Genomic DNA, 57,671 nt, shown 5'->3' on the forward strand with positions numbered 1-57,671 from the left:
TATGAAATATTTAAAGAAAAAGCATTTAACTATTTGTCTGCCTATATCATTTGAAAACAGTTTGATGTTTAATACGGCTGGTGCCATTGTTATTGATATTACTTATAATGAAGATTTCAATGCCTTTATTAATGATATTAAAAAAGAAGTTAGAAAACAAAAATATCAAGCATTAGCTTCTAATCATGTTCAACGGATTGTTTCTACCAAAACGCTTTCGCAATATGCTCGAGGTCTGGTTGATCTAACAGTTGATCAAAATAATTTTATTCAAGAAGAAGGATTAGTCAGTTCAAATTTGCCTGTTTTTAATGAATATGAGAGTGATGGTGTTTTTGTTGAGGCAAAATTATTATAATACTCTAATGGAACACTTAAGCGATTGACAGAATATGATTGGCCTTGTGGTTGTGGGAAATCAAAATAGCGTTCTAACCATTCAAATTCCTGGCTCATTTGTTTAAGTGCACTATAGATAGAAAAGCACTTTCGCGGTAGAATGCGAAGTTAATTTTTTAAATGAGACACTTATGTTAGAAGTAAACCAAATTAACCTTAATCTGGTAGATCTGGATAAGCGAGTGGAAGCGCTTAGGGGGTATCTTTGACTTTGACGCCAAGCGCGAGCGTTTAGAGGAAGTAGTTCGAGAACTGGAATCATCTTCAGTATGGGATAATCCTGAAGTCGCCCAAGCTTTAGGCCGAGAACGCACCCAACTTGAAAATATTGTTTTGACATTAACCGAGTTAGGTCAATCCATCACTGATGCAATAGAATTATTTGAATTGGCTCGAGAAGAAAATGACGAGCAATCGATTAATGAGATAGGACTCGAAGTACAAACTATTGAACAAAAAGTTGCTGATTTAGAATTCAGGCGTATGTTCTCTGGAAAGATGGACTCCTGTAATGCCTATTTAGATATTCAATCGGGTTCCGGTGGTACTGAGGCTCAGGATTGGGCGGAAATGTTATTGCGTATGTATTTACGCTGGGGTGAGCAACATGGCTTTACTACAGAACTCATAGAATGTTCACCCGGAGATGTTGCGGGAATCAAAAGTGCCACGATTTATTTTAGTGGCGAATACGCTTTTGGCTGGTTGCGCACTGAAAGTGGGGTGCATCGTTTGGTTCGTAAGTCACCGTTTGACTCTGGAAACCGAAGGCATACCTCTTTTGCTGCGGTATTTCTTTCTCCAGAAATTGCGGATGATATTGAAATAGAAATCAATCCTGCTGATTTACGGATTGATACTTACCGTGCTTCAGGTGCCGGTGGTCAGCACGTAAACCGAACAGATTCTGCGGTACGTATAACCCATGCCCCAAGCGGCATTGTGGTGCAATGTCAGAATGATCGTAGTCAGCATCGCAATAAAGACCAAGCAATGAAGCAATTGCGCGCTAAATTGTATGAATTGGAAATGCAAAAGAAAAACGCTGAGCAACAAGCTTTGGAAGCCAGCAAATCAGATATAGGTTGGGGATCACAAATACGATCTTACGTATTGGATCAATCCCGTATTAAAGATCTACGGACCGGTGTGGAAACAAGCAATACGCAAGCCGTATTGGATGGTGCCTTAGATCAATTTATCGAAGCCAGTTTAAAGGCAGGAGTAGGTGCAGCATGACAGATGAGCAACAAGTAGAACATTTAGATGAGAGCGAAGTCTATCTTATCCGTAAGCAGAAATTAGCAGACTTACGTACAGCAGGATTTAATTTTCCAAATGAGTTTCGCCGTGAGCATTTAGCTGCTGATTTAATTAAAGATTATGTTGAATCAGAAAAGGAAATGCTTGCAGAACAGCATGTTAAAGTCGCAGTTGCGGGACGAATTGTGTTAAGACGTGTTATGGGAAAAGCTAGCTTTTTCCACATTCAGGATGTTTCTGGCCGTATTCAAATTTACATTAGAGCCAATGATCTTCCTGAGGTATACGAACAATTCAAGCATTGGGACCTAGGTGATATTGTTGGCGTTCGTGGAGAGTTATTTAAAACGAATACCGGTGAATTGACCGTAAACGCAGAACATGTTGAATTATTGACTAAATCCTTAAGACCATTGCCAGATAAGTTTCATGGCTTGGCGGATCAGGAAGTTAAATATCGTAAACGCTACGTTGACTTAATCGCAAATGAAGATAGCCGTGCTACCTTCTTGGCTCGTTCACGCCTTATTCAAGCTTTTAGACAGTTTATGGATAAAAATCAGTTTCTTGAAGTGGAAACTCCCATGATGCATCCTATTCCTGGTGGAGCTGTTGCACGTCCATTTATTACGCATCACAACAGTCTTGATATGACCATGTATTTGCGTATTGCTCCAGAGTTATACTTAAAGCGTCTGGTGGTGGGGGGGTTTGAGCGTGTTTATGAAATTAACCGTAACTTCCGTAATGAAGGGCTTTCTACGCGTCATAACCCTGAGTTTACCATGGTTGAGTTTTATCAGGCATATGCTGATTATAATGATTTGATGAACTTTACCGAGCAATTATTACAGTATTTATGTGATGCGGTGGTTGGTTCACGTCAGATTGATTATCAGGAGCAAATGATTGATTTTAATAAGCCATTTGCACGGATGACGGTAAAAGAAGCGATTTTGCATTACCATCCAGAAATTAATGCACAACAATTAGAAAGTGTTGAGTTTTGCCGTAAGCAACTCGAGGCAAAAGGTTTCGCGTACAAAGAAACCGATCGTTTAGGCAAACTGCAAATGATTCTGTTTGAAGAAACCGTAGAGCATCAACTGTTTCAACCTACATTTATTACGGCATATCCTACAGAAATTTCACCTTTGGCACGTCGTAATGATCAGGACTCTGAAGTTACCGATCGTTTTGAGTTCTTTATTGCTGGCCGAGAAATTGCGAATGGATTTTCTGAGTTAAATGATGCCGAAGATCAAGCAGAACGTTTCCGTAAGCAAGTAGAGGAAAAAGATGCTGGGGATATGGAAGCAATGCATTATGATAGCGATTACATTGAAGCCCTTGAATATGGATTACCACCAACGGCAGGAGAGGGTATAGGAATTGATAGATTGGTCATGCTATTTACCAATTCGCAATCAATTCGCGATGTAATTTTATTCCCGCATTTACGCCAATAGTAAATCGTTTTGTTGTAGTCTGGTTGCTTGCAACCAGGATCCCTGAAGTACGTCCTCCTGAACGAAAGCACTGCGTGTCACGTTCAGGAGGCTAATGCCTAATCTTAATTTGTTCTAATAACAGGTGAGCAATGTTAGTTAACGAGTTCCACAAAGCAATTACATACATTAGAGAAACTCAAGAAGTTGCGTTATTTTCAACCATGGCTGATGCTCGATGGTACTCTGCTTTTGGTGGGTCTCCTTTATTCTTTATTATGCTGCCTTTTATTGGGATTTTATTAACTCTTAACGCATTAATAAATGCTTATAAATTTACCAAGGCTAATAATAAAAATCTGGATCAGTGGTTTAACTTGATCACTTCTGCAACTTGCGCTGTTTTAGCGAGTATCTCTCTTTATGGTGCGGTACTATCAGCCTTTATGGGCCTTAGTTTTGCTGCAGGGCCATGGTTCTTTTTAAGTAGTCTAAGTGTGGGTTTTACTCATCAAACAGTAATGATGAGCATTAATTTTTATCGAGCTTATGAATCATGGGATGACCGTAGCCTGCGTATGCACCATGTTCAGGCGGCACTCAATAATTTATTTATACTTGGATTACTTTCTGCCGCAGTGGGCTCTGTTTTTTTTATTATGCTTTTTCCTTCTGTAGCGCCCACTTTAGGTATGGCATGTGCAATGTCTGCGGCAGCATTTACTCTATTTGATATGATGTGGCGCACATTTCCTCACAATGGAAAACTATGGATTAAAGGTGCGCTTCATTTAGGAAAATCTGAGTTATTTCAGAATAGTATGCACGCTCAGATGGCACAGGCGTTAAGACTGGGAGATGAAGATGCTCAGGAAATAAATCCTAATCATCACAGATTATTTACTCGATTTGCATACTGCAATGAAGTGAAATGCATGACCGTTGAGCAGGCTAGCAGCTACCTCACACGAATAATTCAAAGAAAAATCAATGCCTATGGAGATGAAGCTATTGTTCCTCATGATGCGAAAACCAAAGATAAAATAACTGTATTAAATAAATTAATTACAGTTATTACTAATAAAGATGATGCTTTATTATCCAAAGATACTCTGATTACGCAATTTCCCTTAGCCTTTCAAAGTTTCTGGGTTGAAAAAGGGGATGTAGAGCAACTTTGTGATGCAGTGAGCGAACTTCAGGAAAAGCTTAAATATGCACCAAATGCTGACCTTGACCTGGATGGAGCACAGCTGGAATTAAGTGCCATAGTTCAAACATTTTAAGAAAACACGAAGGCGGTATTCAATATAGTGTAATCCCAGATCGAAGCACAGAACCCATGAGTTCAACGCACAGGTCAGAGGGATTTACCGCATTTTGCAATGACGGCTTTTAATAATGGCTCATATGATCTGTCTAATTAAAGCCTAATCATGTTTGAACTTTTGATAAGGATTAAATTTTTCAAGAACATCAGTCCATGCTTGTTCTTCTGATTCATTTTTGTAAATTTCTTTAGCAGTTTTATTGTTTTTGTAAGACTTAAAATGTTCTGGTTTAATCGGTTTTTCGTTAATCTTACTGACACGATCTACAGCGTATGGCTGAGGATTTTGATAGCTTTTCATGGGTGTATCCTCCTGCATAACTACTGGTGGACAACAAAAAATGTATCTTTACTAAGTATAGACAAAAATTGATCAAATAGCTTTCGGGACGCTTTTCCAATTACTTGTTCAGTAACAATTGTATCTGCAAAAGCCATTGTGCCTAGTTGAGCTAACAATAATCCTATAAGAAGTTTTTTCATTTTATCCTCTCCTTAGATAAGTCTCACTCTTATATAATTATAGTTCGGATATCGACCAAATGGTGCGCTGCGACATTATTGCCGTATGGATAAATGCGCCTGGAACTCCATGCATTGTACATAATAAATTGACCCTGAGCACCCAGGGAGTATAATGAATACTCCCTATAGCTTTTTCTTTGGTAGTTTTTATATATGCTAACCCACGCTATGGCGGCAGCAGCTTGTCCTGTGGTGCTCCAGAGCTTTTTGAAAACGCCGGATGTTGTTGATAAACTGGCTTTTCTTAATATGCCTTCAGAGGTTATTGTTAACTTAATTGATGAGTTACGCAATGAATCTCTTTATTGGGCTGTCAAAATTTTGCTTTCTCGGAATCAAGATGATGATCTTCGTTGGCAAATCCAAAGTTTAAAAAAATTAATTAAAGCTAAAAGACACGGAAATGAACGCTTGTTTTTTTGTAAAACCCATAATATCAATCATCTTGATGAATTAATTAGGGAATACATTAAAGACAAGACAGGAGAAGCCCATCTCTATGGTCTAGTTTTTTTGCTTATAGGCTCTAACCTTTATTTACCTGATGAATTAGCACGCCATTTATTAGTAATCCATCATGCGAACCACTGGATCCCGCTTTTGACCGATGAGCAGCGGCTCGCAAGTTTTAATGAGCTGTTAAATAATGCGGATACCCATAAAAAATACATTAATTTGATGCCGTTTTTAAGTATTCATAAAGAACAGGTTAACGGTGAAATAAAAAACATAATCGATGATATCTGCGAAAAGTATCCGCCTTTTTCTTCTGGCAACTTAAAAGGCAAAGAGCTTGATGTGGAAGATAATCTCACCATATTACAAATTTTACCGGTATTGATTCTTTGCCTTAATGATAAGAGGCATCAAGAATTAATTGATATCATTCTTCCAAAACTAAATGATGATACTTCTTCTATTCGCAAATCCATACTAAAAATTATTTCTGTATGTATTCCTTATTTTAATGATAAGAATAGGGAGTTGATGTTTGCTGCCATACGATCTAAATTAAATGACAAAGAGCCAAAAGTTCGTTTTGTAGCACAACAAATTGTTAGTGAGCATCTATCTCAACATGAGAGTAGCCTGCAAACAGTTGATGCTGTTTGGGAGTTATCGAATGGAATAAATAGCATTTATGAAAATGCGTTTCCTTTAGCTACTGTGCGCCCAGCTTATTTTGATGATGCTCAGCACCAAAAAGTAAGTGAATTGATTGTATTGAAGTTGGATGATAAAAATTGGCTTATTGGTGAAGAGGCTTTAAAAATTATATCCACCTGTATGCCTTATTTAGATAATGCATGTTGTGATGTGGTAATTCGCGCACTTTTTCTTAAATTAAGCATTGATGATTCGAAGATAAGCCTGGCAGTCTTAAAAATTATTTCTGCATGTATTCATTATTTCAATAGGGAACAATGTTCAGATGTATTTAATGCGGTTCTCCTTAATCTGAATAGTACCAATGGGCGAGTACGCAAAGTTGTTCTAGAAATTATTGGGATATGTATTCCTCATTTGAGTGATGAGAAGCGTGAAGAAGCTTTTAATGTTATTTTTGCTAATTTAAATGATATTAATTGGATCGTTCGTGATGCGATATTGCAGGCGATGCTTCAGTTGATGCCTTATATTAATAATGAGCAACATCGCCAGGTACTCGACATTATTTTACCTTATTTGGAGGATAACGATTGGAGCCATCGTTATATGATATTGCAAGCAATGCTGTCGCTTATATCGTACCTCAACGATGAAAATCACCAACAGGCACTTAATGCAATTATTCCTAGGGTAAATGATAATCACTCTATTGTTCGTGGCATGGCGTTGCAAGTGATTACCCCCTTGATACCAAGCTTAGATGAAAAAAATCACCAGCGAATTTTTGAGCTGATTCTGCCCATGGTTAATGATAAAAGCTCTTTTGTGAACAATATGGCTCGTAAGACGATTATTAAATTCATGCCTTATCTTACTGAGCATTCACAGCTGTTGGTTCTTGGGCAAATGCTCTTAAAAATACATGACAAAGACCCTGCTATTTGTGCGGTTGCTTTACAAGATTGTATTGGCTGTATCCCCTATTTTAACGAGGCGCGACGTAACGAAGTATTGAATGCTTCTCTTGGCTTGCTTGCACCGGCTCCTTTAGAAATTAAGCGTGCGGTACTACAAGTACTTATGGCATGTATACCTTATATCTCTGATGTCGAACGCGAAGAGTTAATTCCTACTGTTTTCTTAAAATTGAATGATGAGTGCTGGGAGCTTAGTGAAGAGACCATTAGGATGGTGCTTACTTGCAGTTTATATCTTAATGATGAACAACGGGCGTTGCTCTCAAACCAATTGGCTTCTTATTTTAATCAATATTCTTTAAGCATGTGGTGGGATGAACTTGTTTTCATGTAATTGGAGAGTGAACTTGTTGAGGAAGAGGTTTAGCCAGCAACTTGTGGATCTATTTCGAGTACCGCACTTCAATAAAACACCCGATTACCGAAGCCACGCCGCGGTAATTCGGGGTTCCAAAAAGCCAAATATAATTAGGCTACATTCCCGAATAATTAGGACCGCCGCCTCCCTCAGGAGCATGCCATACGATATTTTGTCGCGGATCTTTAATATCACAGCTTTTACAATGAATACAGTTTTGGGCATTAATTTGTAATCGTGGCCCATCTTCATATTCAACAAGTTCGTAAACCCCTGCAGGACAGTATCTACTTTCAGGAGATGCATATTTTTTTAGATTCACATCAATTGCCAGTTGAGGTTTTTTTAATTCAAGATGGCAGGGCTGATCTTCTTCATGAAATGTACCTGATAAAAACACCGAGGATAATCTATCAAAAGTAAGAACATTATCTGGTTTAGGATAATCAATTTTTTTAGCCTTCTTAGCTAATTTTAAGCTCTTGTAATCGGCATGATTAGTTAGAGTCCAAGGTGATTTTCCATTCGTGATATAGGTTTCAATAGCGGCATTAATTAACCCGGGAATTAACCCATATTTAAAACCAGGTCTTATATTGCGTACAGAATATAATTCTTGTTCTAACCATGAGTTCTTTACTTTTTCAGGATAGCTGGTTAATCCAATTGGTGCTGCTTCAGTTTGTTTTAATGCCTCAAAACAGGCTTCTGCGGCGAGCATTCCTGATTTCATCGCCATATGAATACCTTTAATTTTGGGAACATTAAGGAAGCCTGCTGCATCACCAATTAACGCTCCGCCTGGGAAGGTCAATTTAGGCAGGGATTGCCATCCGCCTTCATTTAAAGCACGTGCTCCATAACTAATACGTTCCCCTCCAGCTAATAGTGGACTCACCATTGGATGAGTCTTAAAGCGCTGAAATTCAGAAAAGGGGCTGAGCCATGGATTTTTATAATCCAAACCGACAACAAAACCAATAGCCACCCGTTGCTTGGACAAGTGATAAATAAAGGAGCCACCATAGGTGGAATAATCCATGGGCCAACCTACGGTATGGATAACTTTACCTGGCTCATGTTTCTCAGCACTGACCTGCCAAATTTCTTTAATTCCTAAACCATAAGTTTGTGGGTTTGATTTGTCTCTTAAATGATAGCGAGCCATCAATTTTTGGCTTAATTGGCCGCGACAGCCTTCAGCTAATAAGGTGTGTTTTGCAAGCAAATGCATTCCTGCTTGGAAATGCTCTGTTTTTTCATTATTTTTATTAATGCCAACACTACCTGTTTCCACACCAATAACCTGATTTTTATCATTATAAAGAGCTTTTACTGCAGCAAAACCAGGATAAATTTCACAACCCAAGGCTTCAGCTTGTGCTGCAAGAAAGGTACAGAGCTCACCCAAGCTAATAATGTAATTTCCCTCATTGTTCATTGGTTTTGGAGTAGGAAGCTTATAGGAGCTTTGTTGGGTTAGAAAATAAAATAGATCTTCACTCACCGGAGTATCCAGTGGTGCATCTTGCCAAGTATCAGGTAGAAGCTCTTGTAGACTTTTAGGTTCTAGTACTGCTCCTGAAAGGATATGAGAACCAACTTGAGATCCTTTTTCCAAAATACAAACAGAAAGCTCTTGTTGCGCGGCTAAGGCTAATTGTTTTAGTTTTATCGCGGCAGATAATCCCGATGGTCCTGCACCGACGATAAGTACATCAAATTCCATAGTTTCGTATTCCACGCGCGCTCCTACGTACAAAAAAGTAAAATAATCGCCTTTATAGGGTTTAATATCAAGAGCATAACGATAGATATTTTTTTATTTTCTTTGTTTCCTTTTGGAAAGTTGCTCTTTAACATAAATAAGTGAGCGTGCGTGGCTAAATCCTAACCAGCTAAATAAATTAACAATAGAGGCTCGGTGCGTGTTAAGAGCAATATAAAGTTCTGATTTAGGATTGTTAATTAATTCCTCAATGTGATCCGTGAATTTTAACCCTTCAACCGCATAGATAATATGATCCAATTTGGTTCCACTATTCATCCAAAAGGGATTCCAACGCCGGTCTTGGCCTGTTCTTAGTCGGTGCATTACATCGATGATTGCGTGACCAGCAGGCCCATGCCGGGCGAGTATATTTACTGCAAAATAAAGACGAGGAACGGGTTCACTAGAACGTGCATAACCTTGGGCAATCGTTTTCAGTGATGCACTATAATGCTTACGGTAATATTCCACTCGGTTATGATTACCTGCGAGTGCATAGCCCATAGCAATAAAATCAGGATTAACTTGATGCCTTAAACGATACTCTTCTACTTTGCCATGATTCCCGGTGCGCGCATAGCCTATGGCAATCAGACCTGGGTCGGCACGATACAATAGGCGGTATTCCTCGGCCCGTACATGATTATTGGCTAGTGCATAACCCATGGCAATTGAACTTACATCTGCATCATGTTGTAAACGGTACTCTTCAACTTTGGCATCATTATTCGCCTGAGCATAACCGACTGCAATGGCATTTGGATTGGCTTCATGAGTGATGCGGTATTCTTCCACCTTGCTGTGATTACCTGCAAGCGCATATCCCATCACAATAGTATTTACATCGGTTTTGTGTTGCACCCTATAGTCATTAACTTTTTTGTGTTCCCCTGCAAGGGCATAACCCATAGCGATGGCCTTAACATCGGCTTTATGTTGAGTTTGATATTCTTCGACTTTGCTGTGATTACAGGCTTGTGCATAGGCCATTGCAATGGCATTTATATTGGCTCGATGCTGTAGGCGATATTCTTCAACTTTTTCATGATTATGAGCATGGACATAGCCCATGGCAATCGTGCTTGGATTGGCTTGGCATTTTACTCGATAGAGATCGACACTTTCATGATCTCCGGCAAGGGCATATCCCATTGCAATAGAGCTGGGATCGGCTCGATGGCTTACGCGATATTCCTCAACTATTCGATGAGCACCTGCGAAGGCGTAACCCATCGCAATCGGATCAACCAGTGCTCCTATGTTACGTAACATTTCTGCGGCTTTATAGTGCCCACCTGCTGCTAATTTACCCGCCGGCGTAAAATAGGGGGGCGAACTATCAAGTACATCAATATGTGCATCTGTGAAGCTCTTATTTAGTTCATAAACATCTTGGGCTTCCAGTGCCGCATTATAAATTTTGTCAAACATAAGATCTCTTATGTAAGGGATAACTTCTTTAATATATTATGGCAAAGAAAATTAGTTCTGTTGATAATAATTTATTTTAAGTGAGTCAACATAAACGTCAATACAGGATTCTCTTATTTTTCAAAAAATTGTAGCCCGTATTAGACGAAGTCGTAATACGGGTATTAATAGATAACGTTAGTTGAACATTAATGAGTTTTCTGGTTCTACATACAAATTAGATAAAGGAGGTATTACCATGGATGACATACGCGTAGTTAACGATACGGTATTGTAAGGAATACTAAGCACCGCCAATAAGAGTCCCATAGCAGTACCAAGGAGCATTGTGCCTGTATAAGCCAACGTTTTACCCGTGTTTTCCAAAGCGGTATCCACTGCCTCGTCGCTCATAAAAATAAGGCTTGACATGGTGATTAATAAATCACCCGCTAGAGCAACAGCTCCGATAAGGGTATTGTATGCGGAGATGACTGAGCCAATTGAAAAAGCAAGGGGGCAACGTAATATGGTGAATAGGTCATGAAAAAAATCAGGACTGTTTTCAAAGGGTTTAAAAAAATTCATTCTTCGTGCATACACTTCAAATCCACGTTCTGAAACACCAGAAACATAGCTGCGATCCTGTTCCTCATTGCTTAAATCAAAAATATAATTTAAATCTTGCCAGTCTTGTGCATTAAACATTTAAAGCTCTCCGCTGATTGAAGTTGCTCTATGGTATTTAATTTGTCCGTTATAGTCAAATTATTATCAACAAAAGGTGCTAGATAGGTTGCAAGCAACGAGGATTTCCTTAAAATAAGCTAAACTGACAATAGATGCATCTAAAGGAGAATAGAATGAGGGGATTACTCAGCTGCTTGCTTTTGGGGATATCAATTATGGCTTATGCACATGATGAAACAATGACTGTGAATGCGAAGGCCTCTGAATTTGTTATTAACTTACCTGCAAATCCCACAACAGGATTTCAGTGGTCAATTGTTAAATATGATCATGGACTTTTAACCTTAAGTTCTAGTGCTTATGATAAACCTAAAACGAATCTGATTGGTGCTGGCGGTCAAATGCATTATGTTTTTCAGTTAAATAAAGGGAAGGTTGTTCCTAAAAATACAGAGCTGAAATTTAAATACGGCCGTAGTTGGGAACCTAAAACAGCGACCATAAAAACAATTAAAGTTAATTTTGTTAAATAGTTATAAACGGTGTAGTTTCCTAAAACGGCAGCTAAATTAGATAGCTCGGTGAATAAAATAGAACTAGCAATAAGAAAGCCTGGCCGCATGTTAGGGCACTTTTTTCAGAGTAATACTCGAATTACCGCGGCTTGCCACGGTAATTCGGTCTCCAATACGCCACGCCATACCTAAATCAAAATCAAATTTTCTTAAACGGCAAATACCTCGGTATCCAAAACATATCCGCAATTAACTTTTCCAAATCCGCATCTTGATTTTTTTGAGCATGACCGGAGGCAATCGCAGATTTAGCTACCGCAATAGCAATTTCTTTAGCCACTGTTTGTGCGTCATCTAAAGAGGGCAGTAATGGTAAGAAACTATCTTTTTTACTTGGAGCAAATCGACACAAGGCTTCTGCTGAAGCAAGAATCATATCATTAGTTAATTTGGATGCGTTAACCGCTAATACTCCTAGACCAATACCAGGAAATACTAAGGCATTATTGCATTGCGCAATTTGCACCATGCGATTTTGATATTCAATTGCAGGAAATGCTGTTCCTGTTGCTATTAATGCTTTACCCTGGCTCCAAGCTAAAATATCCTCAGGTTTTGCCTCACATTTTTCATCTGGATTTGATAAAGGGAAAATAATAGGACGCTCACAAGTTTGGCTCATTATTTCAATAATATCTTGCGAAAAAGCACCTGCTTGAGCAGAACAGCCAATAAGAATTGTTGGTTTAACCTGTCTTACTGTATCTGTAAGTGAGGGGTTCTGCTTCTTAGCATGCCATTGGGCAATCTCATTGGAAGCACGCGCATAAGGTTTTTGTGCTCCAGTAAGTTCGGCGTCGTTATTAAGCAATAGGCCTTGTCTATCAATTAGCCAAAAACGCTTATATGCTTCTTCTTCACTTAAGCCTTCACGTACCATGGCATCGACAATTTGATCGCTGATGCCTGTTCCTGCTGAGCCAGCACCAAAAACAATAATACGCTGATCTTGAAGTTTGGTACCGGTGACATTACAAGCAGACATGAGTGCTGCTAAAGTAACTGCTCCAGTTCCTTGGATGTCATCATTAAAGGTACATAATTCATCTTGGAATTGATCCAGAATACGACGGGCATTGCCCCTGCCAAAATCTTCCCAATGTAAAAAGGCATTAGGGAAGTGCTTATGAATGGCTTGAACAAAGCTTGCAATAAATTCATCATATGCGGCACCACTAATTCGCGGATGGCGACAGCCCAGATATAATGGGTCATTCAATAAGTCTTGGTTATTGGTGCCCGCATCAAGGAACACGGGGAGGGTACGTACTGGATTAATACCGCCACATAGACAATAAACCATCAGTTTGGCTACAGGGATATCCATGCCGCCAATACCCTGATCGCCAATGCCTAAAACCCCTTCACCATCAGTGACTACAATTACATCAATTTCTGGATTAGAACGATTGCCGATGATTTCATCAATTAAATTTTTATCTGAATGAGCAATATACAAACCTCTTGGTTGTCTGTATTCATGGCTAAAGCGTTTTACTGCAGTGCCAACAATAGGGGTATAAATAGTCGGTAACATTTCACCTAAGTGACGATGCAATAATTTATAAAATAAGATCTGATTCTTATCGTGTAAGTTATTTAGATAAATATTTTGCTGCAGTCTTGTGGTGTAGCTGGAATATTGTAAATACGCACGCTTAACTTGCTCATCTAGCGTCTCTACTCGATGTGGAAGTTTACCTAATAAACCAAAGGCTCTCCGCTCTTCATGGGTAAACGCAGTGCCTTTATTTAACTGGGGCGTTGTAAGTAACGGCTTTCCGCACAAAGAGGTTTCTAAATATTGCTCTCCAGTGTGTTCATCACGTTGTAATTTGAAATCTAACATGTGGAAATTCTCACTAAGATGGAATTAGGGATTATCTGATGATAATATCGACTTTTTGTAGTCTACATCAAGAGGTTGAGTATGAATAAGTACTTGGTGGCAATATTAGTGGTGTTTGGATTAACATCTTGCATGAAAAAAGATGAACATTATTACCAAACCCATCCCAATGAATTACAACAGGCAATAAAAAATTGTCCAGAACAACAGCCGCAAGGTATGAGCTGTAATCAAATACAAGAAATTGCAGGAAGAATGAATAGCCTGGCCTACCAACTACAACAAAGCCCACAGGGTTTTGGTAATAAAATTTTAGCATTACAACAGACTGTCGCAGCTCAAGAGCAGAAATTAAAAACAGATGCCAATAACAAAGAATTGCAAGCAAGTATTGCCCAGAATAAGCATGACTTGGAAGAGTATTTAGCAGTTGTGAAATGGTTAGAATCCCCAGCGAGTTAACAATGAAAGTATTAATAAGCAATGATGATGGAGTGCATGCTCCAGGTATTACTATTTTAGCTAAGGAATTGTCCACTTGTGTGGATATAGACGTGGTTGCTCCTGACCGAAATCGCAGTGGGGCCAGTAATTCTTTAAGCTTGAGCCGTCCATTGAAAGTAAAGCAATTAGAGAATGGTTATTACAGTGTTGAAGGCACACCAACTGATTGTGTACATCTGGCTTTAACTGGGTTTTTAAGTCCTGTTTTTGATATGGTTGTTTCAGGAATCAACGATGGTGCTAACTTAGGTGATGATGTTCTGTATTCAGGTACTGTCGCAGCGGCAATGGAGGGACGTTATTTAGGTTTGCCTGCAATCGCCATGTCTATGGTTGGTGATACGATTAAACATTACGAAACAGGTGCCTATATTGCCAAACAATTAGTTGCCCAATTAAGTACTCATAGTTTGCCATCGCAAACTATTTTAAATGTGAATGTTCCTGATTTACCTATCGATGAAATTAAAGGCTTGCAAGTTACCCGTTTAGGGACTCGTCATGGTGCTCAGCCCTTAGTTAAAGACCAAGATCCTCGTGGACGTCCTATTTATTGGATTGGTTTGCCAGGAGAGGCAGCAGATTGTGGTCCGGGTACTGATTTTTGTGCGGTTAAAGAAGGCTATGTTTCCATAACCCCCTTACATTTGGATATGACTAATTATAAAATGTTTGATCAATTATCCAGTTGGTTAACTGGCGTTAATTTGATACTTTAGTAAGGGACATTATTCTGAAGTAAGCTATGTTATTCTGAACGAGATGAGGACGCTGTTCTTAAGTGTTCAATGTCTTCCTCTACACGTTCCGCGGCTTGTCCGCGGAATTCAGTAATTTGGCAGGTCTCTCAGAATGACAAAGAATACAAGCATTCCTTACGTTTTAGAACTATTTGCGGCAGATTTTTTAATGAAAATATTTGCTTGAGGCAATTCATGATACTGACATTTTGCAAAAGATCTTTATGTCTTTTTCTGGTAATCGCGCTTGTGGGCTGTGGGTCCAATTTAGCTCCTGTAACTGAGTCAAAATCGCGACCCTACTCCAGACAGCAAGGAACACATATTGTACAACGTGGTGAAACACTTTTTGCCATCTCATTTCGTTATGATACGGATTACCGCAGCTTGGCACGTTTAAACCATATTTCTCCACCTTATTCATTAAGAGTTGGTCAGGTTTTAAATGTGCGGGGAGGGGTTCGTCGGGTACCTGTACAAAGACGGGTAGCACAATTTAAACAATATCGATCTGCGCCTATTGCGGCACCGAAGGTAATCCACTCACCTATTCGACGTTACGTTCGTTCTGCTTCTGGTTGGTTATGGCCTGTTAGTGGACGTGTCGTTACGTCCTTTATTCCAGATCAAGGTAAAAAAGGCATAAATATTGCTTGTAAGTCTGGGGAAAAAGTTATTGCTGCCTCAAGTGGTACTGTAGCGTATGCAGGAAGTGGTTTGTCAGGGTATGGTAATTTAATTATTATAAAGCATAACAACGAGTTTTTAACCGCTTACGGCAATAATGCGCGAATTATGGTTTCTGAAGGGCAACGTGTGAATGCCGGTCAAGTGATTGCTATTGCTGGAATCATTGATCGTAAGTACACAGGTGTACATTTTGAAATCAGAAAAGCGGGCATTCCTGTCAACCCGTTGAATTATTTACAAAAAGGTTGACATTTAATGAGTGGTTGTAGCAACAATAGAGGTACCATATGGTTGCAGCTCGTCATGTTCTAAGGGATTTCGTGATGGGATGACTACCTGAAAAGGTGTAAATTCTAGAAACACGGCTAAACATTACAGGGTGAAATCATGCAAAATGACGACGAGTCAATTAAAAATAAGGAATTTAAGGATGAGGAGTTGTCTGAAATAAGTGCTGACGATGATGCATTCTTAATTGATGATGACGATTTTGAGGTCCTCACTGAAAAGGATGCGGAAGAATCTGAGTTACCTGATTTTTCGGATGATGCTGCTTTTCCTTCTTTTAGTCGCGGCAAAAATGCCATAAAAATGATGGATGCAACTCAACTATATTTGAGTGAAATTGGATTTTCTCCTTTACTAAGCGCTGAGGAAGAAGTTCATTATGCAACGCTTGCCTTAAAAGGCGATGTTGCAGCACGTAAAAAAATGATTGAATCGAATTTACGTTTGGTTGTTAAAATTTCTCGACGTTATCTTAATCGCGGACTGCCTTTACTTGATTTGATTGAAGAAGGGAATCTGGGCTTAATGAAATCCGTTGAAAAATTTGATCCAAATCGTGGTTTTAGATTCTCAACCTACGCCACTTGGTGGATTAGACAAACGATTGAACGTGCGATTATGAATCAAACCAGAACAATTCGTTTGCCGATTCATGTGGTTAAAGAACTTAACGTATACCTGCGAGCAGCACGCCAACTTACTCAAAAGCTAGACCATGAGCCTTCTCCCGAAGAAATTGCTGAAATGGTCGATAAGCCTTTAGAAGATGTGCAAAAGCTCTTGGGTTTGAATGATAAAGTTGCTTCTGTTGATACGCCCATAGGCTATGATGAAAACAAATCGTTGTTGGATACTATTGCGGATGAAAATAGTGTGAATCCAGCAGAGCTATTAACCAATGAGAACCTGCGCCTTCACATTGAATCGCTTTTAGATAAGTTAACTGAAAACCAACAGCAAGTTATTGCCCGACGTTTTGGTTTACGTGGCTTTGAAAAAGCAACACTGGAAGATGTAGGTAAAGAAATCGATCTTACTCGTGAACGCGTACGCCAAATTCAGGTTGAAGCATTAAAAACGCTACGTGGCTTGTTAGAGAAAGTAGGTTTAACCCAAGAAGATCTATTCTAAAACGCAGTAGGCTGGATTTTTCAGCCCAGCCTACAGTTACTGTCTTTAAACGCTGCGGAGCAACTAAAGCTTAAAACCCGGCTTTAAACCTTGCCAACAATCAGCATAATTCTTTTGTCGTTCTTGAGCATCCATTGCCTGCTCAGTAACTTGCCACACATCACGAGTTTCAAACATAAAAGCCAAGGTATTTAAATAAGCTTCAGGCTCTAATTTTTTCGCAGTAGCTGCTTCATAACTTACCTGATCAGGACCATGCGGAATCATGCAATTATGGATACTCACACCACCAGGTACAAAACCCTCTTTTTTTGCATCGTATTCGCCACGTATAAGTCCCATTAACTCATTCATGTAGTTTCGGTGAAAATAGGGGGGTCTGAAGGTATGCTCTGCAACCATCCAACGAGGAGGGAATATAACGAAATCAAGATTCGCTACCCCAGGGGTATCACTATCAGAAGTCAGCACGGTAAAAATAGAGGGATCTGGATGATCAAAGCTTACCGTATTAATGGTATTAAATAAGCTTAAGTCATAGCAATAAGGAGCATAATTTCCATGCCAGGCGACTACATTAAGTGGCGAATGAGCACTGGGAGCAGTCCATAGTTTGTTTTGATATTTACAAACTAAAGTAGCCGTTTGATCTTGCTGTTCATAAGCGGCAGTTGGGTATTTAAAATGGCGCGGATTAGCTAAACCATTCGAACCAATAAGTCCTAATTGCGGTAGGGTTAAAGGATTACCCGCGTTTTCACATAGATAGCCTTGGGCTTCTTTGCTGATTAATTCGACTTTAAATTTAACCCCGCGAGGAATCACTGCAATCATACCAGGGCATATATTCAATTTACCAAATTCGGTATGAAGGTTAATTTCTCCTATATAGGGCACAAATAACAATTCACCATCATTATCAGAAAAATAGGTATGTTGCATGGAACGATTACACTGGTAAAGATAAGTCGTTACTAAGTGAGATCCTGCCAGATGAAACAAGCCATCAATGAAATCGCACTCATTATCTGCATTGTCAATAGGTGACCAGCGTAATGGGTTAGGAGATTGCTCAGGATGGTAGGGTTTTACTAGCTCATTTTTGTAGGGCTCATAATTTCCTTGCACCACCGTAGGGAGTATGCGGTAAAGCCAACTATGCTGATTCAAGTGGCGTGGGCGGGTAAAAGATGTGCCGTTTAATTGTTCTGCATAAAGACCTAAATTACAGTTCTGCGGAGAATTTTGGTTACTTGGTAATGCCCCTGAGACCGCTTCGCTTTGATGATAATTGCCAAAACCTTGCAGATACACTGTCTATCTCCTTATATAATCATTAATGGGTTAGTTTGCCATGAAAACAGGTAATTTTGTAGCCCATATTAGACGAAGTTGTAATGCAGGATGTATGGCACCAATCCCTATACGAGTAGGCCATATTATCTAACTACGGATGAAGATTTTTAATAACAGAGAATGTATAATCGCATACAAATTTAATTCGAGTTAGAGGTCAGTTATGGCAGGTCATAGTAAATGGGCGAATATTAAATTCCGCAAGGGAGTTCAAGATGCCAAACGCGGTAAAATATTTACAAAATTAATTCGCGAAATTACCGTTTCAGCACGCATGGGGGGAGCAGAAGAGTCTTCTAACCCAAGGCTACGCGATGCGATTAAAAAAGCACTTGCTGCAAATATGAAACGCGACACAATTGACAATGCGATTAAACGTGGTGTTGGTGGCTTGGATGGCGAGGCTATGGTTGCTATGCGTTACGAAGGTTATGGTCCAGGCGGTGTTGCTGTTTTAGTCGATTGTTTGTCTGATAATAAAAACCGTACAGTTTCTGAAGTGCGCCATGCATTTACTAAAAATGGTGGTAATTTAGGAACCGATGGTTCGGTAGCTTATTTATTCACCAATCAAGGTGAAATTCTCATGGCTGCAGGAGTATCTGAAGACCAAGTAATGGAAGTTGCGATTGAAGCTGGCGCTGATGATGTTTCAGTGGAGGACGGACAAATTGAAGTAATTACTCCAGTTGAAGCTTACCATAGCGTATTAAATGCGTTAAGCGATGCTAACTTGGTGGTAGAACAATCCCAATTAACAATGCGCGCTCAAACCTTAGTGCCGATTGATGATGAGTCAGCTGAGAGCTTGATGAAAATGATCGATATGCTGGAAGACTTGGATGATGTTCAGGAAGTTTACAGCAACGCTGAATTTTCAGAAAAACTTTTAGAATCAATGAGCTAATGACTGTTATTTTAGGAATTGATCCTGGATCACGAATTACTGGTTATGGTTTAATCAGGCAAGTTGGCCAGAAAATAGAATACGTTGATAGTGGGTGTATTCGTACTACACCCACTGGCGAGTTGAGCCAAAAGCTATTACAAATCTATGATGGCATTTGCCAATTAATGGATCATTATAGTCCTGAAGAGGTCGCAATCGAGCAAGTGTTTATGCATCAAAACCCTAATTCTGCTTTAAAGTTAGGGCATGCTCGTGGAGTGGCTATGGTTGCTGCTGCATCACATCGCGTAAAGGTCAGTGAGTATTCTGCACGAGAAATCAAACAAACAGTTGTTGGCTATGGAGCTGCAGAGAAAGCTCAAGTAGGACATATGGTGGTGAGTTTGTTGTCGTTAAATAAAGCGCCACAAACGGATGCCGCTGATGCTTTGGCAATTGCTATCTGCCATAGCCATATGCGTCATAAATTATCTGCAATTATAGGCAACACCAGTGTTAGTTTAAGGAGAAGAAGACGATGATTGGATGGCTTGATGGTCAAATAGTTGATAAGCATCAACCAGGAAAATTAGTAGTGAATGTCCAAGGGGTTGGCTATGATGTGGAAACCTCATTAAATACCTTTTTCCAGTTAGATAATCTAAATGGCTCTGTCGGCTTACACATTCATACCGTTGTTCGTGAAGATGCTTTGTTATTATATGGTTTTTTAGATAAGCAAGAACGAGCATTGTTCCGTGCATTAATAAAAGTAAATGGTGTAGGACCTAAAATGGCTATGGCCATTCTCTCCAGTACAACCCCTAACGAGTTTATTCAATGCATTAAGCAGGAAAATGCCGCTTTTCTAACTAAGTTACCTGGAATTGGTAAAAAGACTGCTGAGCGCTTGGTTGTGGAAATGCGTGATAGCATTAAGCAATTTACCGATTCACCGGCAGATACTTTACAGGCACCGGTAAACTTAATTCTTGGCCAGAATGAAGCTGTGAGTGCATTAGAAGCATTGGGCTATAAGCCTCAAGAAGCGTTAAAAGCCGTGAATAAGGTTGATGATGGCACGAAGACTTGCGAACAGTTAATTCGCGAGGCATTGCAGATTTTGGCTACGCGTTAGTTGTAGCAACTGTCTTGAATTTTATTTCAAGACAGTTGCTACATTTATAAATCTATTTTTCTGAATCAAGTGGTAAAAACACCCGAACAATAAGCCCTGTCCCTGTTATTGGCGCATCCAACTCAACTCGACCATTATGTAACTGACAGATCTGCTGAACAATACCAAGTCCCAATCCACTTCCAGGACTTTTATTACCTAAGATACGGAAGAACCGCTCAAAAACACGAGCTCGTAATTCTGCAGGAATACCTGGGCCATTATCGCAAACCTCAAGCATCACTTCGTGTTGTTGCTGAGAAAGACGAACGACAATATGTCCATTCTCATTGCAATAACGAATCGCATTATCCACGAGGTTACGAATTAATATGCCGATAGCTGTTGAATTCCCATGAAGGATAATACTCTCAGCAGTGGTTTCAAACTCCAAATCAATTTGTTTTTCTACTGCGGATGGAGCAAGCATTGCTAATGTCTCACGAGCTAAACGACTCAGATTGACCTCGTCCTGTCCATCCATATGCGCAGCCTCAGGGACTAAGCGGCTCATAGTTAGTAACTGTTGCACCACGTGAGTACTGCGGTTTACACTCGCAAGCAACTTTTGCAACGCTTGGTTTTTTTCTTCAATATTATTTGTATGTAATGCAACTTGAGCTTGAGTTTTCAAGGCAGCAAGAGGTGTGCGCAATTCATGAGCCGCATCTGCGGCAAAACGTTTTTCCCGTTCAAAACCTTCTTTTAACCTAAAAAATAGCTTATTCAATTCATCGATAACAGGTTTTATTTCTTCAGGTACTTCTTGTAAATCTACAGGCTCCAAGTGACTCGGTGCACGGTTTGCCACTTCCTCGGCAACCTTATCTAAGCTATCTAAACCTCGTCCAATAATAATCCAGATTAATAATCCCGATAGGGGGAAGGTGAGCAACATGATGTAGAGGTCATCTTGGGCAATACGATGCCCTAATTCATTACGTGTATCATAGCGCTCTGCTAATACAGTACGAACTCCAGCTTTTGCATTATAGGTAGTAAATACACGCCAATCTTGATCGGCAATTTTTTTATCACTAAAGCCATCAACTTCTGAAGCAAGAGGGATTTTAGGTGCGGTAGAGGAATGTAATAATAATTTTCCACCATTGGTCCAGACCTGAAAATTAAATTTGTCCATGTAATTTTCTGGCGGCTCATCATTTAAAAATCTTTTTTGATAAAAGTTGTCTACTTTTTGGGGAATCGTTTCCAGTGCTTCTTGAATTTTTACGAGAGGGCGTTGATGGAGATCGTCACCTAACAGAGCCTGATACGATAATGCGGAAACAGCCATTAAGGTATCTAAGTGATCTTGAATGTCTTTTTGATCAAGATAATAGTTACCAATGGCTGTTAAAGTAGTGGTGATCGTAATAGCCAACAATAAGTTAAATAATAAAAACTTTCGTATAGACGATTTCACGATACCACAAAGCCATCATTTTTTTCTGCCATATAACCAACACCGCGAATAGTGCGTATGAAATTGGCATTAAGTTTTTTACGTAAATTATGAATATGAACTTCAAGCGCGTTGCTATCTACGTCTTCTTCCCAGCCATAAATACTTTGCATGAGCTGTTCACGCGATAAAACTTGCCCGCTGTTTTCTAACAGTTTTTGCAGTAATGCAAATTCTCGACGAGGCACGTTAACCAGAACATCATCAACAAATACTGAATGAGCGGCCGGATCTAATGTAATGTTTTTATACTGCAAGACCGCATCAGCACGACCTTGAGAACGTCGAACCAATGCTCTAATTCGGGCACTGAGCTCATTTAAGTCAAACGGTTTAACCAAGTAATCATCTGCACCACTGTCTAAGCCTTTAACGCGATCTTCAACTGATTCACGTGCGGTGAGAATAATTACAGGAGTAGCGTTGCCGTCATTGCGGATATTTTGTAATAACCCTAAGCCCGATAATTTAGGTAAACCCAAATCAAGAATAATTAATTCAAAAGATTCTGATTTTAATGCAGCACGCGCTGCTTCCCCATCCTTGAGCCAGTCGACTATATAACCAAACTGGGTTAATCCTGTTTTTACAGCATCTCCTAGTAATTCGTCATCTTCAACTAGCAATAGTCTCATTCTGGCTCCTATTGTTTCTCAAGTCCGGTTTCATCCATATGTTTTGTTAGGTAAAACGCTTGGATTAATACAAAAAGTAGGGTAAATCCTACACCACCAAATAATTTAAAGTTAACCCAGGCATCTGTGTCGTAATTGTAGGCGACATAAATATTGACCGCTCCCATTAAAATAAAGAATAAAGACCATGCAAAGTTCAGTCTATGCCAGATCTTGGATGGCAGTGATACATTCGCTTCCATCATTTTTTGAATTAATGGTTTGCTGCCTATAAAACTTGAACTGAAGAATATTAAAGCAGAAAGCCAATAAATTCCTGTTGGTTTCCATTTAATAAACCATGGATTGTGGAAAAAGAGGGTAGCTCCACCGAGCACCATAATGATTGCCAGGCTGATTAAGTGCATTTTTTCATAGTGCTGGAATTTTAAGCGGTAGAATGCTACTTGGCTTAATGAGGCTATCATTGCCACTGCTGTGGCTGTATATATATTAGAAAGTTTGTATACGATAAAAAATAAAACTATAGGGAAAAAATCAAATAGTAATTTCATATATTCATTAATACTATAAACAAGTTATTTTCAGTATAACACAAGTTTTGATTTCACTCTCGCAAGGTTCGTGCCGGAAATAAAAAATTTTTGTAACTATTTAGTTAAAAATTAATCCGCTAATAGGGGGCATGGTCGCACTTACTTAAGTTTTTCTTGCCCAATAATGCTCACGAATTATCGCGGCATTTAGCTGCGGTAATTCAGTTTTCTATACGCCAGATAACACTAATATTAGTCACGGGACAATTTTATCCGATAAGAATTTTTTGACCAAGGTATAAAGGCGTATTCCATTGAAGTCCAGGATTCAAAGAAAGAATTTGATTTAATGGCAACTGATGACGTTTTGCGATTACATCCAAGGTATCGCCACTACGAGCTATATATTGCTTCGCGGGTTTTACTGTTTTCCAAATAATTAATTGTTGTCCGACACGTAAATGTTGGTTGCTGGATAATTTATTCCAGGTCAGAATGTCATTCGCGTTAACTCCATACATCTTTTCCAGGCGTTGGTAGCTATCAGCAGCTTGTACTATATGAATCATGCGGTGGCTTCCCATTGCGGGAGTTGGCGTAGCAACAGGAGCTGGGGCATATTGGTTCGGTCCGTAATAGGTTGTTTTGACCATTTCTTGCTTGGGAATAGGGGTTGGCATAAGTGGCGCATTTCGCGTACTGGGAATCAAGATGGATTGATTGGGTTTTACTTGATTTGTGGTCAATTGATTTAACTGCTTAATTAAATTCACAGTTGTATGGTATCTATTCGCAATAGAGTCTAGATTATCTCCCTGCAGCACTTGGTGTTTGGTCCAGCTCACTCGTTTATCTTCAGGAAGGTTCGCTAAATTTAAGCTAAATTGGCGTACTTTTTCTGTAGGTATCAATAATTTAAAAGGTTTGTAGGGAGCTGTAGTCCAGTGATTGAATCCAGGATTTAATTTGATTAACTCTCGATAACTAATTCCGGCTAATTTGGCAGCATGGTTTAAATCGATTTGACTGCCAATGTTTACTTCTTGGAAATAGGGTTGATAGGGAATTTCTGGAATTGATATTTTATATTGCTGCGCGTTTTTTACAATTTCAGCAAAGGCGAGCAGTCGCGGTACATAAATTTGTGTTTCTCTGGGTACAGGTAAGTCCCAGAAGCTCGTACTGCGATTCTCTTGTTGGGCGGCTTTGATTGCTCGTGAAATAGTTCCTTCACCTGCGTCATAAGACGCTATGGATAGTGTCCAATTGCCGTCAAAAAATTTATTCAGGTAGACTAGGTAATTGAGGGCTGCATCAGTTGAATGACCAATACTGCGTCGTCCATCAAACCACCAGTCTTGTTTTATTCCAAAATCCTTGCCTGTTCCTGGCATGAGTTGCCATAAGCCAGCTGCACCAACAACCGAATAAGCAAAGGGGTCAAAGGAACTTTCAATCATAGGGATTAAGGCTAATTCACCAGGCAAGTTTCTTTTCTTAATTTCTGTAACGATATGGTAGATATAGGGTTGAGACTGACGGAAGACTTTTTGCAAATAACCGGGGTGAGCTATTAGCCAGCGTATTTGTGCTTGGACTTCGGCTCGCGAAATTTCATGGTCTAATTTAAATTCACTACGAAGTACCTCCCATACATCGGAAGTAGCATGGGTATTGGCAATACCACAAAAAACGAGAATACCTAATAAAAATCTTATTATTATTATTATTATTATTTTCAAAGGTATTTACCTATGAGTACTATTGGCTTGCCAGTGTACTAAAGTTTATTCGATGATTAAACCCTTTTTGGTCTGTATTGGTCCACAACGGTTTTAATTAGGTCCCTTTGCCTTTTATTTGAAATTGTTTTTGGCTTCACGTAACGCTGAAAAAATAGCTAACGGGTTAGTAGACAAGGCCCCATGATGCTGCGCATAGCTTTGTACTTCGGTACTCTGAGTACGTAAAAAAGGATTTATTGATAGTTCTATTTCGATAGTCGAGGGTAGGGTACAAGGAGTCGTTTGGACCTGTAATTTTTGGATGTATATTTGAATAAATTGATTATGAGGCTCTACCGTTTCAGCAAAGCGTAAATTTTGCATGGTATATTCGTGGGCGCAATAAACCTCTGTTTCAGGGGGTAATGATTTAAACAGTTCCATTGAACGATGTAATTGTTCTATTGTTCCATCAAATACTCTGCCGCAACCTGCTGAAAACAGTGTATCGCCACAAAACAACCAGCCTTGCTGAGCTTCATAATAGCTAATATGGCTGGAGGTATGCCCGGGATTAGATAGGATACGAAAAGAGTTGTGTCCAATGTTTATGGTTTGATGCTCACTCACATGATGGTTTATATAAGGAATGCGCGAATCATGAGGCCCATAAACGATACAGTTAGGAGCCTGATGAAGGAGCTGGGCAACACCGCCGATGTGATCATTGTGATGGTGCGTTAATAAAATAGAGCGTAGCTGCAGATGCTGTTCTTTAGCAAATTGAAGCACCGGCTGAGCGTCACCTGGATCAACACAATCAAAAACCCCGGCCTCTTTATCAATAATCGCCCAAATGTAGTTATCAGAGAATGCTGAGATAGGGACAATTGCCATGTTAATAGGTCTCGATAAGATAAGAGGAAACCCCTGGATTAAAATAAATGCGTAGAGCATCTAGGGCTGTTTTCATTTCTTCAGCAAAAGTATAAGGTGGATTAATTATCCAAAGTCCTGCTCCTGACATTCCCTGCATGGGAGCCATAGTTAAATTAAATTCAATACGTAAGGCGCTATTGGCTTTGATGTCTTTCATGTTTCGCACCAGCCTATCAACGAGTCGTCTATCAACTACTGGATACCAAAGGCAATAAACTCCTGTAGAAAAACGAGCAACTGCTTGTTTTATAGCGGCAGGAATTGTTTTGTATTCATCTTTTATTTCAAAAGAGGGATCGATAAAGATTAAACCTCTCTTTTCAGGTGGAGGTAGTAATGCATTCATTGCTGCAATCCCATCGGTTTCGCTGAAATGTACTTTCTTGTTGAAACAGGGTAGGGTGCTTAGCTCATCAAACTCTGCTGGATGTAGCTCGCAAAAATACATTCGATCTTGGGCGCGTAAGTTTTTAATCGCTAAACTGGGAGAACCAGGATAGTGCTTCAACTCGTTATTTTTATTGAGTTCTGAAATAGCTTGCGTGTAATTATGAAAAACAGGGGGAAGAGCTTTATGATCAGGCCAGATTAGCTTGATGCCCTGTTTGTATTCGCCTGTTTTTTCGGCTTGTTTGTTCTTTAAGTCATAAACCCCTCTTCCTGAATGAGTTTCAAGATAAAACAAAGGCTTATCTTTAATCGTGAGGTAGTTTAGTAGGCGTGTTAGCGCAATATGTTTAATGACATCGGCATAATTACCGGCATGATATCCGTGTTGATAGCTCAGCATAAAATTAATTTCGTATAAGAGTAATGTGATGAATTATATCAGATTAAAAAAATTTTCTACTATACTCTTTGTAAGAAGGGCAAATTTTACAGTATCTCGTACCCTTTTGGTAAAAGTCTGATAGGAGACAGTGATGAGAGATCTGCATGAAGATTATGATGAGCAGTCTTTTTCTGATTATAGTTACGATGATGAGGTTACAGACACTACTCATCGAAAAAATGTACGGCGAATGCTAGAAGAACGATTAGAGCGCAAACGTTTACGCGAGGAATTTAAAGACGACTTTGACGAACTCAGTGGAGAGTTTGATTGGGATTCGTTTGAAGAAAAATAGTCTTAATATCTAATTGATGTAGCCTGGTTGCCCACAACCAGGTTTTCTCTATTGTTTTAACGTTAATGCCGCCATTAAGGTGTTTTCAAGTAGACTGACAACAGTCATTGGACCCACACCACCAGGAACCGGAGTAATCCAGGCAACTTTATTGAGTGCTTTTTTGAAATCGACATCACCGCGAATCGTTCCATCAGAGAGGCGGTGGATACCAACATCAATAACAACTTGTTTTTCATTGAGCCATTCAACATCAATAACATCCATATGACCTGTTGCAACAACGATGAAATCAGCAATGCGCACGAAATGCTCGAGATTTTGAGTCAGACGATGACAAACAGTAACCGTAGCTCCTGCAGCAAGTAATTCCAAACTCATGGGACGTCCGACAATATTTGATGCACCAATTACCACGGCATGTTTGCCTTTGACGTTCAGATGATAATGTTCCAGCAGACTCATAATGCCCATCGGGGTGCATGGACGAAGCAGGGGATTACGTTGCGCCAGTCGGCCTAAATTATAAGGATGGAATCCATCAACATCCTTTGCAGGTTTAATACGCTCAATGATCACTGCTTCATCTATGTGCTTGGGGAGAGGTAATTGAATGAGAATGCCGTCAATCTCTTGGGAATCATTTAAATTATCAATAAGCTTGATTAATTCCTCCTGGCTGGTTTCCTCAGACAAGTCATAAGAGTGGGAAGTGATGCCCACTTCAGCACAGGCTTTACGTTTATTATTAACATATACTGATGAGGCTGGATCCGTACCAATAAGTACTACCGCAAGCCCTGGAGCATGATGTCCTTGTTGTACCAGCTCATGCACTCGTAGTTTTAATTGATCTCGACGGAGAGCAGATAAATTTTTTCCATCAATCAATGATGCTGACATAGTAATCCGGGAAAAAAGCAGGGGGTAAATTATGTATTAGAGGTAGGGCTAATGCAAGCGATTTAAAAGTGCTTTTAAGCGACCAATACAGAAAAATTATTAACAAATCTTGAAAATGAATTAAACAATAGAACGGATCTCTATTCTGAAATTAAAAAATTATGATCACAAGATCGTAGGCTTGCTCTATGGTCGGAGGGATCCTCACCTTATATTTATAGAGGCTCCCTCCGATCATAGGTCTAACCTATAAGTCAGTGCAACACGTTACTTAACTACTTGTGCCGTCTGATTTCCACCAAAAATATAACTTACAGAAACCAACACTTCATTAGAATGGTAAGAACCAGGGTTCAAGGATTGATTAGACCAAGTTCCTTTTCCAGGCCCAGAACTAATTTGTCCCAAGTCTTGATAGCTATACCCAACAGATAGTGTCCATTGTGGTGTAAGCAGTAGATCAAGGCCTGCACCAACATTGTATGTAAATTCACTAGTACTGAAATTAGAAAACTGTGGACTTACTCGCGGAGTTACACCAGCGGGTGCTCTTTCTTTATAGCGAGATGTCCTGTTAAACGAGCTTCCAATTCCTGCATGTGCAAAAGGAGAAAATTTTTTATATTGAAAGAGATTCACTTTTGCAGAAGCCAGAAGCATATTCGCTGTTAAATCCCAATCATATTTATAATTAGCGAGTTCTGGACCTGAATTGTTCAGGATTCTATTGCCAATATTAGTCCGGAAAAAATACTTCCATACAGCACTAAAGGAATAGGCTGGAAACCATACGCTATCATGTTGCCAACTCCGTCCTAAAGCAAGACCAATCACGGGTTCACTTTGATTGCGCGTGGAAAATAAATTGTTACTGCGAGGAGTTAATGAGTTTGGGGTATTATTAATCCTCATCAAATCATTCCATTGAGGATACTGTACGCCAGCCCCGAAAGAGACAACCCAATTTCCTGTCGAACTCCAAAATGGCTCTACGTTTTTTTCTGTATCTTGAGAAAAAGTTGGACTACTAAAAACAAATGCTAAGGAAGCAATGCTGCGACCAAAAAAATTCCATCTCATAGAATGCGTCTCAATGTGCTTTTTTGAAATAAAACCCATAAAAATATCATGGCTAATCAAATGGATCAAGAAAAATAATTATTATCCGATGCTTGGGAAGATAAACTTTGAAAATGAATCGTCTGAGGTATAGACAAAGCAAATACAGTAATATAAATTCAGGCATTTTATTTAGGAATAATGAATGCGTATTGCCTTGGTGCTTGAGTACGATGGTAGCCACTATCATGGCTGGCAAGCACAAACGGGCTTGCATACCGTGCAACAAGCCTTAGAACATGCTTTATCAAAAGTCGCTGATAGTCCTATTTCTGTGGTTTGTGCAGGTAGAACGGATACTGGGGTACATGCAACCAATCAAGTAGTTCATTTTGATACAGATAAAGAACGCAGTATACGAGCGTGGATTCATGGTGCAAATTCCTTCTTGCCTAAAGATGTATGCGTTAAATGGGGCAAAGAGCTTCCAGAAGAATTCAATGCACGCTACTCAGCAACAGCCAGAAGATATCGTTATATAATTTACAATGGGGCGATTCGGCCTGCTTTGCTGCGCAGCAATATGACGTGGCAATATCGGCAACTGGACCACCGTTTAATGCATCAAGCCGCACAATTTTTAGTTGGGGAAAAGGATTTTACTTCCTTTCGTTCTGTTGAATGTCAGTCAAATACACCGATGCGGAATGTTCATAAAATCCAGGTAACCCGGGCCAATGATTTAGTTATTATTGATATTAGTGCAAATGCTTTTTTGCATCACATGGTGCGGAATATCGCTGGTGTTTTAATTGCTGTAGGCTCAGGAAAACATCCGGTATCTTGGGTCGAAGAGGTTTTAGCCGCGCGTGATAGACGATTAGGTGCTGAAACTGCACCTGCCTATGGTTTGTATTTAGTGCAAGTGACTTATCCTCAGGGGTTTGGAATATTACAAAATAATCCCGGACCAGCTTTTCTTTGGGAGAAATAATTGAATCCATCGCGTGTGCGAGTCAAAATGTGTGGTATGACGCGTAGTGATGATATTGCTCATGCTGTTCACTTAGGCGTTGATGCAATAGGTTTAATTTTTTATCCCAAAAGCTCACGCCATGTTACAGTGGAACAGGCTAAGATTTTATTAAAAAATAGTTTGCCGTTTGTCGATGCCGTTGCTGTTTTGGTCGACCCTGAGGTGGAACTAGTACAGCAAATTATTGAACAACTGCCGATTCAACTGATTCAGTTTCATGGTGCGGAATCGGTAGCATTTTGTCAGCAGTTTAATAAACCGTTTATTAAAGCCATTCATTCGGATTCAAGTGCATACATTCAACAGATGGCAGAAGATTATGTTGATGCACGTGCTTTGTTGTTGGATACGCCCTCAAATACCGCGCGAGGGGGGACTGGACTTACTTTTGATTGGGGAGTCATTCCTCGACGACTAGAGAAACCATACATATTAGCAGGTGGATTAGATGAATCGAATGTGTTGGATGCGATTAAAAGCTGTCATCCTTATGCAGTAGATTTATGCAGTGGTATCGAAGCGTCTCCTGGAATAAAAGATCACACTAAGATGACGCAATTTATGAAGCGTATTTCAACGCTTCCCTTAAATTAAATACCATGACTACCAGGTTCTACAGCCTAGTTTACATAGTGAGGTATATACGCAATGAATAAAAAAGAACTTCCTGATGAGCACGGACATTTTGGTCCCTATGGCGGCATTTTTGTCGCAGATACATTGATGCATGCCTTAAAAGAATTAGAACAAGCTTATAACAAGTACCGCTATGATGCTGAGTTTTTGGCAGAATTAAGTCGAGAATTAAATTATTTTGTGGGTCGTCCTAGCCCACTTTATCATGCTGAACGTTTAAGTCAGCTCGTTGGCGGAGCACAGATTTATCTGAAACGGGAAGATTTAAATCATACCGGTGCGCATAAAGTAAATAATACGGTAGGACAGGCTTTACTTGCAAAGCGCATGGGCAAAACACGAATCATTGCTGAAACGGGGGCAGGGCAACATGGTGTTGCTTCGGCAACAGTGGCTGCTAAGTTAGGCTTTGAGTGTGTTGTTTACATGGGGGCTGAGGATGTAAAACGTCAGGCAACTAATGTCTATCGGATGAAATTATTAGGTGCTGAGGTCGTGCCTGTAACTGCAGGTTCAAAAACATTAAAAGACGCACTGAATGAAGCAATGCGTGATTGGGTCAGCCATATTGATGATACCTTTTACATTATTGGAACGGTGGCAGGACCTCATCCTTACCCACAGATAGTACGCGATTTTCAGACGGTTATTGGTATGGAGGCTCGCGCTCAATTCTTAGAAGCAAAAGGGCAGTTACCTGATGCATTAGTGGCATGTATTGGTGGTGGTTCTAATGCAATTGGCTTATTTTATCCCTTCCTTAATGATGAGTCAGTAGCCATTTATGGTGTTGAAGCTGGCGGTAAAGGTTTGGAGACTGGTGAACATTCTGCTTCTCTAATTGCAGGCAAGCCTGGGGTATTGCATGGTAATCGCACTTATTTACTTTGCGACGAGCATGGACAAATTCAAGATACCCATTCGATTTCCGCGGGTCTTGATTATCCAGGCGTGGGACCAGAGCATGCTTATTTAAAAGACATCGGTCGAGTTAAATATGAAGCCATCAATGATGACGAAGCCTTACATGCGTTTCGTACCTTGACTCGTGTAGAAGGTATTATGCCTGCGTTAGAGTCTAGTCATGCGATAGCCTATGCGATGAAATTGGCAAAGACAATGGACAAGAACCAAAACATTATCGTGAATTTATCCGGTCGTGGTGATAAAGACATGCATACTGTTGCAAGTATTGATGGGATTAGCGTATGAACCGAATAGACAAAGTTTTAGCTAAGATACAAGCTAGTGGCAAAAAAATGCTGAGTCCTTATATTACTGCGGGCGACCCTTATCCTGAGATAACCGTACAGCTCATGCATGAATTGGTAAAGGCTGGGGCTGATGTTTTAGAATTAGGCATCCCTTTTTCTGACCCTATGGCGGAAGGAATCGTAATTCAGCAAGCAATGGAGCGCGCGTTAGCGCATAAGGTATATACTACAGACGTATTAGCTATGGTCAGGGAGTTTCGCGAGCAAGATAAAGAAACACCTATTGTGATCATGGGGTATGTAAATCCCATCGAGCAATATGGCTATGAATTATTTGCTCAACATGCAACTGATGCGGGTGTGGATGGCACGATTTTAGTGGATTTGCCGCCCGAAGAGAGTGCGGAGATTAATTCTATTTGGCAAAAGCACAGCTTATATAGTATTTTTCTTTGCTCACCAACAACCACTGATGAACGCATGGCTTTAATTCAAGAGCATGCTCAAGGGTATTTGTATTATGTTTCTTTAAAAGGGGTGACAGGCTCAAGTACTCTTGATACCACGTCCTTAAAGGCCCAATATCAACAACGCAAAGCGCAAGTAAACTTGCCTTTGATGGTTGGTTTTGGCATAAAAACTCCAGAGATGGCTGCAGAGGTTGCTAGTTTTGCCGATGGGGTTATCGTTGGTGCTGCTTTGATTAATCAGATTTTAGAGGCATATCAGGCAAAACATGATATGCTGCAAGCCGGAGCAAGCTTAATACATTCCATGCGCTGTGCGATGGATGAGCGATGATTAATGTGTAGGTTGGGCTGTGGCCTGACCTGCAAAAACTAAGTATTTAATATAACGATCAAACGAGATCATATGGAAACGATGGAAAAACCGATGACAGAATCAACCGAAAAACGAGCACATTTTATCAGACAATTGATTACTGATGAGCTAGCTAGCGGCAAACATAAATCATTAGTGACGCGCTTCCCACCCGAGCCTAATGGTTATTTGCACGTAGGGCATGCCAAATCTATTTGCCTCAATTTTGGTTTGGCGCAAGAATTTGGCGGTATCTGTTATCTACGATTTGACGATACAAATCCCATCAAGGAAGAAGATGAATACGTGCATGCTATTATTGATGATGTGCGTTGGTTAGGTTTTGAATGGTGTGATATGACCCATTCATCTGATTATTACAATGAGCTTTATGAGTTTGCTGTGTTGTTAATCAAAAAAGACTTAGCTTATGTAGACAGTTTAAGCATGGAAGAGATTCGTGCCTATCGTGGAACTTTGCAAGAGGCAGGACGTGAAAGCCCATACCGCAACCGTCCTATGGAAGAAAGTCTTGATTTATTTACTCGTATGAAAGCTGGTGAATTTGTTGATGGTACGCATGTATTAAGAGCAAAAATTGACATGCAATCGGGTAACATTAATATGCGTGATCCGGTTTTATACCGTATTCGCCACGCGCATCACCAACGTACAGGTGATGAGTGGTGCATTTACCCAATGTATGATTATGCGCATCCTATTTCGGACGCATTAGAGAAAATTACTCACTCTTTATGTACTTTGGAGTTCCAGGATCATCGACCATTGTATGATTGGCTTATCGAGAATTTACCAGTACCTGCAAAACCAGTACAAACTGAGTTTGCCCGTTTGAACTTATCTCATACAGTCACTTCTAAGCGTAAGTTACGTGAATTGGTTGAGAAACATGCGGTTTCTGGTTGGGATGATCCTCGTATGCCGACCTTACGTGGTATGCGTAAACGTGGATATCCACCAGCAGCGATTCGCCAGTTTTGTGAAATGATTGGTATTTCGCGTAGTGACTCAGTGATTGACATGACTTTATTAGAAGAGTGTGTTCGCGCTGAATTAAATCGAACTGCGAAGCGTGCTCTGTGCGTGATGGATCCTTTAAAAGTAGTGATTGAAAACTATCCTGAAGGAAAAGTTGAACAGCTTAATGCATCATATAACCCACAAGATCCGGAAGCGGGACGACGTGATCTTCCGTTTACCAGAGAGCTTTATATTGAACGCTCCGATTTTATGGAAGAGCCACCTAAGAAATTCTTCCGTTTATCACCTGGTGCCGAAGTGCGTTTACGTCATGCATATGTAATTAAGTGTCATGAAGTAATTCATAATGAGCAGGGCGATGTGGTTGAACTACGTTGTACCTATGATGAGAATACATTAGGAAAAAATCCTGAAGACAGAAAAGTCAAAGGCGTTATTCATTGGGTATCAAGCGAACATGCTTATCCGGTGACTGTTTTGCAATACGATCGCTTGTTTACGGATGCGAATCCTGCTCGTGAAGACGATTTCTTCCAATTTTTAAATCATGACTCATTACAAACGATGCAAGGGCTTTGTGAACTTTCTTTAGCGCATCAGCCAGAAGGTGAAGTATTCCAATTTGAACGATTGGGCTATTATTGTGTTAACGAGAAAAAAGATGGATGCGTGAGTGTTTTCCACCGTGTGGTTGATTTGAAAGATACTTGGGGAAAAGTGAGCTAAGGGGCAGAAATGTTACATTTATTTAATTCGCTAACTAGAACAAAAGAACCGTTTGTTTCCATTAACCCAGGAAAGATCGGGATGTATGTTTGTGGTATTACGGTTTATGACCACTGCCATTTAGGCCATGCACGCTCTATGGTATCTTTTGACGTGATTGTGCGTTATCTGCGTTCCCAAGGCTATGATGTAACCTTTGTACGTAATATTACCGATATTGATGACAAAATTATCACGCGTGCCAATGAGCGTGGTATTCCGATTGATGAATTAACGGCACATTACATTGCGGCCATGCATGAAGACATGAAGGCTTTAAATATTCTACCACCTGATTATGAGCCAAGAGCAACGGAGCACATTGCTACGATTATTCGTTTAATTGAGCGTTTACTAGAAAAAGGTAATGCTTATGTAAGTGATAACGGTGATGTGTGTTACCAGGTAGATAGTTTTGCTGATTACGGTAAGTTATCGCATAAAGATTTAGATGGTTTAATTTCTGGTGCGCGTATTGAAGTAGTTAAAGAAAAGCGTTCGCCACTTGATTTTGTGCTGTGGAAAAAAGCCAAAGCTGATGAGCCAAGCTGGTCCTCACCTTGGGGAGAAGGGCGCCCTGGATGGCATATTGAATGCTCTGCGATGGCGATGGAAGAGCTTGGCGAGCAATTTGATATTCATGGGGGTGGTTTGGATTTACAGTTCCCACATCATGAAAATGAAATTGCGCAAAGTGAAGCCGCTACATGCAAACCATTTGCTAATTATTGGATGCACGTTGGTATGTTGCAGGTAAATAATGAAAAAATGTCTAAATCATTAGGTAATTTTTTCACGATTGCTGACGTGTTAAACGAGCATCATCCTGAAGTTATCCGTTATTTCTTGTTAAGCAGTCATTATCGTAGTCCATTAAATTACTCTGAAGAGAATTTAGTAAACGCTAAAAAGGCATTGACCCGTCTTTATCAAACGATGAAAGACGTATCGATTTTGAGTAATGGTGAGTTGGATGAGCATTGGATTGCTGAATTTAACAAGGCCATGAATGATGATTTTAACACACCAGTCGCTTTATCTGTTTTATTCCAGTTAAGTCATGAAGTGAATAAAAATGCCAGCCCAGTGTTAGGCACAACCTTAAAACACCTCGCCGAAGTAATGGGGTTATTGCAATCCGACGCTTCAGAATTTCTGCAAGCAGGCCTTGCAGAGGATGATAAGGTGATAATCGAACAATTAATCGCTCAACGCCTACAAGCAAGAGCGGATCGCAATTGGGAGCGTGCCGATCAAATCCGTGCTGAATTACTTGAGCAAGGAATTGAGTTGGAAGATGGCTCTAAAGGAACTACTTGGCGAAAGTTGGTTAAGTAAAAGGTGAACTTCGTGCCTCAACATCCGTATTAGCGTAGCGATATGGGTGTTGAGGCAAAAGTGCTATATTATTAATTCTGCGTAGTAACCCGAAGCACTTCAGCTAAAGATGTATCACCAGCAAGAACGCGCTTAAAACCATCATCACGAATACTTGGCATTGTGGGTCTTAAATGCTCCTCCATTAGCTGAAAATTTTCATTCCGATGAATCATACCCCTTAAGGTGTCATCAATGGTGATTAATTCATAAATACTAGTTCGGCCTCGATATCCCAGATGGTTACACAAATCACAACCCTTAGGCTCACATACTTTTGATAAATCGGCATCAGGGCCAAGCTTCATTAATTCCTTTTCATCATATCTTAATTGGTGCGGTGTCTTACAATGAGGGCAAAGTCTACGAACTAGACGTTGAGCAATCAAACCAACAATACTTGAGGATAAAAGAAATGATTCCACGCCCATATCACGTAAACGCGTTAATGCTCCTAATGCACTATTGGTATGCAAGGTGGAAAGTACCAAATGTCCTGTTAAACTTGCTTGTACCGCGATTTCTGCTGTTTCCAGATCACGAATTTCCCCAATCATCACTACATCAGGGTCTTGCCGTAAAATCGCTCTTAGCCCCTTAGCAAAAGTCATTTGAACTTTGGTATTAACCTGCGTTTGGCCTATCCCTTCTAAATCGTATTCAATAGGGTCCTCAATGGTTAAAATATTTCGCGTAACCTCATTTAACTCAGTAAGCATCGCATACAATGAGGTTGTTTTACCCGAGCCCGTAGGGCCGGTAACTAAAATAATACCATGAGGTTCGGCAATTAATTGGCGGATTGTCACTAATGCTGGAGCTGGCATACCTAAAAGGTTTAAATCCAATTGCGCTGCTTGCTTATCTAAAATACGTAACACTACTCGTTCGCCATGATTCGAGGGAAGGGTAGATACCCGCACATCGATATTATGCCCACCAATACGCAGCGAAATACGACCATCTTGCGGTATACGTTTTTCTGCAATATCAAGCTTTGCCATTACTTTAACTCTGGAAATAACCAAAGGAGCAATGGCGCGTTGAATCTCTAATACCTCATGTAAAACACCATCAATACGATTACGTACTAATACACGATCCTCATACGTTTCAATATGAATATCTGATGCTTTCTGTTTTATTGCTTGCGTAAATAAGGCATTAAGTAAACGGATGATTGGTGCATCATCCTGATTTTCTAATAAGTCTTCACTGACTGGAAGCTGGCTTGCTAATAATGAAAGATCCATATCCTCTTCCATTCCACCAGCCGCCTCTAAAATTGATGATTTAGATTGATAAGTATTTGCCAGATGCTGTTGAAAAGCTGATTCATCAACTTGCTTTAATGACAGCTCACACTGAAGTAATCGCTTTATTTCCGCAAGTGATTGCAGGGAGACGTTAGGTAGATGGTAAATAACCGCTTTTCCATCGGCCAACTCGCTCCCAACAACAATCCCATGGTTTTTCGCAAAACTGTATGGAATTTTAAGAAATTTCTCTTCCGCATCCATAGCTTATTTAGTCACTAATAAAGGAGGACGGCTGAAGGGTCTTGGTAAGTCAGCACGCTTCAAGGCGGGTAACACGGTCGAGTTGTTACTTTGCACATATGCTTCTTGTGAACGCAACCAATCTAATTGGTATTGACGAGTATGATTGTATCGCTGATCTGTAGCATGCACCGTATCACGTTCATTACGTAGAATAATGGGCTTGATAAACACCATAAGAACCCGTTTATCTCGCGTGTGTATCTTGCGTTTAAATAATCTTCCTACTCCTGGTAAATCACCAATAATAGGAATGCGATTATTGTCATTACCCAAGCTATCTTGTGTTAATCCACCTAAAACAACCACATTACCACTTTCCACGTGCACGGAGGTCACAATACTGCTGATGCTAAATGTTGGTGTAGTCGATGTTTCTGCAAGTGCTGAGGGATCTAAGGTATCATTCCCCTGGTCAATTTGCATTTGAATGCCATTGCCACGGGTTATTTGTGGTCTTACATAAAGATGTAATGCTACGTTAACCCGATCAAAGGTGGTAAATGGACTTGATGCTGTTGTAGTGCCATTTGCATTATTTGGGTAATTAGTAGACGCAATAGACACCTGCTTACCCACAAGAATTTTTGCCTGGCGATTATCAAGAACTACCACTGATGGCGTTGATAAAATATTCGCTTTATGTGCTCGAGCCAGAGCATAAATTTGTGCTTGAAAATCGTCAATTCTACTTTGGCTATTAAGAATAGCGAAACCATTTTTAAAGCTGGTTGGTTTACCTGTTTGCAGATTCGTACCCCACTCAATACCTAGGTCATTCACATCATCCTGGTTAATTTCGGCAACCAAGGCCTCAATTAATAATTGTGCTGGCTTAATATCTAATTGCGCAATAACACGCTTTAAAACGCTAATAACTGAGGCGGGGGCGTTTAAAATAATGGAGTTAGTATTTGGCTCTCCAATGATTTGCACAGATGGTTTAGTAGACCCTTCATTTTGGGTACTGGCTGAAGAAGTATTCGCTGTTGCTGCAGATGAAGATAAACCACTGCCACTGTTACTGCTCATTGAACTCTGTTGGTTATTTTGGCCACTATTTACAAGATTTGAAGCAGGGTTCGTACTATCTAAGGCGGGTCGGGTAATGGTTCCAATCGTTGTACCTACATTCCCACTAAAGTTTGCTTGAGCAATACCGGCAAGAATAGGGACCAGATCTTCGGCACGCATGTAATTAAGATACACTACTTGGGTATTGCTATTCAGACCTGCTGAACTTTCACGATCTAACTTTAGAATAAGCATTCTTAGACGTATTCTATCTGTTTTGGAACCGCTAATTAACAGAGAGTTAGAGCGGTCATCAGCGGAAATAGAAATTTGTGTTCGTCCGCCAGCCATATTCGGTTGAGCCTTTATAAGATCTTTCAGAGTATTTGCGATATCCATCGCTAAAGAATGTCTTAGGGATACAATATCAATACCGTTGGCTGTTGAGTTATCAACCTGCTTTATGATAGTTGCAAGGCTATTAATATTATTTGCACGACCTGAAAGAATCAGCATATTGGAAGGGCCATAAGCTGACACGCTACTCCATTGTGGCATTAATGGTCTTAAAACGGGTACTAATTGTTCTGCTGGTACATAGTGTACAGGAACTACCGCAACCATCATGTCATCGCCTCGAGGACGTGTTCTTGGATCAGATGATTGTGTTTTGGCATCAATATTGGGAATTATTTTAATAATTTCGCCACTAGGGATAGCCGCATATCCTGAAACCTGAAGTACAGAAAGAAATACCTGATACAGTTCATGGGAAGACATTGGCGTAGAAGATACAATGGATATTTTTCCTTGTACTCTTGGATCAATCACAAAATTTTTACCAGTAACACGAGAAACCTCTGCAATGACCGCGCGAATATCTGCGTTGCGTAAATTCCATAATTGGCTGTCTTCGGGCATTGCTTGTGCTGTCTCTCCGCTACTGGCTGTTGAGTTTGCTGCTGCTAAAGAAGATTGATTTTTGGAGCTTGCGCTATGATGGGACGTATTTATTTTTTGAGAAAGCGTGTGCTGTAATTCTCTTGCTGTTGGGTAATCATTAATTGGGCCAATTTGCACGAGATAGAGACGTTTATCAGATAGATTTTTAATTTCTATTGGTGAATCAACTAGCTTGGACAACTGTGCTTTTCGTTGTTGAGCATCTTTTTCTAAATTAAAGGCACCAGCTTGCAGAAAGAACGTTGTATTCCCATCCTTGGTGGAAGTAGAAATATTAATGTCATTTGCATAAACAAATGTAGAACATAATATTAAAAATGTAAGTACTATCGAGCGCATTGAAAAACCGCAAAATCCTAGATAGTAACATGATAACCAAATTTAAAAACTTAACAACAAATTTTTAAATATTTTAGAGAAATATGATTGATTTTAAATGAAAAAATGGTGGCTATGGGTGGACTCGAACCACCGACCTCAGCATTATGAGTGCCGCGCTCTAACCGACTGAGCTACATAGCCGCGAGGTCCGAGATTGTGTCTTTTTAGAGGGCATATGTCAATACTTAAATTAATAAAAATAGTGTTTTTTTTATATTGTTAATAAATTTGTTGTTTTTGGCTGTTATTTATTCAAAAGCAGTTGCGCATTACGCCCTTATTTTAGGTTTAGAAATTCCTGCCTTCTTGGTTTTAATGGCCTGGGTTCTATTCTTCCTTTCTATGTTTGCTTTTTTTACAGCAACTTCGCCAGAAACTTTTTAGTGTTCGTTAATATATTTTTGGATCACATACTATACTTTATGAACAAATATAGATCATGGTGCATGATATGCCTATTCGTTTTTTTAAACAGCATGACTCAAAAGAGCAGATTTCACGTGAGGATAATGTAAGACGATTTTTAGAAGGTTTTCCTGATATAGAGTTCTGGAGGTTCTTTGTTGAACGAGAAAGGTACGATGCAAGATATGAGTTCTGTTATGAGATCTATTCAAGAAAGTTTAATAGTCTTCCTGCTCCAGAAATACGAAGCCGGTCTTTAGAGCAAATGAAGAAAGAATTGAATTCCCTAACGATTGGGGACTTATTTGAAATTTTTACTAGTGAACAAGACAAAAAGTTTTTAGCTATGCTTAGATTAGAGAATAGAAAAAAAGAACGCCTTACAGAATATATCGATAAGTTGGTTGGATGGCAAGCTTTTGAGGATGGAGAGCCCGGTTATTTAATACATGCAACAAGGGGGCTAAGTTCTGTATTATCAAGTTTGGCTAACGATGAGCCGTTGACCACCAATTTTATTAAAAATTTACATAAAATAGCTACTGAAAATGTAAAAAACATGTACACACTTACTCCGGGGAGATTTCGCCATACCTGGGTGGCTTGGCAATTAAGCGAGTTTGGGGATTCATTATCCGGTTTAATTGAATCAATTGATTATTTAAAATCTATAAAAGAAAAATATGGATATAATTATCATTCTTTTAATATTTATGAAAACGACAAACCAGTCCAAATTATTTCTGATTTAACTAAAAGCTCGAAGGAATTAGCAGAGACCCTATGGAATGCGCAATTTAATTCCTTTGTTCAACATTTTGAGGGCGGCAGCGCAAAAAACAATATTGACGAAATCTTGAATGCGATTGGTGAACAACAAATTAGCGAGCTTGAAACTCAATTAACACAAGCAAAAACTAAAGATGAAAAACTTATTGCAATTTTTAGTTACTTAAAACATGCCGTATTGCTACATCCCTTTCAAGATGGAGTCGGTAGGACTTATTCAATGTTGTTGCTCCAATTTTTATTAATGCGTGAAAACTTGCTACCTATTATTATTCATAATTCAAACATAATTCCTGGTTATTCCGTGCAGGAGCTTGTGAAGGAATATGTTCGTGCTGAAGATGAAATGGAAAAAATTTTGCAGGATCCAGACTATGTAAGCAGTGATGAGTTTGCAAAACCAAATGTTGATACTGAATATTTGAGAACATTTATTCCAAACGATACTTTTGATAATTGTTTAAAAATATATCAAGATGCAAAAGAGAGTTTTTTAATAAGTAAGGGACACTTAGCATCAAATGAGAGCCTCTTGACATTCAACACGCCAAATAAAGGGGATGGTTAAAAGTACCTATCAAACTGCGGTAATTTGCTCTTCTAGTTTAAGTGAGCCTGGTTGCGTGCAACTAGGTTACGCTATTTTATGTCTACATATTCGCCATCGTTATTACAAAATTAGGAATATTCGGTGAACCGACACCAACAGCATCATTCCAAAATTGACCCTCAGGCTCAACCGTAAGCGCTGAATCCCAGCCAAAAGTTACATGACCGAGTGTAAATGCAGATGCGGGAGCTGGGGTATTTTGTATTGTGATTAAAGGCGGCGGAGTTGCACCACTAATAATCAGGGCTGGGGGAATAATGAGGTTAATCGCTCTGTTGGCAAGGAGTACATCATTTTTTTGATATAAATAAGGTGCTGCCTGGCCAATTGGAGTTCCTTTATTTAATAAGCTACGTGCCTGATTCACTAAAAGTAGGGTCGCTGAAAATAATGGGCAGGCCAAACTTGTACCCCCATCTTGTACTTGTGTTCCATTGGCAATAATTAATAGTCCAGTTTGGGGGTCACCGAGCATTGCAACGTCAGGTAAAGCACGAAGATTGCCAAAACTACTGATAACTCCATAACCTCCCGCAGTAAAACTACTGATTGAACTTTGCCAGGTGACAGGGCCATAATATTGACTAATTCCTCCCCCCGTGCCTCCAGCATAGGATAGGGTACCACTAATAGAACGTACGGTTCCCCAAACGGTCTCAAATGCATAACGATAATTCGCATCAACAAATAAGGCGGTTGCCCCCACGGCAGTAACATAAGCCGAGCTGGATGGGTAATTCACTGTTAGGGGGGAGGACGGCCAGGCCCCGCTACATTTTGATGCTGTTGGATAAGTATTATCACCACAATCACCAGAAGAGAAATTCACACTGATCCCTGCTGCGGCAGCCAGTTCTAATGTCGATTCCAGTGCAGGATCATTCGTTTCAGCACTACTCCAGCTATTAGAAATAACATAGGCATTACTGAAGCTGTTGATACTGTAATTATTCTGAATTAAGGTATGAATCACCCCGATTAATGTATCACGCTGATTTGTTCCCAAAACCAAAGCAGTATTATTGCCAGGGGCAATGGTATGAGAAGCCTCAACATCCAAAACAATTTCTCTACTAAACGAGGGAGTGCCTGGGCAGGATGTAAAGGGTGTACCATCAGGATTAATTATGGCAAAATTTTTCGCAGGACCAGAAACCGTAAATGGTTTAATACCATTGCCAGCAAAATATTGATTGGCGTCACTTAATATTTGTGCAGGTCCATTCGAGCCACATTTATCAACGATTACCAAGGTTTGCCCGGTACCATCTAAACGTGTTCCATTAATTTTGGGAATATTACTCAAATTATAGGTTTTTTGGAGATTTGCTCCCGTAAATCCTTGTAAGGAAATATTAGTAGGAATAGCGCTTGGCATAAAATTGCGCCAAATAAAATTCAAATCATGAGTTTCTGTAGTATGCATCTGAACGGCACTACTTAGATTTGAATGAAATTCAGGGAGGTTATTAAGTCCTGTGATTCCCGAAATAAATTCAGCGAGTTCGAGGGGGAGATTGGGCTCATTCGCATTAGCATAAACTGTTTCTTGTTGGTAACGATAATAATTCATCTGTACATGCAGTGCTTGTTTGATTTGTCCTGCTGTACCTTTTACGCGAATACTGTGATTTATTATTTTTGCTTGCATACCTTGAGTTACAAAAAAATGTTGAATTAATTCTTCTGTATCTTTGTCTGGAGCAAATTCTTGTTCATAAAGAGTGTGAGTTAAATAATGATGATAACGAGGGCTGTTAGCATCATAAATATCCTGGACAAGCCGATCAAGTGCATCTTTATTGCGTAATTTCAGCCATACAGTAAATGACAGTTCTGTATTTGCAGGTACTGGCTTAATCAAATTTGCCTGTATTAGCAAATTAAATCCGGGACTGGTCACAGTTGCTAAGGACTGTATTGAATTCGCATAGGAAGTCATTGCCATCAAGCTCAATGGTAATAGGAATTTAAGTTTTGACATGAGTGATCTCCCTATGACTCAGTTAATCTAGAAAATATAAACTGGTTATTGGACTATGGCTTATAAATCCCAATTCATCACCAGTTGTTAATGAGAATACATAGCCACCTTGCGTGCCAGCATAAATCAAACTCGCATCAGAGTTGACGAACAATGTATAAGTTATTTGTGATAACAGAGTCCACATAGGATTAGTATCTGTGAGACTATTGCTTGAATAGGTGTATTCAAAATCAATTGTTCCTGGGGGAAGGGTATCATTAGATGTTGTTTGCCGAGTATTAACATAAAGTTGGCTGTTGGTGGCAAATACGTTGTATACCGGTACTGGAGTACTTGTTTCTGGGCCATTAATCAGACTCCAGGTTACTCCATTATTTAGTGAATAATAAACATTTCCATCCTGGCTTCCAACGTAGATTGTATTGACTGGGGTGATAAATAGGCTATTGATAGCTCCTGTGCCTGGATTTGTGGCTGTTGCTGTCCATGTAGTACCATCAGCTGAATAATAAACGTGTCCATCCTGAGTTACACAATAAATGATAGTCGAGCCGTTTGTCACCACAAAAACACTATTTATGGGGCTATTTCCTGCAACAGCCACTGTCGCAGTCCAAGACGAACCGTTATTTGTTGAATAATATACTTTGCCATCGGCACTTGCCACATACAGTGTGGTGTTACTAGCAAAAACACCATTGACCCTATATCCGCTGGAGGGTGGGGTGGTTATATTCCAGGTTAAACCATTATCATTAGAAAAATAGATAAAGCCACTTGCCGTTCCTGCATAGATTATTCCACCACGTGCAAAGCTTGCCTCTACGGTATGATTCGCATCAATATGAGGCAGGGTTAAAGTCGAACCGCCTTTTTGAGCAATTCCACCATCAACAAACCATTGATCCACTTGATATCCGGTATTTGGTATTGCAGTGAACTTTAAATTGGTTCCAGCGTATATTGTTTGGGGCGTGTTTGGGGTGATAGTTCCATTTGCACTTGCCAATGGAGTGATTAAGTATTTTGCTAAGGGGATGAAGTTTATGCTTAAAGCATTCGCGGCACTTGGTTGGTAACATTCGAGTTGCCTTTCTTGCTGACATATAATTGGCCCACTATATATATTGCCACTTAAAAGATTGCCATCGACTAATAAATTCAAGGTGCATGATTGTTTATATGCCAAAGTAAATGAGCCTGGGCAATTACCAGGGCTTGTTATTTGCGTAATGCCTGCAATCGGTTTCATGGCCAGGGTATGTGGTCTACGGGATTGGTTTGTGATTGTATATTTAATTGTTGCTGTGCTTGCTGAGGTGAGTGATATTTGAGGTGGGTAACCCTGATTTGGAATAATTGTCCATAACGGTTTGCCTGCATAACAACTAAGGCCAAACAATAAAGTAGCCAGGGATACAGTCATCTTGACTATTTTCGGCATTTAAAAATCCATTTTTCAGGGCAATTTTTTTTCTATCTTAAACAGTTTTCTTTATATAAATCAATAGGGCTATCCATATTGAAAGGTGGGGAGGGTGTAGCCCGTATTAGGTTGTGCTAATACGGGCTAGAGATTTAGATGATTAACAGATAAAGAGCACCAGGTCCGCGTAATACTTGTACCAGTAACTCATTTTTCTTTTGTTGTGCAATTTGTTGTAATGATTTTACGTCTTTAACTGGAGACTTATTAGCAGAAATAATAATATCACCAGGTCTTAGACCTGCACGCCATCCAGCACTGCTCTCTACCGCACCGACAACTTGAACTCCTGTAACATTACCATGAGGTGGGGTTTCTTGATCAAAAGTTCTTAATGCTAAACCGTAAAGGAATGGATTGCTTGATTGTAGCTTTTGCTCATGGGATTTAACGTCAGTAACTACTGCATCAAGAGTGATGGGCTTACCATCGCGTTGAATCATAATTTTGGCGCTAGAACCTACACGTAATAAGCTTACCGTTGTTTTTACCTGAGTTCCCTGAGTGATTTTGGTGTTATTAATTTGAGTAATAATATCACCAGCTTTCAAACCTGCAAACTCTGCTGGGGAACCAGGATTAACTTGTGCAACCAATGCACCTTGGAAATCTTCTTGATATCCCATAGCTTGAGCTAATTCAGGAGTTAAGTGTTGAACAAAAATTCCCATCAATCCACGATGAATTGAACCGTATTTTATAATTTGTTGTGCAACATCTTTTGCCATGTTAATCGGAATAGCAAAACCAATACCTACGTTACCACCGTAAGGTGAAAGAATCGCTGTATTGATACCAATTAACTCACCTTTAGAGTTAACCAGCGCACCACCTGAGTTACCTGGGTTAATTGCCGCATCTGTTTGGATGAAGTTTTCTACACCTTCAATGTTTAAATCGCTACGCTTTAAGGCACTAACAATACCAAAGGTTGCAGATTGGCTGTTACCGAAGCTATTTAAGCCAAATGGGTTACCAATTGCCACCACAAAATCACCAACTTGCAGTTGATCTGAATCACCAATAGGTAATGATTTTAGATTTTTTGCATCAATTTTTAACACGGCCAAATCGGTTTCACTGTCACCACCGATTAGTTTTGCTTTTAGACGTCGGCCATCTTGTAAGGTAATCGTAATTAGAGTGGCATTACGAATCACATGATCATTTGTAATGATAACTCCCTGTTGCGGATCAACGATTACGCCTGATCCAATGCTTTCAAATTTGCGTCCTTTTTCTGGCAATTGTCTAGAGCGTCTATTATTTTGTACTTCTTCTTCAGCTGCAGCCCCTGGAGCGCTGATTTCATTGGGTAAGTAACCTTGTACGGCAACATTCACAATGGCAGGCATAATATTTTTTAATACAGGTGCCATGCTTGGTATAACTACTTCTTCCGCTGCATGAGCTAGCGGCATGCTTGCAAGCAGCAGGGCACTAAAGAGTACTTTCATGCTTTTTATCATTTTTAGTCCTGAGGTTGAGGTTGATTATTAAACCAGATTAAGGTGCCTATTCTACCTGTTTGAGAGGTTTTGCGATAGGAATACAACTCACTTTCTGACTCAAAAGTACATAATTCGGACTGATATACCGCATTTATGCCTTGAGAGTTCAGCACCAATTCCGCAATTTTCGGCAAATTAGCCAGCCATTTTGAGTTAACTGGTTTAAATGCCTCTTTGCTAAAAGGATATTTCGTGGTGAAGGTTTCATAGACCTCATCGCCCACTTCATAACATTTTTGGCAAATTGCGGGTCCTATCCATGCGAGCAGATCGGAGGCTTTGCTGTGCATTTTGGCAAGCGTATTTTCTACGATACCATTTACTAAGCCTTTCCAACCTGCATGAATGGCGGCAATTTCATTGCCTTGTACATTGCATAGAGTAATGGGTAAACAATCTGCGGTAAGAATCACGAGCGGATGTTTACTTGAACGTGTTACGGAGGCATCTGCCTCTCGATTTGCATCTTCTTCCACCAACACGCAACGAGTACTGTGTGTCTGGCGTAGCCATTGAGGTTCACCAGGTAAATGCAGTAACTCAACTAGTTGCTGGCGGTTTTGCAAAACATGTTGATCATTATCCCCAACTCCTAATCCTAAGTTATTGGAGTTATACGGGGCTAAGCTATATCCCGACAGACGAGTTGTGCTCAGCGCGGTGATATTTTTGGGCGCTGGCCAACAGGCTAAATTAGTCTTCATAATGTGCGTCCAATGTGTTAAGAAGATATTGAAAATCATCAGGTAAAGGAGCTGTAAATGTCAACTCCTCGTCTGTATCCGGGTGGAAAAAAGAAAGACTGCATGCATGCAGGGCTTGTCTATTAAATTCTTGAATGAGTGCTCGCAGCTCAGATGATGCCTGGGCAGGGACTTTCATACGACCACCATAGAGTGGATCGCCAACTACTGGGTGATTTATATGTGCTAAATGAACGCGAATTTGATGCGTGCGTCCAGTCATTAATTTAACATCCAGCAGAGTAAAGTCTTGGTATTGCTTATTTATTGAATAATGGGTGATCGCCTCTCGCCCGTGCTCCTGCACTGCCATTTTCAAGCGATTACGAGGGTGACGTCCAAAACCTGTCTCAATGGTTGCCCCTGAAATGAGATGACCTTGCACTAAAGTAATGTAGTGGCGTTGAATTTCTCGCGCTTGCATTTGTCTTATTAGGGAGGTATGGGCTGTTAAGCTTTTGGCCACTACTAATAAACCCGTAGTATCTTTATCCAAGCGATGAATAATTCCGGCTCTGGGCAAATGATGTTGAGATGGTGCGTGATGCAATAAGGCATTAACCAAGGTATGTTCTCGATTTCCCGCACCTGGGTGCACCACCATATCGGCAGGTTTATTCAAGACCAATAATTCATCATCTTCAAAAACGATATTTAATGGAATTGCTTCAGGAGCACACGACTCGAAGCTGGTGTCAATTACATTAAGATCCACGTTAATTTCAATGAGGTCACCATCCAGAGCCTTATCTTTAGGTTTGCAGGGTTTCTGATTCATGGTGACGGAACCGCTTTTTATCCAGTTACTGATTTGTGAGCGGGAATATTCGGGAAGCATATGCGCGAGCACACTGTCTATGCGCTGATTATGGTGCTCGCGGGGAACCGTTAATTGTTTTTGAATATGTTCTATCATTAGGATGTGTGAGCCTCAACTTCAACAAGACGTCCACGTAATGAGTTAGGTAATGCTTCATTAATATGAACATCAACAAATTGGCCAATCAAATGAGTAGGGCCATCAAAATTTACTACACGATTGCATTCAGTACGGCCAGAAAGTTGTTGGCTGTCTCTTTTAGCATGTCCAGTAACCAATATTCTTTGCGTACTATCAATCATGGACTGGCTATAGCGTGATGATTGGAGCAGCAATCGGTTTTGTAGAATTTGTAATCGTTGTTTTTTGACTTCCATTGGGGTGTCATCAGCTAAATTAGCCGCAGGAGTTCCTGGTCTTGGGCTGTAAATAAAGCTAAAGGAGATGTCAAAACCGATTTCATGTACTAGATCCATAGTTGCCTGGAAGTCTTTATCTGTTTCTCCTGGGAAACCAACGATAATATCAGTAGACAAGCGAATGTCAGGACGTACTTTACGTAGTTTTCTGATTTTCGATTTAAATTCTAATGCAGTATAGCCGCGTTTCATAAGACCTAAAATGCGATCAGAACCACTTTGTATTGGTAAATGTAAGTGATTTGCCAATTCAGGGACTTCGGCATAGGCATTAATTAAGTTATCTGAGAATGCTAAAGGATGAGACGTGGTGAAACGAATTCTGCCAATTCCATCAATTGCAGCAATATAATGGATTAGAAGAGCTAAATCAGCAATGTCACCATTCTCCATTTTGCCACGATAGTCATTAACATTTTGTCCAAGCAGGTTGATTTCGCGCACTCCTTGGGTTGCTAAATGGTAGCATTCAGCCAATACATCATCAAAAGGACGGCTGATTTCTTCACCACGGGTATAGGGAACTACACAGAAACTGCAGTATTTGCTGCATCCTTCCATAATAGAAACGAAGGCCGTTGGTCCTTCTGCTCTCGGCGCAGGTAAATGGTCAAATTTTTCAATTTCGGGGAAGCTAATATCTACAACAGGCTTCTTCTTTTCGATACGCTCATTCAGCATGGCAGGAAGGCGATGTAATGTTTGTGGGCCAAAAACGAGATCTACAAAGGGGGCTCTTTTAACAATATCAGATCCTTCTTGGCTGGCAACACAGCCGCCAACCCCAATTACAACATGGGGATTCTTAGCTTTATAATCACGCCATTGTCCTAATTGAGAAAATACTTTTTCTTGTGCCTTTTCACGAATAGAACAGGTATTAAGTAATATTACATCTGCTTCTTCGACTTGATCTGTTTTCTCAAGACCGTGAGATTCGCGCAATACCTCTGCCATTTTTGTTGAATCGTATTCATTCATTTGGCAGCCATTCGTTTTAATGTACAGTTTTTTAGCCATAGTAAAAATCTACTTTAAATATAATGCAGGTTTGAGCATGCTGATTAAACCTACATTGAGATCACAATTTGTGTGTATTATACCCAAGAAACTTCAAAATGCCATTTTTGTGAGTAACTTCCTAGATTATGATGCGAATTTAGAATGGTAGCCTTGATGCTGCGTATAATTAATCTTCGGTATCGCTTGCTAGAGATTGATTACCGCAGTCAAACCGCGGTAATTCATGCGGATTATTGGTCAAGTACAATTTAAGGAGGCGGTTTATGACAGCCCTAATTCACACTTTGACAATAAGTTTCTTTAATCTTAGGCAAAATAAGTAACGCGATGAACATACCTAATGGAAGAATAGCTAATCCAGTGTGATATGCTTCCATAGGATAGACTCTGACGGTTCCATTCAACTCACCAGTCCATAATTTATCAAGGATGTAGCCGATAAGTGGTTGAGCTAGAGCAATACCTATCATATTCATCATGTTCATAAAACTTAAACCGGTAGCAACATATTTTTTATTACACAATTCTTTAACGACAGTAAATGCTGGTAAAAAGCCTGCAGAAAATATACCAAAGAAAAATAGGAAAAATTGCATTAAGAAAGAGGAAGTAATCGGAGCAAAGATAAAGAATAAGGAGCAGAATAGGGCACCGACACAACCTATGTACATTGGTGGTTTACGCAGGCCAATACGGTTGGAAAATATTCCCCATAAAGGACTGGCAATTGCCCAGCCAACAAATACTAAGGATATATAATTAGCCGCAGTTTCTTTACTAATCGCCATTTTTGCCATAAGGAATGGAACACCCCAAAGTCCACAAAATACAGGAGTTGCCATATATATTAGTCCGCCATAACAGGCGACCAGCCAAATTTGTTTGTTTTTCATCAAGGCAATTAAACTGGGTATCAAATGCTCTTCTTCCTCGTTGGGAAGATTATGTACGGGTGGATGATAGTTTTTGGGGGTATCTTTAGCGATAATAAAAATCAATACGGCGAGAACAAGGCCGATGTAGCCCATAATCATCATGCTTTTACGCCAGCCAAACGCTTCAATAAGCAGTGCTAATGGTGTTTCACCACCAATGGCACCAAGCATTCCAAGGGTAACCATCAGACCGGTTAATAATGCAAAGCGATGGGATGGGAACCAGTTTGCTGCCAATTTCATGGTTCCTACTGCCGCAAAGGCAGAACCAAAACCGATCATTAATCGGGCAATGCACGCCATGAAAAAGTTATCGGTCATACCAAAAGCAATGGTACTTACAGCGCAAACTACAGTTGCTAGTGTCAAAAGGCGATGTGGTCCAAAATAATCCATTAGTACACCGCCAGGGAGCTGCATTGCTGCATAAGAATAGAAGTAAACTCCTGATAAAATACCTAGCGTTTGCCCTGTAACGGCAAAATCTCGCATTAACTCATTACTCATCACACTTGGAGATACTTGGAGAAGACATTCATAAAAATAGAATAAACAAGCTAATCCCCATACGATCCATGACATAATGGAACCTTTGCCAGAATTTTCTAGCGATTGTGTATTGTAATGTGCCATTAGTGTTTTATTCTCCAGATTCATTCAATCAAAAGCCAACCGCCAAAAATAACACATTAGTATCAAATACATCAAATAAAATATCGGTCTGTCTAGGGTTTTTTGGTATTTCTACTATTTGGGTCAGAATGAACTGGTTTTCTGCGCTAGATACACTCATACTCCGTCTATCATTAAGTTAAGTAACTTATTTCTCATTTGGGTCATTCGGAGCATCAATAACCACTCTGGTTCCTTGCATACCGCCACCTGGTAAATCCACAAATTCTTCATTAAGCCATCGTGCATCTTCAGTAAACATGCGTACACAGCCATGGCTAGCTCTAAAGCCGGGAACATCATCGCTGCCATGCAATGCATAGCCACGGAAAAAATGCATGCAATAAGGCATTAAAGCACCACCACTTTCACCGTAAGTTCTTTGTGGGAATACCGTAGACACGCAGTCTATGTCCTGCTTGCGAATAATACGAAATGAACCCGTAGGTGTTGTACATCCACCACGTACTCCTGGGCATTTACTTAGCCCAGATGATATAGGCCCCCACCAAAGAAGTTCTCCATCCACATCATAAGCACCCCAGGCTAATTTTTTTTGACTAACGTAAATCGTTTTTTCACCTGTAGATTCGATATAGCGAGGGAAGGGGGATACATCATAAATCGTTAAACGATCGATGTTTTTGGGGACCGCAATGGTCATTCCTGCCCGTAAGGATATGTTCATACGATTAATGCGGCGTACCATATCTCGTTCTTCTGCATTAGGAAAGAGATCATCCCAACTTTCCCCATTTTTAATTTTGATGCAGAGGTAATCTGGCGAGTTACATAAGCTTTCTCCATAACGTGTGGTAGCAGCTAGAGCAAATGAGTTACTCAGCATAAAGTATACTGAGATCAACATTGATATCATAGTTTTCATGGCATGATCTCAATTTGGGTTTTATATTATCGTTAGCGGCATGTTACTGAATAACTTTATAAAATTTTTTTCAGTACATTTTGTTGTGTAGCCGTATTACGACTTCGCCCAATACGGACTACGTTTTTTTAGGAGGTAAGATTAATTTGTTGTTTCCGATGTCTTGGGAGAAATTTCTTTCCAAGCGTCATGTATCTCCCGTAGTAATTCACATGATTTAGCTAATAATTCTTCATCATTATGCAAGTTAGCCTTTAAAAGTAATATTTCTATATGTTCGTAGATTTGGAGTAGGTTAGCCGCTATTTCGCCACCTTCTTCTTGATTTAGACAGGTTTTTAAACCGGCAATAATACCCAGCGCTTTACTTATGTGCTCGCCTTTTTCCCTGATTTGTTTGCGTTCCATGCTCCCTTGCGCTGCAGCGATATGATTCCGTGCACCTTGCAAGAGTAAGTTGATTAACTCATGAGGATCTGCTGCTTCGACCCGAGTTTTTAACTCAATGGATTTATACTGATCTGCTGCTTTTTTATATGGATTTTTCATGAATTAATACCTCTTAAGTCCGTGTGTAAGTTGACCCGCATAATCTAAAAGCTGGCCAACTGTTTTTATAGGTTTAATCTTTAACTTTTAGTTTGGGTAAATTAGCCAGAACCTGAGAAAGCATTCCGCTTGTATCTTGTAGTTTTGAGATAAGCAGATCGACAGCATTCCATCGTTTTAGATATTTCTGCTCCAGCATCTTGCTTTTATCATCAATGTGTTTTTGCTCTTTATTTAACTGATTTACGTTTTTATTTAATGTATCTGTTCGCTCTTCAAACTCGCCTTTGTCACCGACATAACCATCAAGCATCTTATCTAGCAGGACTGCAACCCCATCATTGACAATGATTTGACCACGATCACCTGTTCCACCGGCAAGCACGTTAATCGATAAAGTATTTAATTTCCCAGCTCCTGTCATGGTAACACCATCAGTAGATATTCCAGGAAGATCTCCAATACGTCCTGATAAACTCACGCCAGGAACAAAATCAGTTAAAAAAATGTCATAACTTCCCGCCGCAACTTTAGTATCCATCGAGTTAATTTGAATATTGGGATCTGTTGCAGTGATGGATTTTGCAAATAAAGCGCCAATGGCTTCAAAGTTTTCGTTGAGTGCTGTTTTGAACGTATCTTGATCTAACTCCAATGCACCACCTTTTTTGGTGGTAATCCCGATGTCTGCAAGTGATTGAAAAGGACTACCGCTTGGCGCAGTAAAACTGCTTATAAGGTGCTGCATGTTTTGCTTCAAACCTTTGATTTGGGAGTCACCTTGGAAAAATCCACTGGTTTGTGTCTCTGCGTCATATCCGATTGCACTAGCTAACAACGTCATGCATTCGTTATATTTTTTGATGAAGTCGTTAATGCATGTTGTTAGATGTTCCTGGTTGTTTGAAACCGTTAAACTAATGTTTGAACCAGTGGTAACTTCTTTTAAGTTAAGCGTAATTCCTGAAAGTACCTCTTTAAGTTGATTCGTACTTTGATTTATTGTCATGCCATTAACGAGCACAACACTATTTTGTGCTGCTAAATTTTGTGTTAGTGATGTATTACTCGTTGTTGGATCATAATTCAAGGTTGCGATATCACTAGTAATTTGCATCGCATAGTTCTCTCCTGTTTCAGAGGAGGTAAGACTTAATCGAGCACCTAAGCTATCTTGTATGATGCAGGCACTTACTCCAGCATCTGCTGTATTGATTGCATCACAAACTGCACGGAGGCTATCACTTCCTGGTGCAATGGTAATCGTTAATGGATTTACCTCTGAGTTTGCAGTAAAAGTACTTAGATCACTGCTATAGGTACCGAAATTAAAAGTAATCGTACCATCTCCTACAGAGGTAGCACTGTTTGCAAAATAAGTGCTGGAAAGGCTTTGGGATTGGGCTAGGGATTGCACTTGAACTTGGTACGTCCCCGGTTGAGCCTGAGTCGTAATTGTTGCATCAAAATATTTAGCATCGCTAATCGAGCTTTTCATTTTACTGATTTGACTCATATTAGATAAATTATTTAGCGTTGTTTGTAAATTGGCTAAAATGCTTTTAACTTGGCCAATGGCGGAAATCTCTGCACTGGCATAGGTTAATTTTTTATCATGACGGGCTTGCGCACTCGCTACGTCCGCCTTAACCATTGCATCTACCATGCCTTTAATATCGAGTCCAGATCCTATTCCAGGTGATGATAAGCCCATAATGCCCCTTATTATTATTCTTATATTGGTTTTTTATTCAAAAGCAGATCATTCATTTTAAACCCGTTTATTGACGGATCCATGAACTATTTCATCAAGTAAATTTAATAAATGCAAATATTCATCCGAAGGTATTTTTCGTAGTACTTTATCTGAAATTTTTAGGGTTACAATGCTTTGTAATAAACCAGTTACGTTGTCAATAGTTTGCTTCACGTCAGTATCTAAATTTTCTGTGGAAGTAGAACTTTTTGTCATGGGTTTAATATTTTTGTCATTAAGCTTTACTAAATCTGCTTGTAGCATTTTATTTGTTGGGGGGATTGATTCAATTGTCATTTATTAGTCCTATTCCCATAGCAACAGATATATAAGCTGTTAGGGTAATAAATAAAAATCGAAGTACAGGTTACTGTACTTCGATTTAAACTACCTACAATTAGTTTAATAATGAAAGAACAGATTGTGGCATGCTGTTTGCTTGTGCCAACATTGCAGTTCCAGCTTGTTGCAGGATTTGGTTCTTAGTTAAATTTGCCATTTCAGCTGCATAGTCAGTATCTTGGATACGGCTACGAGCAGCTTGAGTGTTATCAGAAATGTTCTCTAAATTAGCAATAGTTGCTTCAAAGCGATTTTCCATAGCACCCATAGCAGCACGGTTAGCAGTAATGCTTGCTATTGCCGAGTCAATTCTTTGGATTGCTGTTGTTGCACCAGCTTGAGTACTAATGTCCAGAGTATCAATACCGCTGGTATCAGTCATAATTGTACCGGAAGTAAATCCTAAGTCAGCAATAGTACCACCTAAGTAAATTACGTTATCACCAGTCATTGTTAATGTACCGGTTAACGCAGTACCAGATGTAAATGAACCTGCTGCTGTTAATGGAGTATCTCCAGTTTCTGTCACAGTAATATCACGGCCATCAGCAGCAGTTAAAGTAACAATACCACCCGTTGCGTCTAATGAGGATACAACACCAGTTTGTGATGATTGGCTGTTAATCAAATCATTCAGAGTAGTTGCAGTTAAAGCAGTATCATCACCGTTGAATATGGTTATGCCATTGATTTCTAAATCATAAGCACCACCAGCAAAAGTGAGGGCACCAGTAGTACCTTTAGTTTCTGCGGTAACTGATAAACCATTAACGTTTGCTGCGTTGATTGCTGCGGCTTTCGCGAATGCAGAACCAGCACCTTGACCAGTAATGCTGGTAGCGTAAAGTGCAGAAGAACCAATCGTTTTAGTTCCTGGAGTACCTGCCATACCAATTGTGATGTCAGTAGCAGTCGCTGTAGTTACGTTAGTACCAATAGCTTGTGCCAGGAAGCCTATAGAACTAGCTGAAATACTATCAATCCCAAAAGAAGTAGTTTGGTTTGCGTTAGCGCCTACTTGGAATGTAGCACTTGAGAATGCACCGTTAATAATGCTTTGACCGTTGAATTGCGTGTCGTTTGCAATATCATTTATCTGGCCAATCAACTGACTCACTTCATCTTGCAATGCCAAACGGTCAGCAGAACTGTTAGTACCGTTTGCGGCTTGCACAGACAACTCACGCATTTTTTGTAAATTGTCAATAGCTGAACCCATACCGCCTTCTGCAATATGCGCAAGAGAAATCGCATCGCTAGAGTTTTGAGCTGCTTTATTCACACCATTAATTTGAGATGTCATTCCTGTAGAAATTGCAAGACCTGCAGCGTCATCTTTTGCACTATTGATTTTTAAGCCAGATGAAAGTCTTTGAATTGCTGTAGACATTGCATCACTGCTTTTTGTTAAGTTACGCTGTGCTAATAGCGACGATACGTTGGTATTAATAACTTGAGCCATATTTATAGTCTCCTCAGACTTCATCCCTGTGTGGGATTTTCTTTCCGTTTAGTAATCAAGAATTTCATTTTTAATATGAGCTTCCCGTTCCCAAAATGTTTATCGGCCGTGATGTAAAAAACTTTAGGAAAAAAATGGAAATTTTAAAAAAAAAATAAAAAAAATGATTAATAAAATTAATATGTTGCGCTGTTACCTTTTATTTGGCCTTTGCAAAAAATATTAATGAGAATTTGTTTACTCTAATAGGGGTTTATGGTAATGAACCTAACGTTTCACAGGATCCGATTTCAGAATATTTTTTTATGTGTATAATATTAACGAAAAAAACAGTAGATTTTTCCTATAATGGAAAAAGCGGCTTTTTTTATGACTAAGATTCTATAAATAATGGGTTCCAATTTATGAGTTGGTTAAAAAAATTATTACCATCAAGAGTAAACACTGATACCTCGCAGAAAAAAGGGGTGCCTGAGGGTTTATGGCTTAAATGCTCTGGCTGTAACGAGGTTCTATACAGTACCGAATTGACCAAGAATTTAATGGTCTGCCCGTCATGTAACTTTCATCATAGAATTTCAGCACGGGTTCGTATTGGACAGTTTCTCGATGAAACAGGCCAAGAGGAAATCGCAGCCTCATTAGAACCAATTGACCGATTGAAGTTTAGAGACTCCAAAAAATATAAAGACAGAATTTCTCAAGCTCAAAAAGCTACGGGGGAAAAAGAAGCATTAATTGTTGTTAAAGGGACATTAATGCAACAGCCTGTTGTAGTAAGTGCTTTTGAGTTTAACTTTATGGGTGGCTCAATGGGGGCTACTGTGGGTGAAAAGTTTGTGCGTGCGGTTTCTGTTGCTGCAGAAGAACACCTCCCTTACATTTGTTTTACTGCCAGTGGTGGTGCGCGCATGCAAGAAGGTTTATTTTCTTTAATGCAGATGGCTAAAACCTCAGCTGCTTTGGCAAAATTTGCTGAAATAGGACTTCCTTTTATTGTGGTATTGACTGATCCTACTATGGGTGGTGTATCTGCAAGTTTTGCAAGTCTAGGGGATGTGATTATGGCAGAACCTAATGCATTAATTGGTTTTGCAGGTCCAAGAGTAATTGAGCAGACAGTGCGACAAACTTTACCAGAAGGTTTTCAACGCAGTGAGTTTCTTTTAGAGCATGGTCATATTGATATGATTGTACAACGAAAAGAAATTCGTCCAGTTGTTTCTGAATTGGTAGCTAAGTTGACTCGCAAAAATTAATCTGCGTAGATTTGGATGGCTGATCCCTGCAAGGTCGAGTGCTCACAATATTCCCGAATTACCACAGTCAAGCCGTGGTAATTCGGGAATGTGTGGGGAGTTGCATGTAAATAGCTCCAGAGCTTTTATCCTATCTAAAATTTTAGCCAGGAGTAGTTTTTGTTAACGCTTTACAACGAATGGATCCTGGCTGAGTGGCTATCTGATCTCGAAACCCGAAATGTCAACGAAATTCAATTGGGTTTAACCCGGATTCAAATCGTTGCGGAGCGATTACAATTACTAAAACCCAAGTTCAAAGTCATTACCGTTGCAGGAACTAATGGAAAAGGTTCAACCGTAACGGCCTTAGAATATATTTATCATACGGCAGGTTATAA

General features: G+C 39.8%; 52 protein-coding genes and 1 tRNA gene (2 of these 53 cut by a window edge). 23 read left to right on the plus strand and 30 right to left on the minus strand.

Annotated elements, in window-relative coordinates; translation table 11 throughout:
- The 4 genes from ACQY7T_RS04885 to ACQY7T_RS04900 all read left to right on the plus strand — a co-directional run.
- Positions 1-358: the 3' portion of a hypothetical protein gene (locus ACQY7T_RS04885; protein WP_428411589.1), read on the plus strand. It extends 179 nt beyond the left edge of the window; 358 of the gene's 537 nt are visible here — the last part of the coding sequence; the start codon falls outside the window, past its left edge; its stop codon occupies positions 356-358.
- Positions 359-530: 172 nt separating this feature from the next.
- Positions 531-1,638, plus strand: a protein-coding gene (gene prfB, locus ACQY7T_RS04890) for a peptide chain release factor 2 (RefSeq protein ID WP_428411591.1) whose coding sequence is annotated in 2 segments (ribosomal slippage) — positions 531-605 and positions 607-1,638 — 1,107 coding nt in all. Because the reading frame shifts where the segments join, the coding sequence is not laid out codon by codon here.
- Positions 1,635-3,131: a lysine--tRNA ligase gene (gene lysS / locus ACQY7T_RS04895; RefSeq protein ID WP_428411593.1), complete on the plus strand. Its 1,497-nt coding sequence runs from the start codon at positions 1,635-1,637 to the stop codon at positions 3,129-3,131. Before prfB ends, lysS begins: the two co-directional genes overlap by 4 nt.
- 131 nt (positions 3,132-3,262) lie before the next feature.
- Entirely contained in the window at positions 3,263-4,396 is a 1,134-nt protein-coding gene (locus tag ACQY7T_RS04900; protein ID WP_428411595.1) for a hypothetical protein, read from the plus strand.
- A 144-nt stretch (positions 4,397-4,540) separates the two neighbouring features.
- On the opposite strand, the gene ACQY7T_RS04905 is transcribed toward ACQY7T_RS04900, so the two are convergent.
- Together ACQY7T_RS04905 and ACQY7T_RS04910 are read right to left on the minus strand one after the other, a co-directional pair.
- Positions 4,541-4,741, minus strand: a complete 201-nt coding sequence (locus ACQY7T_RS04905; protein ID WP_428411597.1) for a hypothetical protein — start codon at positions 4,739-4,741, stop codon at positions 4,541-4,543.
- A gap of 20 nt (positions 4,742-4,761) precedes the next feature.
- Positions 4,762-4,923, minus strand: coding sequence for a hypothetical protein (locus ACQY7T_RS04910; RefSeq protein ID WP_428411599.1), 162 nt, complete (start codon positions 4,921-4,923; stop codon positions 4,762-4,764).
- 195 nt (positions 4,924-5,118) lie between these two features.
- Here ACQY7T_RS04910 and ACQY7T_RS04915 point away from each other — a divergent pair, with 195 nt between their 5' ends.
- A complete protein-coding gene (locus tag ACQY7T_RS04915; RefSeq protein WP_428411601.1) occupies positions 5,119-7,386 on the plus strand; it encodes a HEAT repeat domain-containing protein in 2,268 nt (755 codons plus the stop codon).
- A gap of 139 nt (positions 7,387-7,525) precedes the next feature.
- On the opposite strand, the gene ACQY7T_RS04920 is transcribed toward ACQY7T_RS04915, so the two are convergent.
- The 3 genes from ACQY7T_RS04920 to ACQY7T_RS04930 all read right to left on the minus strand — a co-directional run bounded on the left by ACQY7T_RS04920 (position 7,526) and on the right by ACQY7T_RS04930 (position 11,299).
- Complete coding sequence (locus tag ACQY7T_RS04920; protein WP_428411603.1) at positions 7,526-9,154, minus strand: electron transfer flavoprotein-ubiquinone oxidoreductase; 1,629 nt, start codon at positions 9,152-9,154, stop codon at positions 7,526-7,528.
- Positions 9,155-9,232: 78 nt separating this feature from the next.
- Positions 9,233-10,612, minus strand: coding sequence for a hypothetical protein (locus ACQY7T_RS04925; protein WP_428411605.1), 1,380 nt, complete (start codon positions 10,610-10,612; stop codon positions 9,233-9,235).
- Positions 10,613-10,789: 177 nt separating this feature from the next.
- Complete coding sequence (locus tag ACQY7T_RS04930) at positions 10,790-11,299, minus strand: hypothetical protein (RefSeq protein ID WP_428411607.1); 510 nt, start codon at positions 11,297-11,299, stop codon at positions 10,790-10,792.
- Between the two features lie 155 nt (positions 11,300-11,454).
- Between ACQY7T_RS04930 and ACQY7T_RS04935 the strand changes: the two genes are divergently transcribed.
- Entirely contained in the window at positions 11,455-11,814 is a 360-nt protein-coding gene (locus tag ACQY7T_RS04935; protein ID WP_428411609.1) for a protease inhibitor I42 family protein, read from the plus strand.
- Between the two features lie 181 nt (positions 11,815-11,995).
- On the opposite strand, the gene ACQY7T_RS04940 is transcribed toward ACQY7T_RS04935, so the two are convergent.
- Entirely contained in the window at positions 11,996-13,705 is a 1,710-nt protein-coding gene (locus ACQY7T_RS04940; protein WP_428411611.1) for an NAD-dependent malic enzyme, read from the minus strand.
- A gap of 81 nt (positions 13,706-13,786) precedes the next feature.
- Here ACQY7T_RS04940 and ACQY7T_RS04945 point away from each other — a divergent pair, with 81 nt between their 5' ends.
- The 4 genes from ACQY7T_RS04945 (at position 13,787) to rpoS (ending at position 17,058) form a co-directional block, all read left to right on the plus strand.
- Positions 13,787-14,167 carry a hypothetical protein gene (locus tag ACQY7T_RS04945; RefSeq protein WP_428411613.1) on the plus strand — a complete coding sequence of 127 codons (381 nt, stop codon included), beginning with the start codon at positions 13,787-13,789 and terminating at the stop codon, positions 14,165-14,167.
- A gap of 2 nt (positions 14,168-14,169) precedes the next feature.
- Positions 14,170-14,928, plus strand: a complete 759-nt coding sequence (gene surE / locus ACQY7T_RS04950) for a 5'/3'-nucleotidase SurE (protein ID WP_428411615.1) — start codon at positions 14,170-14,172, stop codon at positions 14,926-14,928.
- A gap of 216 nt (positions 14,929-15,144) precedes the next feature.
- The gene (locus tag ACQY7T_RS04955) at positions 15,145-15,888 is read left to right on the plus strand and encodes a peptidoglycan DD-metalloendopeptidase family protein (protein WP_428411617.1); all 744 of its coding nucleotides are present in this window, start codon (positions 15,145-15,147) and stop codon (positions 15,886-15,888) included.
- A 138-nt stretch (positions 15,889-16,026) separates the two neighbouring features.
- Positions 16,027-17,058, plus strand: a complete 1,032-nt coding sequence (gene rpoS, locus ACQY7T_RS04960) for an RNA polymerase sigma factor RpoS (protein WP_428411619.1) — start codon at positions 16,027-16,029, stop codon at positions 17,056-17,058.
- 63 nt (positions 17,059-17,121) lie between these two features.
- Here the strand turns inward: rpoS and hmgA are convergent, their stop codons facing one another.
- Complete coding sequence (hmgA, locus tag ACQY7T_RS04965; protein WP_428411621.1) at positions 17,122-18,372, minus strand: homogentisate 1,2-dioxygenase; 1,251 nt, start codon at positions 18,370-18,372, stop codon at positions 17,122-17,124.
- A 205-nt stretch (positions 18,373-18,577) separates the two neighbouring features.
- Between hmgA and ACQY7T_RS04970 the strand changes: the two genes are divergently transcribed.
- The 3 genes from ACQY7T_RS04970 to ruvA are packed head-to-tail and all read left to right on the plus strand — an operon-like array spanning position 18,578 to position 20,441.
- On the plus strand, positions 18,578-19,321 hold the full coding sequence (locus ACQY7T_RS04970; RefSeq protein ID WP_428411623.1) for a YebC/PmpR family DNA-binding transcriptional regulator: 744 nt from the start codon (positions 18,578-18,580) through the stop codon (positions 19,319-19,321).
- On the plus strand, positions 19,321-19,845 hold the full coding sequence (ruvC, locus tag ACQY7T_RS04975) for a crossover junction endodeoxyribonuclease RuvC (RefSeq protein WP_428411625.1): 525 nt from the start codon (positions 19,321-19,323) through the stop codon (positions 19,843-19,845). Before ACQY7T_RS04970 ends, ruvC begins: the two co-directional genes overlap by 1 nt.
- Positions 19,842-20,441, plus strand: a complete 600-nt coding sequence (gene ruvA / locus ACQY7T_RS04980) for a Holliday junction branch migration protein RuvA (RefSeq protein ID WP_428411627.1) — start codon at positions 19,842-19,844, stop codon at positions 20,439-20,441. Before ruvC ends, ruvA begins: the two co-directional genes overlap by 4 nt.
- A 52-nt stretch (positions 20,442-20,493) precedes the next feature.
- On the opposite strand, the gene ACQY7T_RS04985 is transcribed toward ruvA, so the two are convergent.
- The 6 genes from ACQY7T_RS04985 to ACQY7T_RS05010 all read right to left on the minus strand — a co-directional run bounded on the left by ACQY7T_RS04985 (position 20,494) and on the right by ACQY7T_RS05010 (position 26,569).
- Positions 20,494-21,906 (minus strand): ATP-binding protein, encoded by a 1,413-nt coding sequence (locus tag ACQY7T_RS04985; RefSeq protein ID WP_428411629.1) that lies wholly within the window; start codon positions 21,904-21,906, stop codon positions 20,494-20,496.
- Positions 21,903-22,580 (minus strand): response regulator, encoded by a 678-nt coding sequence (locus ACQY7T_RS04990; protein WP_428411631.1) that lies wholly within the window; start codon positions 22,578-22,580, stop codon positions 21,903-21,905. Before ACQY7T_RS04990 ends, ACQY7T_RS04985 begins: the two co-directional genes overlap by 4 nt.
- 8 nt (positions 22,581-22,588) lie before the next feature.
- The gene (locus ACQY7T_RS04995) at positions 22,589-23,134 is read right to left on the minus strand and encodes a septation protein A (protein WP_428411633.1); all 546 of its coding nucleotides are present in this window, start codon (positions 23,132-23,134) and stop codon (positions 22,589-22,591) included.
- A gap of 251 nt (positions 23,135-23,385) precedes the next feature.
- Positions 23,386-24,858, minus strand: coding sequence for a LysM peptidoglycan-binding domain-containing protein (locus tag ACQY7T_RS05000; protein ID WP_428411635.1), 1,473 nt, complete (start codon positions 24,856-24,858; stop codon positions 23,386-23,388).
- Positions 24,859-24,972: 114 nt separating this feature from the next.
- The gene (gene gloB, locus ACQY7T_RS05005; protein ID WP_428411637.1) at positions 24,973-25,737 is read right to left on the minus strand and encodes a hydroxyacylglutathione hydrolase; all 765 of its coding nucleotides are present in this window, start codon (positions 25,735-25,737) and stop codon (positions 24,973-24,975) included.
- Position 25,738: 1 nt separating this feature from the next.
- Positions 25,739-26,569, minus strand: a complete 831-nt coding sequence (locus tag ACQY7T_RS05010; RefSeq protein WP_428411639.1) for a 23S rRNA (adenine(2030)-N(6))-methyltransferase RlmJ — start codon at positions 26,567-26,569, stop codon at positions 25,739-25,741.
- A 133-nt stretch (positions 26,570-26,702) separates the two neighbouring features.
- On the opposite strand from ACQY7T_RS05010, the gene ACQY7T_RS05015 reads away from it, so the two are divergent.
- Positions 26,703-26,906, plus strand: coding sequence for a PA3496 family putative envelope integrity protein (locus ACQY7T_RS05015; RefSeq protein ID WP_428411641.1), 204 nt, complete (start codon positions 26,703-26,705; stop codon positions 26,904-26,906).
- A gap of 48 nt (positions 26,907-26,954) precedes the next feature.
- Here the strand turns inward: ACQY7T_RS05015 and folD are convergent, their stop codons facing one another.
- Together folD and ACQY7T_RS05025 are read right to left on the minus strand one after the other, a co-directional pair.
- The gene (gene folD, locus ACQY7T_RS05020; RefSeq protein WP_428411643.1) at positions 26,955-27,809 is read right to left on the minus strand and encodes a bifunctional methylenetetrahydrofolate dehydrogenase/methenyltetrahydrofolate cyclohydrolase FolD; all 855 of its coding nucleotides are present in this window, start codon (positions 27,807-27,809) and stop codon (positions 26,955-26,957) included.
- A 267-nt stretch (positions 27,810-28,076) separates the two neighbouring features.
- Positions 28,077-28,889, minus strand: coding sequence for an outer membrane protein (locus ACQY7T_RS05025; protein WP_428411645.1), 813 nt, complete (start codon positions 28,887-28,889; stop codon positions 28,077-28,079).
- Positions 28,890-29,073: 184 nt separating this feature from the next.
- Between ACQY7T_RS05025 and truA the strand changes: the two genes are divergently transcribed.
- The 6 genes from truA to cysS all read left to right on the plus strand — a co-directional run bounded on the left by truA (position 29,074) and on the right by cysS (position 35,681).
- Entirely contained in the window at positions 29,074-29,862 is a 789-nt protein-coding gene (gene truA / locus ACQY7T_RS05030; protein WP_428411647.1) for a tRNA pseudouridine(38-40) synthase TruA, read from the plus strand.
- Entirely contained in the window at positions 29,863-30,498 is a 636-nt protein-coding gene (locus ACQY7T_RS05035; protein WP_428411649.1) for a phosphoribosylanthranilate isomerase, read from the plus strand. It begins immediately after the preceding gene.
- Positions 30,499-30,552: 54 nt separating this feature from the next.
- Positions 30,553-31,752, plus strand: a complete 1,200-nt coding sequence (gene trpB / locus ACQY7T_RS05040; RefSeq protein WP_428411651.1) for a tryptophan synthase subunit beta — start codon at positions 30,553-30,555, stop codon at positions 31,750-31,752.
- The gene (trpA, locus tag ACQY7T_RS05045; RefSeq protein WP_428411653.1) at positions 31,749-32,555 is read left to right on the plus strand and encodes a tryptophan synthase subunit alpha; all 807 of its coding nucleotides are present in this window, start codon (positions 31,749-31,751) and stop codon (positions 32,553-32,555) included. Before trpB ends, trpA begins: the two co-directional genes overlap by 4 nt.
- A 93-nt stretch (positions 32,556-32,648) precedes the next feature.
- Positions 32,649-34,304, plus strand: a complete 1,656-nt coding sequence (locus tag ACQY7T_RS05050; protein ID WP_428411655.1) for a glutamine--tRNA ligase/YqeY domain fusion protein — start codon at positions 32,649-32,651, stop codon at positions 34,302-34,304.
- Between the two features lie 9 nt (positions 34,305-34,313).
- Entirely contained in the window at positions 34,314-35,681 is a 1,368-nt protein-coding gene (gene cysS / locus ACQY7T_RS05055; protein WP_428411657.1) for a cysteine--tRNA ligase, read from the plus strand.
- A gap of 71 nt (positions 35,682-35,752) precedes the next feature.
- On the opposite strand, the gene lspE is transcribed toward cysS, so the two are convergent.
- The 3 genes from lspE to ACQY7T_RS05070 all read right to left on the minus strand — a co-directional run bounded on the left by lspE (position 35,753) and on the right by ACQY7T_RS05070 (position 39,778).
- Entirely contained in the window at positions 35,753-37,240 is a 1,488-nt protein-coding gene (gene lspE / locus ACQY7T_RS05060; protein WP_428411659.1) for a GspE family T2SS ATPase variant LspE, read from the minus strand.
- 3 nt (positions 37,241-37,243) lie between these two features.
- Entirely contained in the window at positions 37,244-39,595 is a 2,352-nt protein-coding gene (gene lspD / locus ACQY7T_RS05065) for a GspD family T2SS secretin variant LspD (protein ID WP_428411661.1), read from the minus strand.
- Between the two features lie 106 nt (positions 39,596-39,701).
- Positions 39,702-39,778, minus strand: a tRNA-Met gene (locus ACQY7T_RS05070).
- A gap of 310 nt (positions 39,779-40,088) precedes the next feature.
- Here ACQY7T_RS05070 and ACQY7T_RS05075 point away from each other — a divergent pair.
- Complete coding sequence (locus ACQY7T_RS05075; protein ID WP_428411663.1) at positions 40,089-41,399, plus strand: hypothetical protein; 1,311 nt, start codon at positions 40,089-40,091, stop codon at positions 41,397-41,399.
- Positions 41,400-41,481: 82 nt separating this feature from the next.
- On the opposite strand, the gene ACQY7T_RS05080 is transcribed toward ACQY7T_RS05075, so the two are convergent.
- From ACQY7T_RS05080 to ACQY7T_RS05135, 12 genes are all read right to left on the minus strand, one after another.
- A complete protein-coding gene (locus ACQY7T_RS05080) occupies positions 41,482-43,425 on the minus strand; it encodes a S53 family peptidase (RefSeq protein WP_428411665.1) in 1,944 nt (647 codons plus the stop codon).
- Positions 43,426-43,447: 22 nt separating this feature from the next.
- Positions 43,448-44,872 carry an InlB B-repeat-containing protein gene (locus ACQY7T_RS05085; RefSeq protein ID WP_428411667.1) on the minus strand — a complete coding sequence of 475 codons (1,425 nt, stop codon included), beginning with the start codon at positions 44,870-44,872 and terminating at the stop codon, positions 43,448-43,450.
- A gap of 134 nt (positions 44,873-45,006) precedes the next feature.
- Positions 45,007-46,383: a Do family serine endopeptidase gene (locus ACQY7T_RS05090; protein ID WP_428411669.1), complete on the minus strand. Its 1,377-nt coding sequence runs from the start codon at positions 46,381-46,383 to the stop codon at positions 45,007-45,009.
- A 2-nt stretch (positions 46,384-46,385) separates the two neighbouring features.
- Positions 46,386-47,129, minus strand: coding sequence for a peptidoglycan editing factor PgeF (gene pgeF / locus ACQY7T_RS05095; RefSeq protein WP_428411671.1), 744 nt, complete (start codon positions 47,127-47,129; stop codon positions 46,386-46,388).
- A complete protein-coding gene (gene rluD, locus ACQY7T_RS05100) occupies positions 47,119-48,084 on the minus strand; it encodes a 23S rRNA pseudouridine(1911/1915/1917) synthase RluD (protein ID WP_428411673.1) in 966 nt (321 codons plus the stop codon). The genes pgeF and rluD overlap by 11 nt, the downstream gene beginning before the upstream one ends.
- The gene (miaB, locus tag ACQY7T_RS05105; RefSeq protein WP_428411675.1) at positions 48,084-49,427 is read right to left on the minus strand and encodes a tRNA (N6-isopentenyl adenosine(37)-C2)-methylthiotransferase MiaB; all 1,344 of its coding nucleotides are present in this window, start codon (positions 49,425-49,427) and stop codon (positions 48,084-48,086) included. Before miaB ends, rluD begins: the two co-directional genes overlap by 1 nt.
- Before the next feature lie 275 nt (positions 49,428-49,702).
- Positions 49,703-50,998 carry an MFS transporter gene (locus ACQY7T_RS05110; protein WP_428411677.1) on the minus strand — a complete coding sequence of 432 codons (1,296 nt, stop codon included), beginning with the start codon at positions 50,996-50,998 and terminating at the stop codon, positions 49,703-49,705.
- Positions 50,999-51,185: 187 nt separating this feature from the next.
- Positions 51,186-51,914 carry a L,D-transpeptidase gene (locus tag ACQY7T_RS05115; protein ID WP_428411725.1) on the minus strand — a complete coding sequence of 243 codons (729 nt, stop codon included), beginning with the start codon at positions 51,912-51,914 and terminating at the stop codon, positions 51,186-51,188.
- Between the two features lie 150 nt (positions 51,915-52,064).
- Positions 52,065-52,472, minus strand: coding sequence for a flagellar export chaperone FliS (gene fliS / locus ACQY7T_RS05120; RefSeq protein ID WP_428411679.1), 408 nt, complete (start codon positions 52,470-52,472; stop codon positions 52,065-52,067).
- Positions 52,473-52,545: 73 nt separating this feature from the next.
- The gene (gene fliD, locus ACQY7T_RS05125; protein WP_428411681.1) at positions 52,546-54,186 is read right to left on the minus strand and encodes a flagellar filament capping protein FliD; all 1,641 of its coding nucleotides are present in this window, start codon (positions 54,184-54,186) and stop codon (positions 52,546-52,548) included.
- Between the two features lie 57 nt (positions 54,187-54,243).
- Positions 54,244-54,525 carry a hypothetical protein gene (locus ACQY7T_RS05130; RefSeq protein ID WP_428411683.1) on the minus strand — a complete coding sequence of 94 codons (282 nt, stop codon included), beginning with the start codon at positions 54,523-54,525 and terminating at the stop codon, positions 54,244-54,246.
- 100 nt (positions 54,526-54,625) lie between these two features.
- On the minus strand, positions 54,626-56,032 hold the full coding sequence (locus ACQY7T_RS05135; RefSeq protein WP_428411685.1) for a flagellin: 1,407 nt from the start codon (positions 56,030-56,032) through the stop codon (positions 54,626-54,628).
- 404 nt (positions 56,033-56,436) lie between these two features.
- Here ACQY7T_RS05135 and accD point away from each other — a divergent pair, with 404 nt between their 5' ends.
- Both accD and folC read left to right on the plus strand, forming a co-directional pair.
- Positions 56,437-57,291, plus strand: a complete 855-nt coding sequence (gene accD, locus ACQY7T_RS05140; RefSeq protein WP_428411687.1) for an acetyl-CoA carboxylase, carboxyltransferase subunit beta — start codon at positions 56,437-56,439, stop codon at positions 57,289-57,291.
- A gap of 159 nt (positions 57,292-57,450) precedes the next feature.
- A protein-coding gene (gene folC, locus ACQY7T_RS05145; RefSeq protein ID WP_428411689.1) for a bifunctional tetrahydrofolate synthase/dihydrofolate synthase crosses the window boundary here: on the plus strand, positions 57,451-57,671 show its start. Its footprint extends 1,042 nt past the window's final position; only the first 221 of its 1,263 coding nucleotides appear in the window; the start codon lies at positions 57,451-57,453; the stop codon falls past the right edge of the window.

Source organism: Legionella sp. (assembly GCF_965140895.1).
Classification (GTDB): Bacteria; Pseudomonadota; Gammaproteobacteria; order Legionellales; family Legionellaceae; genus Legionella.

Coding starts and splice junctions, on each gene's coding strand:
- lysS (WP_428411593.1), top strand. CDS start 1,635: ATGACAGATGAGCAACAAGTAGAACATTTAGATGAGAGCGAAGTCTAT.
- ACQY7T_RS04900 (WP_428411595.1), top strand. CDS start 3,263: ATGTTAGTTAACGAGTTCCACAAAGCAATTACATACATTAGAGAAACT.
- ACQY7T_RS04905 (WP_428411597.1), bottom strand. CDS start 4,741: ATGAAAAGCTATCAAAATCCTCAGCCATACGCTGTAGATCGTGTCAGT.
- ACQY7T_RS04910 (WP_428411599.1), bottom strand. CDS start 4,923: ATGAAAAAACTTCTTATAGGATTATTGTTAGCTCAACTAGGCACAATG.
- ACQY7T_RS04915 (WP_428411601.1), top strand. CDS start 5,119: ATGCTAACCCACGCTATGGCGGCAGCAGCTTGTCCTGTGGTGCTCCAG.
- ACQY7T_RS04925 (WP_428411605.1), bottom strand. CDS start 10,612: ATGTTTGACAAAATTTATAATGCGGCACTGGAAGCCCAAGATGTTTAT.
- ACQY7T_RS04930 (WP_428411607.1), bottom strand. CDS start 11,299: ATGTTTAATGCACAAGACTGGCAAGATTTAAATTATATTTTTGATTTA.
- ACQY7T_RS04935 (WP_428411609.1), top strand. CDS start 11,455: ATGAGGGGATTACTCAGCTGCTTGCTTTTGGGGATATCAATTATGGCT.
- ACQY7T_RS04940 (WP_428411611.1), bottom strand. CDS start 13,705: ATGTTAGATTTCAAATTACAACGTGATGAACACACTGGAGAGCAATAT.
- ACQY7T_RS04945 (WP_428411613.1), top strand. CDS start 13,787: ATGAATAAGTACTTGGTGGCAATATTAGTGGTGTTTGGATTAACATCT.
- surE (WP_428411615.1), top strand. CDS start 14,170: ATGAAAGTATTAATAAGCAATGATGATGGAGTGCATGCTCCAGGTATT.
- ACQY7T_RS04955 (WP_428411617.1), top strand. CDS start 15,145: ATGATACTGACATTTTGCAAAAGATCTTTATGTCTTTTTCTGGTAATC.
- rpoS (WP_428411619.1), top strand. CDS start 16,027: ATGCAAAATGACGACGAGTCAATTAAAAATAAGGAATTTAAGGATGAG.
- ACQY7T_RS04970 (WP_428411623.1), top strand. CDS start 18,578: ATGGCAGGTCATAGTAAATGGGCGAATATTAAATTCCGCAAGGGAGTT.
- ruvC (WP_428411625.1), top strand. CDS start 19,321: ATGACTGTTATTTTAGGAATTGATCCTGGATCACGAATTACTGGTTAT.
- ruvA (WP_428411627.1), top strand. CDS start 19,842: ATGATTGGATGGCTTGATGGTCAAATAGTTGATAAGCATCAACCAGGA.
- ACQY7T_RS04990 (WP_428411631.1), bottom strand. CDS start 22,580: ATGAGACTATTGCTAGTTGAAGATGACGAATTACTAGGAGATGCTGTA.
- ACQY7T_RS04995 (WP_428411633.1), bottom strand. CDS start 23,134: ATGAAATTACTATTTGATTTTTTCCCTATAGTTTTATTTTTTATCGTA.
- gloB (WP_428411637.1), bottom strand. CDS start 25,737: ATGGCAATTGTCCCTATCTCAGCATTCTCTGATAACTACATTTGGGCG.
- ACQY7T_RS05010 (WP_428411639.1), bottom strand. CDS start 26,569: ATGCTGAGCTATCAACACGGATATCATGCCGGTAATTATGCCGATGTC.
- ACQY7T_RS05015 (WP_428411641.1), top strand. CDS start 26,703: ATGAGAGATCTGCATGAAGATTATGATGAGCAGTCTTTTTCTGATTAT.
- folD (WP_428411643.1), bottom strand. CDS start 27,809: ATGTCAGCATCATTGATTGATGGAAAAAATTTATCTGCTCTCCGTCGA.
- ACQY7T_RS05025 (WP_428411645.1), bottom strand. CDS start 28,889: ATGAGATGGAATTTTTTTGGTCGCAGCATTGCTTCCTTAGCATTTGTT.
- truA (WP_428411647.1), top strand. CDS start 29,074: ATGCGTATTGCCTTGGTGCTTGAGTACGATGGTAGCCACTATCATGGC.
- trpB (WP_428411651.1), top strand. CDS start 30,553: ATGAATAAAAAAGAACTTCCTGATGAGCACGGACATTTTGGTCCCTAT.
- trpA (WP_428411653.1), top strand. CDS start 31,749: ATGAACCGAATAGACAAAGTTTTAGCTAAGATACAAGCTAGTGGCAAA.
- ACQY7T_RS05050 (WP_428411655.1), top strand. CDS start 32,649: ATGACAGAATCAACCGAAAAACGAGCACATTTTATCAGACAATTGATT.
- cysS (WP_428411657.1), top strand. CDS start 34,314: ATGTTACATTTATTTAATTCGCTAACTAGAACAAAAGAACCGTTTGTT.
- lspE (WP_428411659.1), bottom strand. CDS start 37,240: ATGGATGCGGAAGAGAAATTTCTTAAAATTCCATACAGTTTTGCGAAA.
- lspD (WP_428411661.1), bottom strand. CDS start 39,595: ATGCGCTCGATAGTACTTACATTTTTAATATTATGTTCTACATTTGTT.
- ACQY7T_RS05075 (WP_428411663.1), top strand. CDS start 40,089: ATGCCTATTCGTTTTTTTAAACAGCATGACTCAAAAGAGCAGATTTCA.
- ACQY7T_RS05080 (WP_428411665.1), bottom strand. CDS start 43,425: ATGTCAAAACTTAAATTCCTATTACCATTGAGCTTGATGGCAATGACT.
- ACQY7T_RS05085 (WP_428411667.1), bottom strand. CDS start 44,872: ATGCCGAAAATAGTCAAGATGACTGTATCCCTGGCTACTTTATTGTTT.
- ACQY7T_RS05090 (WP_428411669.1), bottom strand. CDS start 46,383: ATGATAAAAAGCATGAAAGTACTCTTTAGTGCCCTGCTGCTTGCAAGC.
- pgeF (WP_428411671.1), bottom strand. CDS start 47,129: ATGAAGACTAATTTAGCCTGTTGGCCAGCGCCCAAAAATATCACCGCG.
- rluD (WP_428411673.1), bottom strand. CDS start 48,084: ATGATAGAACATATTCAAAAACAATTAACGGTTCCCCGCGAGCACCAT.
- miaB (WP_428411675.1), bottom strand. CDS start 49,427: ATGGCTAAAAAACTGTACATTAAAACGAATGGCTGCCAAATGAATGAA.
- ACQY7T_RS05110 (WP_428411677.1), bottom strand. CDS start 50,998: ATGGCACATTACAATACACAATCGCTAGAAAATTCTGGCAAAGGTTCC.
- ACQY7T_RS05115 (WP_428411725.1), bottom strand. CDS start 51,914: ATGATATCAATGTTGATCTCAGTATACTTTATGCTGAGTAACTCATTT.
- fliS (WP_428411679.1), bottom strand. CDS start 52,472: ATGAAAAATCCATATAAAAAAGCAGCAGATCAGTATAAATCCATTGAG.
- fliD (WP_428411681.1), bottom strand. CDS start 54,186: ATGGGCTTATCATCACCTGGAATAGGATCTGGACTCGATATTAAAGGC.
- ACQY7T_RS05130 (WP_428411683.1), bottom strand. CDS start 54,525: ATGACAATTGAATCAATCCCCCCAACAAATAAAATGCTACAAGCAGAT.
- ACQY7T_RS05135 (WP_428411685.1), bottom strand. CDS start 56,032: ATGGCTCAAGTTATTAATACCAACGTATCGTCGCTATTAGCACAGCGT.
- accD (WP_428411687.1), top strand. CDS start 56,437: ATGAGTTGGTTAAAAAAATTATTACCATCAAGAGTAAACACTGATACC.